Below are 57671 nucleotides of genomic sequence, written 5' to 3' on the forward strand. Positions count from 1 at the left end.
GCGATCTCCTCGGGTGTGACGGGCACATAGGGCGTCTGGGATTTCATGGTGCCCGCCCCGCAGAGTGCCGCGGTGATGATGAGTTTTTTGCCCATACAGGGATAGATCTCCTTTCTAGGGTAGGATGCACAGTCTGGGACTGCGGCGAATGGCAGAAGGCGATTACACAGAGGGCTCCGTCTTTGTCAGGAAGCCGGCCTCCTTCAGGTACTCGCCCACCGCATACCGGGGCTTGGAGGAGATGGCGTGCTGTCCGCGGGCGATCCAGCCGAACTCGTTGGGATCGCTGGTGTGCTTGAGGAAGTATTCGCGGACCTCGTTGTCATAGGCAGCCAGCGCGTCGGGATCTGGGAGGGCGGGATAGCGGTCCACCGCGTGGATAAACCGGGTCTCGAAGCGTGGGCGCTGCACGGGAACGGACTCAGGATAGCCCAGGCAGAGCACGTACAGCGGGAATACCAGCTCCGGCAGGTCAAAGAGGCGGGCCATTTTGGCGGTCTCATTGCGGACACCTCCTACGATCACGCCGCCAAGACCAAGGGCCTGCGCCGCGATAAAGGCCCGCTGGGCCACCAGAGAGGCGTCAGAGACGGCGACGGTGAAGAGCTCCGCATTGTGCAGTACGTTCTGATCGGCCGGGTGGAGGAGCTGGTCGTCCCGGTGCAGATCGCCGCAGAACAGGAGCACCAGCGGGGCGTTGACCAGCCACTTTTGCCCGCCGGAGAACTCCATCAGGGCGGCCCGCTTCTCTTTGTCTTCCACCTGAATGATGGTATAGGACTGAAGATAGCTGGAGGTAGGCGCCCGCTGCGCGCAGTTCAAAATGGTGTCCACCACCTCCTGGGAGACCGGCTTGTCCTGATACTGGCGGACAGAGCTGTGAGCGAGCAAAAGATCGATGGTTTCGTTATGGATCATAGTGATGTTCCTTTCTGGGAAATTTTCAGATTAGTCTTTCTCTGCGGACGTATCCGCACCTTTGGCAGAGTTTAGTTTTGCATCCATGGCATTGGACTGTTTGTTTTTGACCAGCATCCAGGTGGTCAGCACGATGGCAGCGACCCAGATGCCGATGCTTAGGGGGCTGGAGAAGAAGCAGAGGGGATCCATATTGCTCCCGATCAGGGCACGCTGGAAGTTATTCTCGATGATGTTGCCCAGCACAAAGCCCAGGACCATAGGAGCCATACTGAAGCCAGCTTTGATCAGCAGGAAGCCGACCGCGCCGAGGATCACGATGAGGAACAGGTTGTAGTAGGTGGAAGCGGCCGCATAGACGCCGCAGATACACATGACGATGACAAAGGGCATCAGGATCTGGGTGGGGACGGAGAGGATATAGGGGAACAGCTTGCTGCCCAAAAGACCAAACGCCCACATAAACAGATTGGCAATGATGAGGACGATAAAGAAGAAGTACAGCATGTCGGCGTAATTGGTGACAAAGGTCACGCCGGGGGTCATACCGTGGATCATCAGGGCGCCCAGCAGGATGGCGGTGACGGAGTCGCCGGGGATACCAAGGGTGGTAAGCGGGATCATGGCGCCGCCGGTCACCGCGTTGTTGGAGGCCTCACAGGCGATGACGCCCTCCGAAGAGCCCTTGCCGTACAGCTCTGGGTGCTTGGAGGAGCGCTTGGCCTCGTTGTAGGCCATCCAGGCGGAGATGGTAGGACCGGTGCCGGGGATCGCGCCGATGACCGTGCCGATGAGGCAGGATTTGAACAGGATCCACTTGATGTGGATATAGTCGGCCAGCTTGGGCGGGTAGAACTTGAAGTCGGTGATGGTGCCCTTCTTTTCGCGACCGATCTCTTCCGCCTTGCTGAGAACCTCGGTCACCGCAAACAGACCGATGAGCCCAGGGATCAGGGAAATGCCGGAGATCATCTGGACAGAGCCGAAGGTGAAGCGGGTCATGCCGGTGATGGCATCCTGACCGATCATGGCCATGCACAGACCCAACAGACCGGAGGCGATGCCCTTGCAGAGATCCTTGCCGGAGACGCCGGCCAGGCAGGTCATACCCATCATGGCGATGGCGAAGTACTCCGGCGCGCCGAACAGATAACCCATTTTACCGATCAGCGGTGCAAAAAACAGCAAGACCAGGGCGGAAAAAATACCGCCGATCATAGAAGAGGTAACAGAGAGGGAGAGGGCCTTGCCGGCCAGTCCCTGTTCCCGCATGGGATAGCCGTCCACACAGGTGGCCGCGTTGCCGGGGGCGCCGGGCGTTTTGAGCAGAATGGCGGGGATGCTGCCGGCATAGTAGCCGCCGCAGTAAATGCCCAGCAGGAAGCCGAAGGCGGGATAGCGGGGAAGCGCAAAGGTCAGGGGGGTGAACATGGCGATTGCCGTGGTGGCGGTGAGACCTGGGATGGCACCGAAGACGATGCCGACGGCAACGCCGAGAATAATGAAGAGCCAAACCTCAGGACTGGCCAAGTGGGCAATGCCTGCGGCGAGATTTTGCAGTATGTCCATATATGGTTTCTCCTTTCCGATTGATCCAGTTCGTCGGTGCCGCTGTTAGAACCGTACGCTCATGATCTGAACGAAGAACAAGTACAGCACAGCGGTCCCCACGATACTGATGATCACCATGCGGAGCCACTTCCGCTCACCGAACAGCAGCATGGCAAGGAAAAGAAAGACAGGCGTGGTGAATAGGAACCCGAAAGCGCGAAGTGCAAAAATATAGATTAGGGTCAAGACGGTAACCGCGGCGACATTTACCAAGTGCATGTCGATCATGCGGTCCAACTCAGCCGCAGAGTCCTTCTTGGAAAGGAACATCTTAAAAAGGGTCCTGCCCAGGATGATGGCGCCGCAGATGAGAATGCAGGTGAATACTGCCCGGGGATAGACTCTGGGAGAAAGACTGCCGGATGCCGCAGACACTTTCCAGGTGGACGTCTCATACCAGCCCCAGAGGGCAAATAGTATGAGCACCGCACCCGAGATACAGTCCATGTATTTCTTCTTCATAATTCTCTGGTCTCCCTTCTAAAGGGCGTTAGGATTTGGCGAAGAGCAGGCCTGTCCGGCCACGTCGTCTTGAGTTGGCTGGACAGGCCGCTGCTCCCGATATTTCAGATGGAACGCTGAGAAAAGTGGATCAGCTGAGGATACCCAAGTCCTTCAGAATCCCTTCATACAGGGCAAAGTCTCCCGGGATCCGGGCGGCGAAGTCCTCAGAGCTGGTGAAGCTCATGGGGAACTCAAGCTTAGTAAAGGAGTCCTGCACATCGGCATTTTCCATGGCGGTGCCTACGGCGTCGGAGAGACGCTGTGCAACAGCAGGGTCTATGTCGGCGGGGCCGACGATGCAGAAATAGACAGAGGCGGGGAAGTCGTAGCCCAGCTCCTTAAAGGTGGGGACGTCGGGATAGGAAGGGTCGCGCTCGTCGCCGGTAACAGCCAGCAGGCGGACGCTGCCGTCGTTGGTATAGCTCTTGAAGGTGGGCAGATTGACGGATACGGCGTCAATGTGGCCGCCGATCAACTCGGCAATGGCGGCGGGGGAGCTGCTGTTGGGGGAGTGGTTCCACTGCACGCCGGCCTGCTGGCCAACGGCGGCAACCAGAAGATGGGGGGTGCTGTTGGCGCCGGGGGAAACATAGGTCACGCTGCCGGGGGCGGCGGCGGCCGCGTCAATCAGGTCCTGCAGGGTCTCATAGGGGCTGCTGGCGGCAACACCGAGAGCGATGGGAATCTCGGAGACGATGCAGATGGGGGTGGTGGTCTCCCAAGTATAGCCCACTTCGTTGATCGCGGGGTTAATGAGGTAGCCGCCGTTGGAACAGATGGCCAGCGTATAGCCGTCGGCCTTGCTGTTTACGGCCTGAGAGGTACCGGTGGTACCGCCGCCGCCCTCCACATTCTGTACGATCACGTTGACACCAAGGTCATCGCTCAGCTGAGTGGTCAGAGCGCGGGCCAACAGATCGGTGGTGCCGCCGGCGGCATAGGGGACAATAAGGGTGATGTCCTGCTTGGGGAAATCCAACTCGGCGCCGCCCGGAGAAGTCGAAGCGGGAGTCCCGCCGGAGGCGGGCTGGTTGGAACTGCCGGAGCACGCTGCAAGAGAGAAGAGCATAACCGTTGCCATCAGGGAAACCAAGAGCCGTTTGCAAGTCTTTTTCATGATAGTTCCTCCTCTTATATTTCCGCGGCAGCCGATAGGAGCCGCCATAAACGGTAGCGCGAGGGCTTATTGATCTTTCGGAACGAAGGCCACGACCCGGGACCAGCTGGCGCTGCCCTGGTAGAGGTTGACGGGGAAACAGGAAATGTAAAAACCCTTTTCGGGGACCTTGTCCAGGTTGCCCAGCTTTTCAATGTGGGAGTAGTCGTAATCGATGCCGGCGCAGTGTGCCTCCCAGAGGATGGAGTTGTCGTGGGAATCGGCAAATTTAGCCTTTGTCTTGGCAAAGGGAATATCGAAGCCGGGGGAGTCGACGCCGATGACTTTGACGCCCTGATCCAGGATAAAGCGTACGGCCTCCGCGCTCAGGCCCGGATGCTCGCCCCAATAGGCCGCCGTACCGAAGGTCTTGTCCGTGTCGTAGCGGATGCAGACGATGTCGCCATAGCTCAGGGTATAATCCAGAGCGGCCAGCGCGTCTTTTACGTCCTGGGCGGAGACGGTCTCGCCGCTCTTTTTGTGGGTCATATTGAGCACCACGCCGCGGCCGAAATACCACTCCAGGGGGCACTCGTCGATCCTGCGGGAGGGCTTACCGCCGGAAGCAGGAGCATAATGCCATGGCGCATCCACATGTGTCCCCGCATGGGTGGAGGTCCTGACACGCTCTGTGGCCCAGCCGCAGCCCCCGTGCAGATCCTCCGGACGACAGCCGAAATATCCGCTGACCAGGGGGATGGTATCCTCGTGATCCAGATATTCGATCTCAGCCGCCAGGCTTGTGGCCAGTTTCGGGTCCATCTCTTCCGAGTTCGGGGTCTTGATGGGGACGGTCAAATCCACCAGCCTGTAGTTTTCCAACAGTTCCATTGAAAGCATACCCTCTCTATCCCATGAATTTTCTGTTTTGCACGATTTTTTCGGAAAGCTTACCGGCCTTTTCTGTAACTTTCTCTTGACAGGCTCATCATAACACAGGATAATATTAAGTATCAATTTCATTTTTTGACGAGTTTTGTTAAGAAATATCTTAATGAAAGGACGGGAGAACGATGGACTTGCTGCAGTTGAAGTACTTTTCCGAGTTGGCAAAACGGCAACACCTGAACAAAACGGCGCAGGAAATGCTGGTGACTCCCTCCGCCATCAGCTCCAGCCTGGCCAGACTGGAGAAGGAAATGGGCGTTAAGCTGTTTGACCGGGTGGGAAGAAATATCCGGCTGAACAATTATGGGAAAATATTACAAAGGTATGTGGATCAGGTCTTTTATGCGCTGGACAGTGCAGAGACGGAGATCAAGGAGGCTCAGAATCTGGGCGAAGCAAGCGTCTCTGTGGCGGTAACCAATCCAAACCTCTGGAACAATCCGCTGCGTGCCTTTTCGGCTGAACATCCGGAGATTTCCATCTCCCTGCTCGCGTTCGACACAGGGACGAACTCCGATTATTCCGGCCGCTCGAATCCCCTAGTGGAGAACGCTGATTTTTATATTGCCACGACAGGGGAGATCATCAACCCCAAGTATGAATTCGAATACCAGCTTCTCTTTAATTCCCAGGTGTTTTTGGCCGTTCCGCCGACTCACCGATTTGCCGGGCGGGCATGGATCGATCTGGCGGAGGCCAAAGACGAGTGGTTTGTCAATTCCCCTCACAATACCTCTTTTCGGAATTTTTGCGATAGTCTCTGCCTCAAGGCGGGGTTTACGCCGAAATCGAGGATCGAGTGCGACTATATCCTGCGCCCAAGAATGCTCATCAGTGAAAATATGGTCTGTATTGCCACTTCGACGGGACAGAACAGCGGGCTGTATGACGGCACTGTCATGATTCCAATTGTAAACCCACCCTGTTCCCGGCCCCAGGCGATTTACTGGAGGGCAAAAAGCCATCTGTGCAAGAGCGCCCAGATATTCAAAGACTTCATGGTGGATTATTGCAGTAAGCTGTAACGAGAGTGAGCGAGGAGGGGCTCAATACAAAGGCGGCGGCCCAGTTGGGGAGCATACTGTAAGGAAGTCAACACCCCCGAAAGGTAATTGCTTTTCGGCGGGTGTTGTTTTATAATGAACCAACCCAAAAATCGGGATTTTCATAAGAGGAATACTACATGGAAAGATATAAGAAAATGGATGCAAATACAATCAAGTTAATTGCTGTTATTGCAATGACAATTGACCATGTTACATGGATGATCTATCCCGGTTATCCAAAAGAGTTTGTACCGATTTTGCTCCATATCATAGGCAGACTTACCTGCCCCATTATGTGTTACTTTATTGCGGAGGGGTATCATTATACTAAAAATTTGAACAAATACACGGTGCGGCTGTTTCTCTTTGCATTCATATCACACTTTGCCTATGTGTTTGCGTCGATGGATTTTGTCAATTGGAAGTCCTTTATTCCCTTTTACTACGGAAGTGTACTGAACCAGACAAGCGTCATGTGGTCGCTTGCATGGGGGTTGGTTATGCTTCGGGTGGTGAACAGCCGAAGCGTACAGAAAAATACAGTAAAAGTAATCCTTATCGTGCTGATCTGCTTGATTAGCTTCCCCAGCGACTGGAGTTGTGTTGCAAGTCTGTGTATTTTGGCGTTCGGAACAAATAGGGGAAAATTCAAAACACAAATGTTGTGGATGGTTTTCTATGTGGCGATTTATGCGACGGTGTATTTTTTTACAATCGACAAAGTCTATGGGCTATTGCAGATGGGCATCATTTTTGCAATTCCAATTATCAGGCTATACAATGGCCAAAGAGGTAACAACGAGAAATTGAACCGTGTCATGAAATGGCTGTTTTACCTCTATTATCCGCTGCATCTTCTGATTATCGGGTGGATTCAATATGCGCGGTGACCTTCAGTTTATCTCTCTCCCACAGGCACTTTCCCCGAAACCCGAAAGTGTCATAGTGGGTTTACACACTATAAACAGGGCAAGGCAAACCATTGCGGTCTGCCTTGCCCTTAACTTCTTTAATGAAACTTTGCCCTTTGGCCGCCGCGTTTTTATATTGGATCTATCATTTTTAAAATAGGTCCATCCAACCTCGTCAACTCGGGGCCGATGAAGAAAAAAATCAACTTACGCTGTCGAGCACGGCATCCCTGAAGTGGAGGGGAGAGAGCTGCAGCGTGTTGAACCTGGAGGCCAGGCTGAACACGTCGTCTCCGCAGAGGGAGATGTCCTGGATCATATCGAGCTGTATCCATTGTCCAGACAGCTTGCAGAGGCACTGAAGGCTGCAGGTTATAGGAGGAGGTCCGAGAGGCCCAGGGACGTTGTGCCCAGCAGGTGGGCAAATTCTCTCAACTGGATATCCCTGCGGCTCAGCTCCGGAAGCAGCCACAGACCCAGATGATTGAGCGAATGCTTTTTCATCATGATCGAATTCCTCCATCTCAGAGTTTACACTACATATAAAACTTATGTTATGCTGTTCCCGTCAAATGGATTTCAGATATCTATACAAGATAGTAGGGCAGAGGGCGGAATGTGTCAAACACAAATCTGGTAATGGGTTTGGAAAAACGCGATATATCTGATAAATTGTCTTATCGTGGGTGATAAAAAATGATTTCGACATAGCTGAAAGAGTTGAAGGACCAGAGAAAGCTGACGAATCAGCAATTGGCAGATCTGGCCGGGATTCCGGTAGGAACGATCAATCGAATTATGGAAGGACAGACAGATAACCCCAGTTTTCAGACGGTGTGTGATATTGTCATGGTGCTGGACGGTTCGCTGGATGAGCTGGTGGGAATAACGGGCAAGAGAGGCCAACGGTCTGCACCGCCTGTTTCTGTGCTGCTGTGTGCTGCTCTGTTTGTACTAGGAGTACTGATCTATGATTTGACCCATCCCATGGTGGTTTTTTTCAGACAATAGGAAGAGGAAAATGTCCCAGGTGGACCCGGTTGGGTCTACCTGGGACATTTTTTAGAGCGGCGATGGCCCGTGACGGACGGTTCAGCCGCCCTGGGGCAATGCTTTGGATTTCATATCGGAGTCAGAGGCGCTCTTCTTCTCTATGTAGTCGAGGTACTGCTGGCGGATTGCCTTCAGATCCCGCTGCCGGATGGAGACGATATCTCCGGTCAGCAGTTCAAAGTGCTTGTCCGCCTGCCGTATATAGTCCATGTTCACCAGAAAACTCTGATGACTGCGCAGAAAACGGGGATCGTTCAGCTCCTGTTCAATGGTATCCAGGCGTTTATAAATGTTATAAGTGGCTCCGCCCTTACTGTGGAGGATACACTTGGAGTTGGAACTCTCCACATACTGAATATCATTATAGGGGATCAGTATGAGCCGGTTCCACTGCTGCACCTGATAGGCACTGATGTCAAAGTCATGGGTGAGCCGGTCCATGAGCTTGTAGATCTTCTCCGCGCTGTGGGGCTTCAGAAGATAGCCGAAGGCGGACACCTCATAGCTGTCCACCGCAAATTTTTTCGTGCCGGTGAGAAAAACGATGGCGCCGTCGTAATGAAGGGAACGCAGCCTGCGGGCCACTTCGATCCCGAGCAGTCCTCTCATATAAATATCAAGAAAGACCGCGTCGAACCAGAGGCCGTCTTCCATGTCGCAGATTAGTGTGACCCCATCCTCATAGCCGGTCAGTTCACATCGGATGGAGCGATCTTCCAGATACTGCTGCAATAGGTCCATAATAAGTGCCCGGTCAAGGGCGTTATCATCGCATATTGCAATGCGCATTTCAAGCATCCTTTCCAACGAAATCAGAAAACCAATGCGTCTTGAGGTAAAAAAGACGCCAATATCCATGAAAAATTTGTTATTTTCACAGAGAGTGCCCGGAAGCTGCTCTCATATAGTACAATTCTTGGGAATTTGGGCGACGGCACATACAGCAAATTGACCAGAGCGATTGGGAGGAATAGTATATGTATCAGTACAGGTTTATCAAGGAGGAGCAATATAACCAAGAACACGGAGTATATACCGCCTATGGAATTTGCGGGTACGAACTTGCCCAGAATGTCATGCGAGAGACCATCTATTTGCCGGATGTATTTTTGAGTAAAACTGTGGCCGAACGCTTTGTGGCGCTGTGCAATGAGCTGGAACTCAGCCTGGTCCACCTGTACGATGCTGTACAGGACGCGCTCTGCTGGGAAACAGAATCGTCCGGACCATGATCCGAACGATGCGCAGAAGGGCGAAAAAAGTCGAAAAGCGCAAGCAAAGAGAAAACCCTAGAACCTTTGCGGTCCTAGGGTTTATGGTTGCGGGGAGTGGATTTGAACCACTGACCTCCGGGTTATGAGCCCGACGAGCTACCAAACTGCTCTACCCCGCGATATTGGTACCGGAGACCGGAGTCGAACCGGCACGGGATCGCTCCCACAGGATTTTAAGTCCCGGGCGTCTACCAATTCCGCCACTCCGGCGTGTTACTCCAGCTCACTGTACTTTTTTAAGTGCTCAAATAGAATAACACATCTGGAGCGGCGTGTCAACCCCAAAAGTTTTGACAATGCCCGACAATTTTGGCAGAGGGCGAGCGCACATACTGAGGATGGTACTGCATATACTGATACGTACATCAAAAAACAGAGGGAGGCGCAGGGAAATGCCGGAAGAGCAGCGGGAGAGTGAGCCGCGTCGGGCGACCGGAGCGGGAGACGTGGACGATCTCATTTTTCACGGCGACCAACAGCCCAATATCAGCGATAGATGAACCCGCCCGCCTTTTGGGCGGGTTTTTCTTTACATCATGGGGAGATTCGGATATAATATATGAGCTATTTGAACGGAAGTGAGCGTGCGAGCGATGCTGCAATTTGACGAGTACAAGGTAAAGCTGAACAACATCAAGCCGGCCCTGGACGAGCTGGCCCAGGCCCTGAACCTGCCCGCCGCCGAGCAGGAGCTGGATATGCTGAACTCTGAAAGCGCCGCGCCCGGCTTTTGGGACGACCTGGAGAAGTCCCAAAAGGTGACCCGCAGGATGCGTCAGCTGGAGAACAAGCTGGAGGCGCAGCGGAAACGGGAAGGCCAGTGGGACGATCTGATGACCCTGTGCGAAATGGGCAACGAGGAAGAGGACGACTCCCTGGTGCCCGAGGTGGAGACGGGTTTTGCACGGCTGGAGGCTGAGATGGAGGAGGCGCGCCTCTCCACGCTGCTCACCGGAGAGTATGACAGTGCCAATGCCATCCTCACGATCCATGCCGGAGCGGGCGGCACCGAGGCCCAGGACTGGGCGCAGATGCTTTACCGTATGTATACCCGCTGGGCAGAGCGGCACGATTTCACCTACCAGGTGGTGGATTACCTGGACGGCGACGAGGCCGGAATCAAATCCGCAACCATTATGATCCAGGGCGACAACGCATACGGACACCTCAAGAGCGAACACGGCGTCCACCGGCTGGTCCGGGTCTCTCCCTTTGATGCCAATGCCCGGAGGCAGACCTCCTTTGCCGCTGTGGAGGTCATGCCGGAGATCCCGGACGACGTGGAGGTGGATATCCGTCCCGAGGATATCGAGATGCAGGTCTACCGCTCCTCCGGCGCCGGCGGCCAGCACATCAACAAGACATCCTCCGCCGTCCGGCTGATCCACAAGCCCACGGGGGTGGTAGTGGCCTGTCAGACCGAGCGGAGCCAGTTCCAGAACAAAGACACCTGTATGCGGATGCTCCGCTCCAAACTGGTGGAGCTCAAAATGCAGGAGCATGCCGAGAAGATCTCCGACATCAAGGGCGTGCAGCTCAAGATCGAGTGGGGCAGCCAGATCCGCTCCTATGTGTTCATGCCCTATCAGCTGGTCAAAGACAACCGCACCGCCTTTGAGACCAGCAACATCAACGCCGTCATGGACGGTGAGCTGGACGGGTTCATCAACGCCTACCTCACCGCCGAGGCCACGGGCAATTGGGCCACGAAATAAGAATGAAAGGGCCGGAGACGAGCATGCTCGTTTTCGGCCCCTCTGCATTGAAAAAGCAAAATCCCGCACTTTTCGACCGCCGGCTCTTGTATTCCCCGCACTGCTTTGCTACTATTATAAAGATCCAGACCATACGGGCAAATGGTATCCGAACTGTGGAAAAGAAAGGTGGAAGCAAAAGAATGAAGCAGAAAAAATTGTTGTCGCTGCTGCTGGCGGCGGCCCTGGTATTCTCCCTGGCCGCACCTGCGGCGGCAGAGGAGACGACCTCTGAGGCCGCCCCCTACACGGTTCCGGACGATATGTCCGGAGAGATCGTGATCCTGCATACCAATGACGTGCACGGCGCCATCGCCGGCTATGCCAAGGTGGCCGCCTTGAAAGCCGCCATGGAGGAGGCGGGCGCCTATGTCCTGCTGATGGACGCCGGTGATTTCATCCAGGGAGATCCCACCGTCAGCATCTCGGAAGGGGCATCCGCCGTGGAGCTGATGAATTTGGCAGGGTATGATGTGGCGGCCCCCGGCAACCACGAATTTGACTACGGCTACGCCAATCTGGCCGCGCTGGCCGATGAAGCGGAGTTCCCCATCGTGGCCGCCAACGTCCTCTATGGAGACACGGTGGCCTTCGGCGCCAACACGGTATTCACCACGGAGGACGGCGTCAAGATCGGTGTGTTCGGCTTGGATACCCCTGAGACCGCCACCAAAGCCCACCCCGCCAAGATCGAGGGCGTTACCTTCCTGGCCGGTGAGGCGCTCTTCGCCGCTGCGCAGGAGCAGGTGGATGCGCTGGAGGCCGAAGGCTGTGATTATATTGTCTGCCTGGGGCATCTGGGCATTGACGATGAGTCCGCCGGTAACCGCTCCGTGGATCTGCTGGCCGAGGTCTCCGGCATTGATGTGTTCATTGACGGGCACTCCCATTCCACCATGGAAGATATCGCCGCTGTGGCCGAGGGCAATCAGGTGGGCGACACCGTGACCGCCTCCACCGGCACCAAGCTGGCAAACATCGGAATGGTCGTTCTCGACGAGACGGGGATCACTGCCCAGAGCATCCCCGCCGAAAGCGTCAGCCTGACCGACGAAGCGGTGGCTGCCCGTGCCGCCGAGATCCAGGCCCAGGTAGACGAGGAGTACGGCGCGGTGTTTGCCGGCACGGAGGCCCTTCTTAACGGCGAGCGTGAGCCCGGCAACCGAACGGAGGAAACCAATCTGGGCGACCTGATCACCGACGCTTTGGTCTGGGGCGCCGAGCGGGAAGGCGAGGCGGTGGACGCGGCCGTTACCAACGGAGGCGGCATCCGCGCCAGCATCGCCGCCGGGGACATCACCAAGAAGGATGTCAACACCGTGCTCCCCTTCGGCAACACGCTGAGCATCGTCAAGGTTACCGGAGCCGAGCTGCTGGAGGCGCTGGAGGCCTCCACCTACTGCACGCCCACTGCCATCGGCGGGTTCCCCCAGGTGTCCGGCATCGTATTCACCGTAGACGCCGGCGTGGCCTATGACCAGGGCGAGCAGTACCCCGGCTCCACCTACTACGCTCCCGCTTCCATCGGGCGCGTCTCCATTGAAAGCGTGGGGGGCAGGGACTTCAGCCTCACCGAAACTTACACCATTGCCACCAATGACTTCATGGCTTCCGGCGGCGATACCTACTATGCCTTCAAGGCTGCTACCGTCAACTATGATTTGGGAGTTTCCATGGATGAGGTCCTGATGGATTATATCACCGATGAGCTGGGCGGCACGGTCACTGAGGCTCGTTATGGGCAGACCGGGGGTCGTATCACAGTGACGAACGCCCCTGCCGAGACCCCTGAGGAGCCCGAGGCCGCCGACTGGGCGGATGTGGACGCGGATGCGTGGTACGCTGAGGCGGTGCATTATGTTATCGAGAACGGCATCATGGGCTCCACCAGCACTGAGGCCAAGGTATTCACCCCCAACGGCACGGTGACCCGCGCCACAGTGTTCCAGACCCTCTACAACATGGAGGGACAGCCCGACTCGGCTGAGATGCCCGCCGAGGATGGCGCCGCCCTGGTGTCCGCTGATGGAGACCTGACCTGGTCCGCCTTCCGCGACATCAGCGGCAAGTGGTACGCCGACGCGGCCAACTGGGCGGCAGGCATTGGTCTCGCCGCCATCCCGGAGGACGGCAGCTTCAACGGCGAGCGCGCCATCACCCGCGCCGAGCTGGCCACCGTGGTCGCCCGCTACGCCGAGTACCAAAACATGGACGTCACCGCGGGTGGTATGGCTATGCAGGAGATGGCCGATTACGACGCCATTCCGGACTGGGCGCTCTCCGGTATGAGCATCTGCTTTTACAACGGGATTCTCTCCGGCAAGCCGGGGAACCTGCTGGACCCCAACGGCACCGCCGTGCGCACCGAGCTGGCCGTCATTCTTATGAATTACGCCAAGCTGGAGCCCTCCGGCACCGTGGAGACCGACGCCTATACCGCCACCACCGTTTCCATCCCCAACGGAGATCGTCAGGTGCCTGCCGTAGTCACCATCCCCAAGGGGGAGGGACCCTTCCCGGCTGTGGTTATGAACCACGGCCACGGCGGCAGCAAAGATGAGAACGTGGGTTTCGGCGGCGTGGCCGCCGCTCTGGCCGAGGCGGGCATTGCCTCCATCCGCATGGACTTCCCCGGCTGCGGTGATTCCACCGCGCCTTTTACGGAGAATACGCTCTCCAACATGAAGTCCGACTCCAATGCCTCCCTGGCCTATCTGCTGGAAAACTATGATATTGATGAGGCGAAGCTGGGTATTTTGGGCTATTCCATGGGCGGACGCCTGGCGCTGGAGATCATCAGCGAGGAGGGGAACCCCTATAAGGCCGTGGTCCTCCTGTCCGCCGCCGCGAACCCCGGCGAAGAGTCCATTGCGGGCATACTGCCCGAGGGGACTTCCATCGAGGATGCCATCGCTTCTGCCGAGGAGAAGGGCTCCTTTGACTACACCACCCGCTATGGACAGAATCTGTCCCTCTCCGCCCAATGGTTTGAGGATATGTTGGTGGACCCCCTGGCCAACATCAAAAATTATACCGGTCCCATGCTGGTGCTCCACGGCGACAAGGATGATGTGGTGACCGACGCCACCAATAAGCTCATCGTGGCGGCTTACCCCGCCGCCGAGGAGATCGTTGTGCCCGACGCCGACCATGGCTATGGATTCTATTCCGATCAGCCCGCCGTGACCGCCGCCGTGGAGGGCAGCATCTCCGCCTTCTTCTCCAGAAATCTGCTGGGTAAGACGAGCATGGAGGATTACCTGGCCACCACCGAATACGAATGGTTTGCCACCGGCAAGACCGACTATATGATCCAGGGCAAAATGGTCTCTCAGGACACCGAGGTGTACAATGAGCTGGAGGACGCCCACTATACGGCCCAGCCCAATGGCGCGGATGTGATCCTCAAGGGTACGGTAGGCGAGGAGTGGGTGACCAAGCTTGAGAAGGTCATCCAGACCTACACCAAGGCCGACGGCAGCGAGCTCACGGCCGAGGATTTCACCGCCGATACGTATATCGAACTCAAGACAAAGCCCACCACCGGAAACTTTGCCTGCTTTGTTCCCGCAGAGCTCCAGGTGGAGGTGCAGACCTCCTGGGGCGACGTGCTCCAGGCCAATCGGGCCGGGGTCCCCCATGGCGAGGGCGACTATCTGGTCTGCGCGGTGGGTGAGGACGGCCAGCCCGACCTCACCGACGTATGGGTGGTCAACGGCGCCGTGTTCCCGAGCACCTATGACATGACAAACGCGGAGACGGAGCCATCCGCCGCGGCGTGACAGGACATACAGCCGACCCAAGGGGTCCGGAGCCGACTGGCTCCGGACCCCTTTTCTGAGCCTGGAGATCGAAAATAATCTGTGGTCGGTGCTTGTATTCTTGTCACCGTTTTGTTACTATTATAAATATCCGTACCATGCAGGTAAATGGTATGTAAGACGTGGAAAAGAAAGGTGGAAACAGGTCAATGAAAAAGAAGATGCTCTCGCTGTTCCTGGCGTTTGCCATGGTGATCACGATGGCGGCGCCAGCGCTGGCTGCGGAAGAGAGCGAAGGCGGAAAGATCGTGATCCTGCACACAAACGATGTGCACTGCGGGATCGATCAGGCGAAGAACGAAGAAGGGGAAGTCACCAACATGGGATACGCGGGTGTGGCCGCGTATAAGACGGCGATGGAGACCGAGTACGGCGCCGGAAACGTAACGCTGGTGGACGCCGGCGATGCGATCCAGGGCGGCCCCATCGGGACGCTGTCCAAGGGCGCATACATCGTGGACATCATGAACGAGGTGGGCTACGATCTGGCCATCCCGGGAAACCATGAGTTCGACTACGGGATGGAAAACTTCCTGAGCCTGGCAAAGGAGAAGGCGGAGTACGAGTACCTGTGCGCCAATTTTACGGACCTGGAGGGGAACCCTGTACTGGAAGGGTACAAGGTGCTGACCTATGGGGATGTGAAGGTGGGCTATGTGGGCATCGATACGCCTGAGTCCTTCACAAAGTCGACGCCGACCTACTTCCAGGATGCAGAGGGAAACTATATCTACAGCTTCTGCCAGGGGAACGAGGGCGCGGACCTGTATAACGCGGTGCAGAAGGCCGTGGACGCGGCGAGGGCCGAGGGCGCGGACTATGTGGTGGCGTTGGGGCACTTGGGCATCGATGAGCAGAGCTCCCCATGGACCTCTACGGAGGTGATCGCAAACACCACCGGCATCGACGTGCTGATCGACGGCCATTCCCACAGCACCTTTGAAAAGACGGAGAAGAACAAGGACGGTGAGGACGTGGTGGTGGCCCAGACCGGCACGAAGCTGGAGAACCTGGGCAAGGTAGTCATCGACACCGCGACGGGCGAAATCACCAGCGAGCTGGTGGCGGCGAAGGACTGCGCGGCGGAGGATGAGGCCACGGCGGCTTTTGTGAAGGGCATCAACGACGAATTTGCGGAAGTGCTGAAAAAAGTGGTGGCCAAGACCGACGTGGAGCTGACCACCAAGGACCCTGTTACGGGGGAGCGCGCGGTGCGGAGCGCGGAGACCAATCTGGGCGACCTGTGCGCCGACGCATACCGTGTGATGCTGGACGCGGACGTGGCGTTTGTCAACGGCGGCGGCGTACGCGCGGACATTCCCGCCGGAGACATCACCTATGAGCAGATCATCAACGTGCATCCCTTCGGAAACGAGGCGTGCGTGGTGGAGACCACGGGCCAGGACATCCTGGACGCGCTGGAGATGGGCGCGCGGGTGACGCCTGAGGAGAACGGAGGGTTCCTGCAGGTGTCCGGGCTCACCTACACAATCGATACCAGCATCCCCTCCAGCGTGGTGCTGAACGACGAGAAGGAGTTCGTGAAGGTGGAGGGTGAGCGCCGGGTAAAGGATGTGCTGGTAAACGGCGCGCCCATTGACCCTGAGAAGACCTACACGCTGGCGTCCCATAACTATATGCTGAAGTCCGGCGGCGACGGATTCGTGATGTTCAAGGACGACCCGCTGCTGAAGGACTGTGTGATGATCGACAACCAGGTGTTGATCAACTACATCGTGGATGAGCTGGGCGGTGTGGTGAGCGAGGACTATGCCGACCCCGTCGGACAGGGGCGGATCAAAGTGACCGGCACGCCCGCCGAGACTCCTGAGGAGCCCGAGACCGCCGACTGGGCGGATGTGGATGCCGATGCGTGGTACGCCGAGGCGGTGCATTATGTCATCGAGAACGGCATCATGGGCTCCACCAGCACCGAGGCCAAGGTGTTCACCCCCAACGGCATGGTGACCCGCGCCACGGTGTTCCAGACGCTGTACAACGCGCAGGGCAAGCCCGAGGTGGGCGAGACCACCTTTGCCGATGTGGAGGGCAAGTGGTATGCGTCCGCCGCCGCCTGGGCGGAGGAAGTGGGACTGGCCGTTGTTCCCACTGACGGCGGCTTCTATGGCGAGCGCGCCATCACCCGCGCTGAGATCGCCACCATCTTTGCCCGTTACGCCGAGCTGGAGGGCAAGATCGTGACGGACGGCGACCTGAGCGCCTATACCGACGTGGCCGATGTGGCCGATTGGGCCGCAGACGGCATGCGCGTGGCCGTGGGCTCGGGCATCATCGGCGGCAAGCCGGGGAACCTGCTGGATCCCAACGGCACCGCCGTGCGCACCGAACTGGCCACCATCCTTATGAATTACGCCAAGCTGTCCTCCGGCTACAGCGAGACCTACGTGGAGATCGAGGTGCCCGAGACCGACGGCATCCCCGCCCACACCATTCCCGGCGTGCTAACGGTGCCTGACGAGGGCGCTTACGCCGCGGTGGTCATGCTCCACGGCACCGGCTCCAACAAGGACGAGGCGGGCAACGGCTATGCCACAGCCGCCCCCCTGATGGCACTCCAGGGCCTCGCCACCCTGCGCATCGACTTTATGGGCAACGGCGACTCCACCGCGTCCTACAGCGACTACTGCTATACCTCGGCCAACATTGACGCCAAGGCGGCCGCGGACTACCTGACCGCAGAGCTGAAGCTGGACAATCTGGCCGTCATGGGCTGGAGCCAGGGCGGCACCAACGCTCTGCTGGCCGCCGCCGCGTATCCCGACACCTTCAAGGCCGTGATCACCTGGGCGGGCGCCATGCGTCTGAGTGGGGCCAATTTCTTTGAGGACTACGACGCTGCTTATGAGACTGCCAAGAAGGAGGGCTCTGTGGAGCTCACCTTCGACTGGCGCGATCCCCTGCCCCTGGGCCTGCGCTGGTTCGAGGAGTCTCTGAGCACCGATAAGGCCGCCGAGGTGGCCAAGATCACCGGCCCCATTTTGGCCATCAACGGCCTGGCCGACACCACCGTGACTCCGGACAACGCCGATCAGATCGTGGCGGCCTCCAAGAATGAGAACTCCCGCACCTATTTCATTGAAAACTGTGATCACACCTTTAATGTGTTCTCCGGAGACGATACCGCCCTCACCGACGCCATCTACGCCGGCATCGGCTTCCTGGAAAATACCTTTAACGGCGGCATCGGCGCCGGCGTCACCAGCGTGAGCAAGTACGGCAATGTCACCACCAATATCCCCGCTTATCAGTTTGCCGGCGCCGGTTTTGAGCTGGGCGACATTCTGAACGTCACCGTGGGCGACACCACTGTGCAGGCCCCCTACGGCGACGCATACAGCAACGTGGACAACGGGAATGTGGTCATCCTCGCCGACGGGGACGGCTATGTGACCGTGGCCATCAACATGGGTAACTTTTCCGGTACTTATGGCGCCGAGGTGGGCTCTTACCTGGAGTTCACTATGGCGGAGAAAGCCGGCTACCTGGAGGAGTACGAGATCCGCAACATCGACTCCCTGCGTACCAATGAGCGGGACGACTACGCCTCTGATGAGGTGTTTGCCAATTTCCGTCCCGTGGTCATGGGAGATATCCCCGCCGGCATCCTCTACCGCTCCTCCAGTCCGGTGAATCCCGAGCTGGGCCGCAACAGCTATGCCGACAAGCTGGCCGAGGCCGCAGAGATCAAGACGGTCCTCAACCTGGCCGACAGCCTGGAGGTCCTGGAGGCCTATGAGGGCTATGCCGGCACCTATTACGCCACCCTCAATGTGGCGCCCCTGGACATGGGTGTGGACTTTGCCGCTGAGGAATTCAATGCCAAGCTGAAGACCGGCCTTGTGTACCTGATCGACAATGAGGGCCCCTATCTCATCCACTGCAACGAGGGCAAAGACCGGGCCGGCTTTGTCGCCGCCCTCCTGGAGGCCCTGGGCGGCGCTGAGGCGGAAGAGATCGTGGAGGACTATATGCTCTCCTATGAAAACTACTACCATGTAGAGCATCATTCCGACCGCTGGTACAGCATCGCCAACAGCAACATCATCAAGACCCTGTGCACCCTGACCGGCACCGAGACCGAGGAGGAAATGAAGCAGGCCGACCTCCGGCAGGCCGCTGAGACCTACCTCATGGGGACCGTGGGCCTCACCGCCGAGCAGGTAGCCGCCGTGCGGACCGCCATTACCACCCCGGTGACCGCTGAGGCGGCTGCCTGAGGATATCCATCTGTTTCCATGCTCCGCCAAAGGGCGCCGGCTCTGTCCGGCGCCCTTTCCTCTGCGGGAGCCCGCCGCGGCGCCTGAAAGGCGGCCCGTCCCCGCAGAAGGGGCGGAAGATGCTTGACATCCGGGGGATTTGGTGATATAGTGTCCCCGTTATGAAGGCAATGATGGGGACAACGTCCATCTCAGCGGCACAGAGAGGGAGCGCCACCGGCTGAAAGCGCGCCTGTCAGTCTGTATGGAACTGAAACCACCCCGGAGCCGCCCACCGAAGCGTTTTGTAGGCTGGGCCGGGTCCTCCCGTTACAGAGGACACGAGCGGCGGCGCTCTTTTAGGGCGGCGCAAGCAGGGTGGAACCGTGGGACCGTCTGCGTCTCACCCCTGGAATTCGATTCAGGGGTGAGACGTTTTTTATCGCCCCTACCCCAATACAAGGAGGAATTACCATGAGCGAAGAAAACAAAGAGTATACATTTGAAAACCCGGAATACCGGAAAACCTACTGGCATACCTGCTCCCACATCCTGGCCCAAGCGGTGAAGCGCCTGTATCCGGAGGTGAAGCTGGCCATCGGACCTTCCATTGACGAGGGGTTTTACTACGATATGGACTCGCCCTTCCCCTTTACCCCTGAGATCATGGAAAAAATCGAGGGCGAAATGCGGAAGATTTGCAAGGAGAAGCTGAAGCTGGAGCGGTTTGAGCTGCCCCGGGAGGAGGCCCTTAGGTTCATGGAGGAGAAGGGTGAGCCCTACAAGGTGGAGCTTATCAACGATCTCCCAGCCGACGCCCATATCTCGTTTTATCGGCAGGGGGAGTTTACCGACCTGTGCGCCGGACCTCATCTGGATTCCACCGGACGGGTCAAGGGTAACGCCATCAAGCTCACCGCCTGCAATGCGGCCTACTGGCGGGGCGACTCCAACCGGGAGACCCTCCAGCGGATCTATGGCATCGCGTTCCCCAAGAAGGATGAGCTGGACGCTTACCTCCAGCGCATCGAAGAGGCCAAGAAGCGGGATCACCGCAAGCTGGGCAAAGAGCTGGGACTCTTTACCCTCCTGGAGGAGGGCCCCGGGTTCCCCTTCTTCCTGCCCAAGGGCATGGTGCTGCGCAATACGCTGCTGGACTATTGGCGCGCGGTCCACAAGAAGTACGGTTATATGGAGATATCCACTCCCATCATGCTCAACCGCCAGCTGTGGGAGCGCTCCGGCCACTGGGACCACTATAAGAACAACATGTATACTACCGTCATCGACGATGTGGACTTCGCTGTCAAGCCCATGAACTGCCCCGGTGGCATGCTGGTCTACGCCAGCGAGCCTCACTCCTACAAGGAACTGCCCCTCCGGATGGGCGAGATCGGTCTGGTCCACCGCCACGAGCTCTCCGGCGCCCTCCACGGCCTCTTCCGGGTACGTTGCTTCAGCCAGGACGACGCCCATGTGTTCATGACCCGGGATCAGATGCAGGACGTGATCCAGGAGACCGTCCGCCTCTTTGACGAGGTCTACTCCACCTTCGGCCTGAGCTACACCATCGAGCTCTCCACCATGCCCGAGGACCACATCGGCACCGTGGAGGAGTGGGAACGCAATCAGGACATCCTGAAGGCCGCCATCACTGCCATGGGCAAGGAGTTCGTCATCAATGAGGGCGACGGCGCCTTCTACGGCCCCAAGCTGGACTTCCATCTGGCCGACTCCCTGGGCCGGACCTGGCAGTGCGGCACCATCCAGCTGGACTCCCAGCTGCCCGAGCGGTTTGAGCTGGAGTATACCGGCGAGGACGGCCAGAAGCACCGCCCAGTCATGATCCACCGGGTGGTACTGGGCTCCATCGAGCGGTTCATCGGCGTCATCACCGAGCACTTCGCCGGCGCCTTCCCCGCTTGGCTCAGCCCCGTCCAAGTAAAGGTGCTCCCGGTCACTGACCGGGCCTCCGACTATGCCGACCGGGTCGCCGCCGAGTTGGACGCCCAGGGCTTCCGGGCAGAGGTGGACCACCGAAACGAGAAGATCGGCAAGAAGATCCGGGAGGCCACAATGGAAAAGATCCCCTATATGCTGGTGGTGGGAGACCGGGATATGGAAAACGAGACCGTGTCCGTCCGTCACCGTACCGGGGAGGACCTGGGCGCCATGAGCTGCGGCGACTTTATCGCCAAGCTCCACGAGGAAGTGGATTCCAAGGCCATTCGATAAACAGAGCCTGTACTGCGGTTGGAGCGCCAACGCGCTCCAGCCGCAAACTATCTGGAGGGGGGAGCATATGGAGGAGATATGGGCGTTTCTCCAGGGGGATGAGGAGACCCGGCAGGCACGGAGGGCTTTTTCCAGGGTGGGCTGGGCCCTGGCAGCACTGATGGTCCTCCAGGTGGCGGTACAATATCCCATCCTGGCTCTGGTGGAGCGGATGGCGCCCTCCTGGCTGGCATACAGCGGCGTGAGCTTTGTGATCGCCGCCCTGGCCAGCTATGGGGCGGCCTTTCCTGCCGCACTCCTGATCCTGCGCACCCTGCCCGGAGAGGGGCCGGGGGAACTGCGGGATCTGAGCAGACAGACCTTGGGTGTGCTGTGGCTGGTGAGCCTGGGATGGCTTTACATGGCCAATCTGGTCACCTTGACCCTGGTGGGAGCGCTGGAGACGGCCAGGGGCGCCCCCATCTTCAACCCGGTGGAACAGATGGCGGACCAGCCGGTGGTCCTGAATCTGCTGCTGGGCTGTGTTCTGGCTCCTGCGGCAGAGGAGCTGCTCTTCCGCAGGACGCTGATGGACCGGCTGCGCCCCTGGGGAGAGGGGTTTGCCTTGGTGGTCTCCGCATTGGCTTTCGCACTGGTGCACGGGAACCTGTACCAGATGCTCTATGCCTTTTCGGTGGGGCTGGTGTTCGGCGGGGTATACCTCCACACCGGGCGCGTCCGGTACACCATGCTGCTCCATGCCGGGGTCAATGCGGTCTCTGCTGGCCTGACCCCCGCTGCGCGTCTGCTGGGACAGGGTGCGGATGTGTGCCTCTCCCTGCTGGTTTTGGGGTCCATGATCTGTGCCTTCCAGTGGACACTGCATAACCGGGACATGCTGGACGAGGCTGCCCGCAGAGCCGGTTGGGGAGACGGAGAGACCTGGGGACAGCTTGTGGTAAATCCGGGTATGACGGGATTCTGCCTGACGGTCATTGCCGCGATATGGCTGAGCATGTATCGATAGGCCTTCCAAAAGCAAGCCCTCGGACGTCCCGTCCGAGGGCTTTTTCTATGGCGTGACGTTAAGGGTAGGCGTCGCTGTAGGTCTTTCCCGCATCCAGGGGGATGTGCCTCGCGGCAAAAAGCTGGTCGACGGTGACGAACAGGTACCCCTGGGCGTGGAGCTGATCCACGATCTGGAGGGCGGCATCTACGCTCTCGGGGAAGATATCATGCATGAGGATGATGGAGCCGTCCCTGGCCTGGGAGACCACCTGCTGGACGACTCGGGCGGTATTCTGATCCCGCCAGTCCTCCGGATCTACGGACCAGAGGATGATCGGGCAGCCGGCGTGCTTTTTGACGCCCTGGTCGGTCATCCCGTAGGGCGGGCGCAGAAGGAAGTCGTTGTGCCCCAGAATACGGAGAAGGCACTGACGGGTCTTGTCGACCTGGGCGTCGAAATCGGTCTTGGAGAGACCGGTGAGCTTTACGTGGTCAAAGGTGTGGATTCCGATTTGGTGTCCCTCCGCGTCCATGCGCTGGACCACATCCTCGTTGTTGACAAGCTGTTCTCCGATCAGGAAAAAGGTGGCGTTGACGCCCCGCTGGGCCAGACCGTCCAGCAGAGCGGTGGTGGTGGAGCGGCGAGGGCCGTCATCAAAGGTCAGAGCAATCAGCTTTTGACCGGTCTCGGCGGCGGGCGCGCCGTCGTCCTCCGGCAGGGACTCGGCCGCGTCGGCATACACCGCCGGAGCGGTGAGGGCAAGAACGGAGGCAAACCAGGGGGCAGCGGTCCCGACAGTAAGGAGAAAGGCCATCAAGGCCGTAAACCAGCCCGGTGACCAGGGGGATTTGGACATAAAAACGCCCGCCTTTCATCTGTTCATTCCTAAACAGTATGTCCGGCGGGCAAAATTTGTTGTCATACAATTTTTTCAAATTTTATGCAGATCCTGATGGGACGCCTGCCCGGTGGAGGCGCGTCCGCCCTCCCCGGGCTCCGGGTCTCCATCCAGGGATGAGAAGTACAAATACATGGGCATGAGGGCAGTAAAGCCCTCGATGAGCTCCCGGGCCAGGTCAGGAGAAAAGAGAAGCGCGTCGTGGCTCCGCTCACAGATGAGGGAAAAGTTCTTGCTGTTATACCAGTCCTGCAGCAGCGCGCCGGGATGGCCCTTGGGACGCTTATAGCACTCGCTTTCCAGCACAAAGCGATCCTGATGGTGAAACCTGCGGACCAGCGTTTCAAAGGGACGGGGATCGCGGTCCAGGCGGGCGCGGAATTTGGCCATGGTCAGCGGGCGGGCGGAGTAGTATCCCATACCGAAGGAGTAACCCTCGGGCGCAAGTTCGAACCAAAAGACCGGATGGCTGGTCCATTCCTCCACAGGCTGTTCAATAGACATCCACAGACGGTCCTTGTAGGGGCCCCGCCCGTGGAGACGCCGGGCGTCCCGATAAATGCGGGAGACCTTGGAAATGAGGCCCAGGTCGGGGTACGCCTCGCACATGGCCGCATAGACCTCCCGGCTGAGCGACTTCAACGGCTCGTAAAAATACTGGAGATATTCCGCTTTATGGGCCTCAAACCAGCCCTTTTCATTGTTGAAGCGGATGCCCCACATAAAATCGATGGTCTCATTGGAAAATCCCTGAAACATTGTCATGCCTCCCTGCATGTTCCCGGAGTCTGCCGCCGGAGCCGCCCAGGACAAGCCGCCCGCCGGTCTTTCCTATTGTACCACAGAACCCGGCCGCACGGAACGACAAAATCCCGCATAGACTGAGAACGGAGGGATACAGTATGGATTATTGTGAGCTCTGTTTTGACCGGCCTCAGCCCCTGGAGTGCCGGGGACTGGGCAAGGTGAGGCTGGACGCGGTGGAGGGCGGCCGCCGTCTGCTGGGGGAGCTGGAGATCCGGGGGCCTGTCCGGCTCCATTTTGTGGAGGTGGAGGCCCATCGGCGGACCTGGTTTTCCGGCGACCGGGCGCTGTATGCCGTGACGGTATATAACCGCTCGTCCCTGCCGATGGACCGGGTCGTCGTCTCCGGCGGCACCAGTGCTTTCCTGGAGGGCTCCGTTCGCATCAATGGCCTGAGCCAGCCCATGGAGGAGCCGGGCGCGGGGGTGGAGATCCCCGGCCTGGACGCGGGCTGCGAGGCTGTGATCACCTGGCAGGAGGGCCTCCGGGCGGAGGAACCGCTGCGGGAGGAGCCGGTGGAGGTCCGGTATGAGTACCAGTTCGGCGGCGAGCAGATGGACGGTAAAACACAGGTATAAAGAAGAGGCGGCGCAGCTTTCTAAAAGCCGCGCCGCCTCTTCTTGGTCCGTTATAGCGCCACAGGCGGAGCCTCCGGGTCAGGCGGAGGATCCAGAAAGAGGTAGTTTGAAAGCTCCATATAGGGAACGAGGTACAGGTTTGGGATGTTCCACAGGACCATGGAGAGGACTTGGAGCGGGAGAAAGGAGAGGTTGAGTTTAAAATAGTCCCCACGGCGGCCGGTGAGCAGGCGGAAGCCCCGGGAGAGCGCCTGCCTGACCGAGAGACCGGGCGATTGGGCCAGCAGATAGCGGGCGGGGAGGAGGAGCATATAGAGATAATAGCCTCCCAGCATCCCGAGGATGGAGAGGGATGAGGAGAGCAGGAGCATCCACTCCCCATTGGGAAAGGCGGAACCGGCGATGAGGCAGAGAAGGCCGGGCACTATGCACACCAGCCGCGCGGCCCACTGCCACAGGGTCAGCAGCACCTGTACCGCCAGGGCCTTGCCTGTAAGGTGCAGGTCGAGGTACCAGCGGAGCACGCTACGGAAGGGAGCGGGGCGGCCCTCCAGAATACTGCGGAACTGGGTCAGAACGCCGTATTGCAGAGGGACGGTGACCAGGAAGACGATGCCCTGAATGACGACCAAGTTGATCAGCTGGCGCCAGGCCACTGGCAGGACGATGACAAGACCGGAGACGGCGTCGCTCAGGGCAAAGACCATGCCGCCCAGGTCTCCCAGCCGCTCCAGCCCCAGCATGGACATCAGTGTGGTCATCAGGGTGGGATCGGCTCGCCACAGTCCCGTCTCCATGGGGAACTGCCGGATATCCAGCATGAGATAATAGAGCGCGCCTCCGGCATAGACCGAGAACGCCCGGGCCAGCACAGTAAAGGCCAGCAGAAGGCAGGCGGCCGCGATGCAGGGACGGGAAAAGCGGGCGATGGTCCGCTTCGCCCGGGCCTTCAGGATGCGGCGCGTCAGTGTGGGTCCATTCATGCCGCACCGCCTTCCGCCTGTCCGCCGGACTCCTCGGAGGGAGCCGCGGATACGATGGGAATACCGATATCAGGCACCGCAGGGGTGGGGTCGGCCGTCGGGGTGTCCGACGGCTCCGCAGAAGGAGCGGCGGACTCTGCGGGGGACGGCGTCTCTGTGACCGCCGGGGCATCGGTGACCGGGGCGGAGGTCTCCGGAGCCGGAGCCGTACTGGCGGAGGGGGTGGGCGTGGCCGCCGGAGTGGGGGTGGCGGCGGGAGGCGTATAGGGTGTTCCGTCGGCGTTTAGACCGTACTGGTTGGCATCCGCAGGATTGACCAGAAGGATGCGCTCACGGACCTTGTATTTGTTGGTGGTCTCCAGGGTGGAACTCACCAGATTGCCGTCGCCGTCATAGAGGTTCCGATAGGTGTCGGCATTGCGGCCGGTATAGCCGTTTTGCCCCTCTTTTACGGTGCCGGCGGGAACAGAGGCATCCACCTGATAGACGGTTTCGTAACTGACCCAGTTATAGACGTTGTTGGTCATTTTTACCGTGAGGTCATCCAGCTTGGTGCCATAAATGGTGACGGTGAGATAGGTGGCGCCGCCCTTCTGATAGCTTTCCGATACCAGCTTGATGGGGTAGTCGGTGTCGTTTTCAAATCGATAGTCCAGACTGCCGTAGTAGACGGTGGCGTCCATTCCGTCCGGCACATAGCCCACGGCGTAAGTGTGGTGGTGCCGTTCCACAATTTTCAGATTGGAGTTGAGCGTGGCGAGATACAGGGTGGAGGAGGGCTGGCAGATCCCGCCGCCGATCTCGTCCACCGATTTGCCACCCTTGTAGACCGGAGCCATTTTGTAGCCTTTTTCAGCGGTGCGGCTGCCGGTAGAGGTGTTATAGGAGAAAACCTCGCCGGGGAGCAGGATGCGCCCGTTGAAGGTGGAGGCGGCGAGCGCCACATTGGATTTTCGGTTGGCCGAACCGCCCACCTTAGAGGTGGCGGAGCCTAGGACATCCCGAAACAGGAGGTCACGGAGGCTCTCGGTGGACACCGTGGGCTCTGTGACAGCCAGGGGAACGGATACATCGGAACCCCAGGCCGCGCCCTCCAGGGCAGCGGAGGCTGTGCTGATCTCAAAGTCCAAGCCAGTGACGCTGGGAGTGATCTCAAAGGTTTCAGGGTCCAGCGAGGCGTTGGATACTTCAGTGCAGACCTCGCTGTGGACCTGCTCCAGGTCCACAGCGGCGGGATCGGTCGTCTCGGCGGCAAGCTCCAGAGGGGTGGTGTCTCCGGAGGAGAAGTGGGCGAGAATGTCGCTCTTGACTGTGGACAGGTCGAAAGCCCTGCCCGGCTTCCCCAGGTGGAACACCAGCTCGTCACCCTCCACGGACCAGGTGGTCTCCTGGACCACGCCGCCCAGCTCAGACTCGATCCCGGCCAGAATGTCATCCACCTGAGCCTCTCCGGTCGCGGTGAAGCCGACGGATACCTCCACATCGTGGCCGACGATCAGGCTCTTGAGAAAATAGGCGCCCTGGGCGAAAAAGCCGTGCGCCCTGGGCCAGGAGTCGGCATCGGTAACGGCCTGGAGTACGTCGGCCTCCACAGCGCCGATTGGGATGGGATAGGCCTGGCTGTCTCCGGCCACGGTGAGGGAGAGGGACTGTGCCCTCCGAGAGAATTCCTGCTCCAGTTTTTCCTGGGCCTGCGGAAAGGACAGCCCTCCAATGTCCACGCCCGCGACGGCGGTGCCGGGAAGCGGGTTGCCGCTGGTGGTTCCCACCCAGGCGCACAGGGCCACATAGGCGGCGGCCAGCGCCGCCGCTACGGCCCCAACAATGATCAGACCGCGCTTGGCTCCGGGGGATTTGGTCGCCCCCACAGCCAGGCGCTTGCCCGGTTTCTTTTCCTCCATGGTGTCTGCCTCCAAACTGTCAGTGCAGGCGTTTGCCTACAACAAATCATTGTACATTATACGGTCCCGCCGGGAAAAAAGCAATTACAGAACGGTTACACCACCGGTTTTCTGAAATCCCGGAGGAAATGCCCCGCCGCCCCGCTTTACTTTTTCCGTTTTTCGATGTATGATTATCCTGTTTTGTTGCCCTTGTTCCCCGAGGGAGGCATGGGGAAGAGGCCGCCCCGCGGAGCGGCCATGTGGGAAGATCAACCGGTGTTGGAGGGAAACGGGTATGCCCGAGGATCGCAAATACGACTATGGCTATGATGGGGACGGTGGCCCCGACAACGGGAACGACGGCGATCTGAGCGAGTGGATCCCGGTGCTGATCTTTTTGGTCTGCTTTCCGCCGGTGGGCGTGGTGCTGCTGGTGCTCAAGCTGATGGGGATCACCGGAAAGGGAGGACGGCGGCAGGGAAGCCGCCATCCCTATGATCTCCAGCGGGAGGCGTCCCAGACTGGAGGAGAGCGGAGGTACTACCGCCAGGCGCAGGTCGTGAATCAGAATCCCAAAAAGAAAAAGAAGTATGTCCGAAAGCCGGACCGGGACCCCGGAAGGGGATTTACCATCGGTGGCGCCATCATGGCGGGTATCTTTGCGCTGGGTGCCGCCGACGAGTTCTTCAGCGCCCTCTCCCGGGGCGGTCTCCTGGCCAGCCTGGGCGACATTTTTACTCCGCTGGCCTTCTGCGGTGTGGGGCTCTTTCTGATGTATTTGGGCGTCACCAAGAGCAAGAAGGCAAAACGGTACCGCAAGTACATGGCGCTGATCGGCAAGCGGGATGCCATCCCGGTAGCCATTCTGGCTCAGGCTATGGGGCTGTCCGTCCGCAGAGTGTGCGGAGATCTCCAGGATATGCTGGATGAAGGCGTGATCCCAATGGGCTATCTGGATATGGGAGCAGGACGGCTGGTACTCACGGCAGAGGGCATCCAGGACCCGCCGCCGGAGCCGGAAAAGGAAGCGCAGCCTCCCAAGGGGATGGAGCGGGAAGAGGCGGTGCTCACAGAGATCCGGGAGGTTAACGACGCCATTGCCGACGCCGTGATGTCCGCCAAGATCGATCACATCGGCGAGATCACCAGCAAGATTTTCGTCTATCTCCGGGAAAAGCCTGATAAGGAGGGGCAGCTCCGCAGCTTTTTGAGCTATTACCTACCCACGACCCTTAAGATCCTGCGGGCCTACGCCCAGATGGAGGCCCAGGGGATCGAAGGGGAGAACATCAAGGCCGCCAAGAGCCGCATCGAGGGCATGATGGACAAGGTGGTGGACGGCTTTGAAAAACAGTTGGACCGACTGTTCCAGGATGACGCCATGGACATTGCCACCGATGTGGAGGTACTGGAGCGAATGTTGGATAAGGACGGCCTGGGGGGACAGGGCATGACCCTGGGCGGATGAAAACGGGCAAGAGCGGGCGCTCCGTCGCAGAACGGAGGCCCGCTTTTTGTTAAATTGCTGATTCCATAAAAAGCCGGGGCGCAAAAAGTGGAAAAAGTATGTATTGTGGGAGGCGGAGAAAGCCCCTATAATGGAAAGCAACGCGCCGGAGAGGCCGGCGTGAAATCGGAAGAAAAAGGAGATCGAGAGATGAAAAGAACCGTCACACTGGCGCTGGCCCTATCCCTGGCCCTCACGCTGCTGGGAGGCTGCGCCAACTCTGACACACCGGCTCAAAGTGCCGAGAGCAAGGAAAATTTTACGGATGAAATGAAGATCCCCTACGCTGTGGACCTCTCCCCGGAAGATGGCGCAGACTCGGCAGAGCGCCTGGGTGACCATCAGGACTCCCCCTATTTCGCCCACCCGGATGTGTACCATCTGGAGTCTACCGAAACGCTCACCGTACTCAGCCGGTTCCAGACCATGCAGCAGACCAGCGAATGGGCCTGCGGCGTCACCTCGGCCCTCATGGTGCTCAACTGGTATGGTGAGTTGGGCGACTGGAACGAGGAGACCCTGGCGGCGCTGCGGCATCCTCTGGAGGGAGAGCTGGCCGAATACCCCGGCACCACTCTGCGGCAGGCCATGGATATTTTTGACGGCGTAGGCGGCTTTACTTATACCACAACATTGGATCAGCCGGAGATCTGGACGGAAGATATCCGGGGCTGGCTGGCCGAGGGGACCCCGGTCATGGTCTGCTGGAATGACTGGGGCGGACACTGGCAGGTCATTGTGGGCTATGACACCATGGGCACCGAGAGCGAGCAGGACGATGTGATCCTGGTGGCGGACCCCTACGATACCACCGACCACAATCAGGATGGCTACGGTGTGATCCCCGCCGAGCGGTTTTTGTATAATTTCTCCATGTACGGCGCCTTCCCCGAGGAGGAAGGTGGAAGCGATATGCTGTACATCGCCGCCAAACCGGTGGCGTAAGGACATAGAAACGGGGCCGCCGCACGATGTCTCATCGTGCGGCGGCCCTTTTTTGAAACAAGGCTCAATGCTCCATCTCCGTGATCAGGCCCACTCTGCGGGCGTGGCGACCGCCCTCAAATTCTGTGGTAAGGAAGGCCTCCACGATACGCTCGGCCAGATTGGGACCTACGATGCCCGCCCCGAGGGCGAGCATATTGGCGTCGTTGTGACGGCGGCACATCTCCGCCATGAGGGGATCGGTGCACAGGGCGCAGCGTATGCCGCAGACCTTGTTGGCGGCGATGGAGATGCCGATGCCGGTGGTGCAGATGACGATGCCCTTCTCACACTGGCCGGAGGCTACGGACTCAGCCGCCGCCTTGGCATAGACAGGGTAGTCGCAGTTACTCTCGTCCATGCAGCCGAAATCTCGATAGTCCAGCCCATGGGAATCAAGATAGTCCCTGATGTGCTGCTTCAGGCCATATCCGCCGTGATCGGAACCGAGTGCAATCATGATAAAATACCTCCAAGTTTTTTGATTCAACGTCGCAACGTGGTCCGCCTTTTACAGCGGAATAAAGGCCGGCTTTCGCCGCGCGTAGACCGCCACGTACCGGAACCCGGCCTCCGCGATGAGCGCATAGGCATCCCGAATGCCCCGGGCCACGTTCCGGGGGGCATGGGCGTCGGAGCCCACGGTGAGGATCTCACCGCCCACTTCTCGGTACAGATCCAGAATAGGGCGCCAGTCGGAGACGGTCCGGCCGTTATAGGTGTTGACCTCTATGCCGTGGCCGGTCTCCACCACTGTCTTCAGGATCTCCCGGATGGCGTCCATATAGCGGTCCAGCGAGACGCTCTGGCCATCCCGCATACACATATACCGCAGGGGGTAGATGATGTGGCCCAGACTGTCATAGAAGGGCAGCGGCGCAAGGCGCGCCATATGGGCGAAATAGTCGTCCAGCGCGGCATAGCAGATCTCCGGAGAGGTGTAGTCGCCCAGATAGAAGTCCGCGCCGCCCGCCTCCGGGGAGTAGTTGTGGAGAGAACCGATCACAAAATCAAGCAGAGACTGATCCAGAGTGCGCCGGGCGGCGGTGTGGTCATAGGTGGGGCTTCCGAACTCCACGCCCAGCTTGAGGATGAGGCGCCCCGCCATCCGACGGCGGACCTCCTCCCACTGGGCGACGGCGGCGGGCCAGTCCAGAGGCTGTGTCCGGGGGGTGCCGTCCATCTCCACCAGATCGTAGTGATCGGTGATGCACAGCTCGGAGAGGCCGGCGCGGGCCGCGGCCTCCGCCATGTCGAGGAGGGGGGCGTCGCTGTCGGGAGAGAGGCGGGAGTGGGTGTGGTAATCTGCATAGTACATAGAGAAGAACCTCCGTCAGAAGGGCCACGAGGGCAGCCACTTGAGGATATTGGACGTATACCAGGTCGGCGTCATCAGTCCGATGAGGACCGGGTAGAAAAGGACATAAAGCCCGACGGCCCCTGCGGTGAGACCGTATACCGGCCCTCTCCAGGTATCTGGCCTGCGCCGAATCATCCCGTCCATCACATAGGAGACGGCCAGCACCAGAAAGACCGTGGAGGGGAAGTAGTGGTATTCAAACGTGGTACGGCCGATGAACACCCAGGGGAGGAATTGAGAGAGATAGCCGATGAGGATGAAGATCCCCCGCCCGTCGGGGGCCAGAAAGTCCAGGGCCGGCACACCGTCGCAGCGGACCGTTCCGCCGGGCAGGAGGCGGGCCAGGAACGCCCGCAGGGGGCGGGTAAGAGTGGACAGAAGGGACAGAAGGGGCGGCAGGAGCAGCGTGAGCATGGCCAGCAGACCTGCCCAGCAGACAATGGGGTTGTTGAAGCAGCCAAAGGCGGCCTTGAGTTCCTGTGCGGCACCGGACTTGTTGTCCAGATAATAGAGGATGGGCCGGGCGTCCACGAGCCACTGATACCAGCGGGAGGAATAGGGGTGAGCGGCGTGGACCCCCTCATGGTAGGTGAGCATAAACCACTGGTTGTCGGCCATGATTCCCGGCAGGCTGTCCTTGGGGATGGAGGCGGCCTGGAAGCCCTCTCCGCCGGTGTACCTGCCCCAGAGGTTCTGTATGAGGACCGGCAGACTTTCCCGCGCCCCGGCCAGCGTGTTGGCAAAGGACAGGTCCACCCCCTTGGCCTGGGCATAGGGGAGGTAGCTCAGGCAGTAGATACAGGCCGGGATCGCCACAAAGCACAGGGCGGAAAGGAGCAGCGTCTTGACCAGCCAGGGGGCGAACCGGGGAGCCTGTTCTCCTACGGGCCAAGCCCGCCACTTGGCATGGAGGCCGATAAAGTAGAGTACCGCCAGGCCCGCCGCACCATAGATCACCGTCCATTTGCTGGCCGCCCCGATCCCCCAGAAGAGCCCGGAGAGAAAGAGGGGCAGGGCGCCCCGCCGGAAAGGCGTGCCCGCCGGGAGGGTCAGATAGCGGTAAAGGAAGAAATACATCAGCAGAATGAAAAAGACGCCGTAGGTGTCGATGGTGGCGATACGGGTCTGGGTGAGGTGCATGAAGTCGAAGGCAAACAGACAGGTACCGCAGGCGGCCACCGCCGTTCTGCCGAAGAGATTTTTCAAAAACACGTAGAGGATGGGGAGCATGCAGACGCCGAAAAGGGTCCCCATAAAGCGCCAGCCGAAGGGGGTCATGCCAAAGACGCGGATCCCCAGACCGATGATGAGCTTGCCCAAAGGCGGATGGGAGACCTCGTAGGGATAAACGCCCTCCAAATGCTCCAGAGCGGTGCGGGCGTGATAGATCTCATCAAAGTAGGCGGAATTGTACCAAGTGGACTGCGCCGGAACGGTGTCCTGCTCGTCAAAAAGGGCGTCCGCCCCGGATACGGTGATGCCGGTGAGGTCGGTACCGTTCCGGGCCGACAGGGGAGCAGGGGAGACGTTGAGGCGGCCCAGGGGGTCTCGGCTTTCTCCGACGGCGCTATAAAGAGCCAGCTCTCCCAGCTCCAGGAGACCCTTGTCAGCCTTGCCGGTGAGACGGAGATAGCGGACGTTCTGAGGGTTCTCCGGCTCGATCTCCAGCCACTTGAAGAGATCGTTATACTTCTGGGGCAGGGCGTAACTGGGGGAATAGCCCTCGGCGTCGGCCCAGTAGTAGCCCGTCACATCCCCCTCCTCGTCCTTCCTGGCCCAAAGGGTGTACCAAGTCTCCCCGTCTGCGGAGACCTCCAGATTGTAGCTTCCGGTCCCCAGGTTGGAGAAGTACATCAGCTTGGTAAGATAGACCTGCTCCGAGAGCTCGAGCTCCACGGAGCCGTTGTCCCCCAGGTCCAGGGCCGACTGTGGGGCGGAGAGGGAGCCCAACCGGAAAAAGGCGCTGAAGGCGTAAAGCACGGTGATCAGGAGCAGAGGGAGGGCGTCCCGCCGCTCCATGGGGTGCAGCGGAAGGGAAAAGCCGCGCCGGGTACGGCGCTCCCGCAGGGCGATCCACTCCACGCTGCCCCGGCGCGGGCGGCAGGCGGAGCAATAGGCGGAGAAGAAGAGGACGATCCCCAGCAGTACCACCAGGGCAAAGGCCATGCCGGTAAGACAGGGATAGATATACTGCCGGAAGCCGGACTCCAAGTTCTGCGCGAAGTCGGACATAGGACACCTCCGAGGCTTTCAAAAAAGGGCGTGCTTTCCATGGGAAACAGGGGCCCGTGTGGAAGGGGCGGATGACGTGGGCGGGGATCACAGCCTGTCCCGCTGCGCTCCGCAGAAGGGCGGAAAAACAAAAGGGGCGGCCCATAGGGCCGCCCCTTATTTTATTTCTTTTTCCTGTGCTTGTCAAAGAGATTCTTCAAGGGATCGGTTTCAGGCGCTGTTTCACCCATGGTGGTGCCGAACGCCTTCAGCGCGTCCTTCTGGGCACGGGAGAGGCCGGTGGGCACCTGGACCTTGACGGTGACGTACTGATCGCCGCGCCCGCGGCCGTTGAGACCGGGGATGCCTTTCCCGCGCAGCCGGAAGGTGGTGCCCGACTGGGTCCCCTCGGGCATGGTATACTTCACCGTGCCGTCGATGGTGGGGATCTCCAGCTCGGCACCCAGAGCGGCCTGGACAAAGGAGACGGGTTGGTCCATGTAGACGGAGGTGCCCTCCCGGCGGAAGGTGGGATGGGGCCTCACCGTGACGGCGATGAGCAGATCACCCGCCGGACCACCGTTCTTGCCGGCACCGCCCTGACCCCGGAGGGAGACGGCCTGACCGTTGTCGATGCCCGCAGGGATGGTGACGGCCAGCTTTTTCTGCCGCCGCACGCTGCCCGCGCCATTGCAGGTCTTACAGGGCTGGTGAATGATTTTTCCGGCACCCCGGCACTTGGGGCAGGTGGTGGTGGTGGCGAAGGAAAAGCCACCGCCACCTCGCTGGATGCGAACTGTGCCACTGCCGTGGCAGTCCGGGCAGACCTCCGCCGTGGTGCCGGGGGCGCATCCGGTGCCGTGGCAGACGTCGCACTGTTCGGTGCGGCTCACCGTGACCTCCTTCTCGCAGCCGAAGGCCGCCTCCTCGAAGGAGATGGCGACCCCTGTACGGATGGTCTCCCCCTTCTGGGGGCCATTCCGGCGGCTGGAGCCGCCTCCGCCAAAGCCTCCGCCGAAGAAGGAGCCGAAGAGGTCGCCCAGGTCGATGTCGCCCATATCCGTAAAGCCGCCGAAGCCGCCTCCGAACCCGCCGCCAGGATTGAAGTTGGGGTCCACGCCCGCATGTCCGAACTGGTCATAACGGGCGCGTTTTTCCTTGTCGGACAGGATCTCGTAGGCCTCGTTGACCTCCTTGAACCTGGCCTCGGCCGCCTTGTCGCCCGGGTTCAGGTCCGGGTGGTACTGTTTGGCCAATTTCCGGTAGGACTTTTTGATCTCATCGTCCGTGGCGCCCTTTGAGACGCCCAGAACTTCATAATAATCTCGCTTTTGGTCAGCCATATATGGTCACCTCTTTCAATGAGGAGGATCGATTGCGCAGATACAGCGGGCGCGGACCGTCCGCCGATACATTCTGCGTGGGACGGAGGAAGCTCCCCCGTCCCACGGCAGTCAGGTCATTCCGGGATTTACTTGTTGCCGTCGTCGTCCACGACCTCATAGTCGGCATCCACTACATTGGGATCGGTGTCCGCGCCGCCGGCCTGTGCTCCACCGGTGAAGCCGGCGCCACCCTGCGCGCCGCCGGCCTGGGCGCCGGCCTGATTATAGAGCTTTTCGCTGATGGGATAAAAGGCCTTGCTCAGTTCCTCGGTAGCGGACTTGATGGCCTCCACGTCGGTGCCCTTCAGGGCGTCCTTGAGCTTGGTGAGGGCGGCGTCCAGGGTCGCCTTGTCGCCGGAGTCGATCTTGTCCTTGAGCTCTTCCATGACCTTTTCGGTCTGGTACACCATCTGGTCGCCCTGGTTGCGGACATCCACCTCTTCCTTCCGCTTGGCGTCCTCGGCGGCAAACTGTTCGGCCTCCTTGACGGCCTTCTCCACATCCTCTTTGGACATGTTGGTGGAGGAGGTGATGGTGATGTGCTGCTCTTTGCCGGTGCCCATATCTTTGGCGGAGACGTTCACGATGCCGTTTGCGTCGATGTCAAAGGTGACTTCGATCTGGGGCACGCCGCGGCGGGCCGGTGCGATCCCGTCCAGATTGAAGCGTCCCAGGGTCTTGTTATACTGCGCCATCTCCCGCTCGCCCTGGAGCACATGGACCTCCACGGAGGTCTGATTGTCTGCGGCGGTGGTGAAGATCTGGCTCTTCTTGGTGGGGATGGTGGTGTTGCGCTCGATGAGTTTGGTCATTACGCCGCCCATGGTCTCAATACCCAGGCTGAGGGGGGTGACGTCCAGGAGCAGCAGGCCCTTCACATCGCCCACCAGCACACCGCCCTGGATGGCGGCGCCGATGGCCACACACTCGTCGGGGTTGATGCCCTTGAAGCCCTCTTTGCCGGTGAGCTTTTTGACCATCTCCTGCACGGCGGGGATACGGCTGGAGCCGCCCACCAGCAGGACCTTGGCGATGTCGTTGGCGGCGAGACCGGCGTCGCTCATGGCCTGGCGCACAGGACCGGCGGTCCGCTCCACCAGGGAGGCGGTGAGCTGGTCGAACTTGGCCCTGGTGAGGGTCAGATCCAGGTGCTTGGGGCCGGTGGCGTCGGCGGTGATATAGGGGAGGTTAATGGCGGTGGAGGTGACGCCGGAGAGCTCGATCTTGGCCTTCTCGGCGGCCTCCTTCAGCCGCTGCATGGCCACTTTGTCGCTGGAGAGGTCGATGCCGTTGGAGCTCTTGAACTCAGCTACCATCCAGTCCATCACGGCCTGGTCGAAGTCGTCGCCGCCCAGATGGGTGTCGCCGGAGGTGGACAGCACCTCGATGACGCCGTCGCCGATTTCCAGGATGGACACGTCGAAGGTGCCGCCGCCCAGGTCGTAGACCATGATCTTCTGATCCTGCTTCTCCTTGTCCACGCCGTACGCCACGGCGGCGGCAGTGGGCTCGTTGATGATCCGTTTCACGTCCAGGCCGGCGATCTTGCCGGCATCCTTGGTGGCCTGGCGCTGGGCGTCATTGAAGTAGGCGGGGACGGTGATGACGGCCTCGGTGACGCTCTGGCCCAGATAGGCCTCGGCGTCCGCCTTCAGCTTCTGCAGGATCATGGCGGAAATCTCCTGGGGTGTGTAGGCCTTGCCGTCGATGTTTACCTTGTGGTTGGTGCCCATCTCGCGCTTGATGGACATAATAGTGCGGTCGGGGTTGGTGATGGCCTGGCGCTTTGCCACTTGGCCCACCATCCGCTCGCCGTCCTTGGAGAAGGCCACCACGGACGGGGTGGTACGGTTGCCCTCTGCGTTGGCGATGACAACGGGCTCGCCGCCCTCCATAACAGCCACGCAGGAGTTGGTCGTACCCAGGTCGATACCGATAATCTTAGACATAATAAATTCCTCCAATAATAAAGAAATTGGCTTTACAAATTCAACTGGAACGGCGTCTTCCGCCTGTTCCGGGGGACCCTGGCATCTCTAGTTGGCCACCTTTACCATAGCGAACCGGATGACCTTTTCCCCCAGCCGGAAGCCGGCCTGAAAGACCTCCACGACGGTGTTCTCTTCGGCGCTTTCGTCCTCCACATGCATCACGGCGTTGTGAAGCGAGGGGTCAAAGGGCTGCCCCAGGGCGGGAATCTCTTCGATGCCCAGCCGGGTCATGATCTCCTTCAACCCGGTCATGGTCATCTCCACACCCTTGGCGTAGGCCTCGTCACAGGTCTCCTGCTTGAGGGCGCGCTCCAGATTATCATAGACGGGAAGGAAAGCGGATACCGCGTCGGTTTTGGCGTCGGCATAGGCGGATTCCTTCTCCTTCTGGGACCGCTTCCGGAAGTTATCATATTCAGCGGCCAGACGCAGATATTTGCTCTCTTTTTCCGCCAGCTCGTTTTTCAAGGCTTCCAGCTCCTCCACCAGGGGATCGGGGGCAGTCTCAGCCTCCGGCGTACAGTCAGCCTCCGCTGAGGGCTGGGCCTGTGCGTGTTCTGCGGGAGACTCTTGGATGGGGTCCTTTTTCTGATCCTTTTTACTCAAGGTGTTTCCTCCTATTTTTCCTTGGCGCCGTCGTCCGCCGGAGGGAGCTCGCCCGTTCCGAAGAGGCGGGTGAGGCCGGAGGCGAAATACGCAAGGCGCGCGGTGATCTTGGCGTAGTCCATCCGGGTGGGGCCCACCACGCCGATGACCCCTCGCATGCCGTCGCCGATCTCGTAGCTTGCCACCACCACACTGGTGTCTTTCAGGGCGTCCGCCACGTTTTCGGGCCCGATGAGAATCTCCATGGGGTCGGCCTGAGGCATGGGGAAGCGTCCTGCGTCCTGGTCCTCGCTGAGGTAGCTCATGAGAGGGGCGGCCCGATCCAGACTCTGGTACTCGGGGTGGGAGAGCAGACTGGCGATGCCCGCCGTATGGACGGTGCGCTGCTCCAGGCTCTCCAGCACGTCGATGGCGAAGGACACCACCAGGGAGATGAGCCCATAGGCCTCACCGGCCGCGTGGGAGGCCACCCGCATCAGCTCAGGGGTGATCTCATCCAGCGTGAGACCGGTAAAGGTAGTGTTCAAAAGGGTATTCAAAAGCTGAAGCTGTGCCTCCGAGAGATCGGCGGGCAGCCTGACCAGCCGGTTGCGCACCACATTGGTATCGGTCATCACCACGATGATGAAGGAGTCGCTGGCGACCATCAGAAGGTCAAAGCGCTGGATGGTGACCTTGCTGGCCCGGTCGGCCAGGGCAAAGGCGGGATACCGGGTGAGCTGGGAGACCACCCGCCCGGCCTGGTCAATGACCTGGTCCAGCTCCCGCATCTTCAGGTGAAGCGCCTCATTGAGCCGCCTGGTCTCCTGGACCGACAGGCGGTAATCGTCCATCAGCTCGTTGACATAGATGCGGTAGCCCTTGGGGGAGGGGATCCGCCCTGCGGAGGTATGGGGCTGCTCCAGCAGGCCCAGCTCCTCCAGGTCCGCCATCTCGTTGCGGACAGTGGCCGAGGAGACGTTCAGGCCGGGCGTGGAGGCCACGGCCTTGGAGCCCACAGGCTCCGCCGTCTCGATATAGTTTTCGATGATGGCGCGGAGGATTTTTTTCTTCCGGTCGCTCAGGTCCATACCGCGCTCACCTTCTTTTCCAATCTCAGTATGTTTAAAATCTTAGCACTCAACATCTCTGAGTGCTAATGTAAATCTACCACTACCCGGAAAAAAAGTCAATAGCAAAGGATGTAAATTAAATGTGAACGAAAAATCCCGGATTTATGCTTGCAAAAGCGGGATTTGATTGCCAGCGGAATTGCCAAAAGGGGGGGAGTGTGGTAAAATGGGTAAAACGGCGAAAGTGGGGGAGCATATGTCAGAGGAATTTGTCATTATCGACTACGAGGACCGATATAAGCCGGAGCTGTTGGCGATCTCTCTGCCCTGGCTGGAGGAAAACGACATTCTGGAGCCGGCAGACCTGGAACAGTTGGAGCATCCGGAACGGGTGCTGGCAGGCGGCGGGCGCATCTTTCTGGCCCGGGCGGGGGAAGAGATCGTGGGAATGATGATGCTGGAGCTCTTCCGGGACGGCGTGGCGGAGCCCTTCAAATTTGGGGTGAAGGCGCCCTGGCGCAACCGTGGAATCGGCAAGGCTCTGATGCGTGCAACCATCGACGCGGCCCGGGAACTGGGGGTACATACCCTGGTCCTCACCTCCCACCACAGTCTGAAAGCGGCCCTCCATGTATATGAAAGCTTCGGTTTCCGCTACGAGGCCCACGACAACGTGGCCTTTGCGCTCTCCGATATCATGATGAAGATGGAGCTCTAGGGCGTATCGGAAAAGAGGAGAGCGCCCGACCGGCGCGGGGCTCCCTTGCGATCGGCCGGGCCCCTGGACCGCCTCTCCGATGCGCCCCCGCCTGCTCTGCCCTGGGACAGCGCCGCAATTGCGGGGCGGTGTCTGAAATAAAATTTCTTCCAGTATAGAAGGCCCGCTTCCTCCACATCCTTTTCGTAGTAACTTCGATGATGGAGGAGAAGACCAACTATGAAACGAATTCTCGCGGCATTTCTATGCGCCTGTCTGCTGGTCCTGCCCGCCGCCGCCGTCACCGGCGCTCCGGAGACCGAGGCAGGGTCCGCCGTCCTGATGGAGAAGGAGACGGGCACCGTCCTCTATGAGGACCACGCCCACGACAAGCTGGAGCCCGCCAGTGTGACCAAGGTGATGACACTGCTGCTGGTGATAGAGGCCATCGACTCGGGGCGGCTCAAGCTGGACGATATGGTTACCGTCTCCGCCCGCGCCGCCTCCATGGGAGGGTCACAGGTCTACCTCAAAGAGGGGGAGCAAATGACGGTGGACGACATGCTCAAGGCAGTCGCCGTGGTGTCGGGCAACGATGCCGCCGTGGCTCTGGCCGAACACCTGGCCGGCAGTGAGTCCGCCTTTGTGGAGAGGATGAACCAGCGTGCCCACGAGTTGGGGATGGAGGATACCAATTTCCTCAACTGTACGGGCCTTCCGGCGGCGGGACATCTCACCTCCGCCTATGATATCGCATTGATGAGTCGGGCGCTGATCGGCCACGCCAAGATCCGGGAGTACACCACCATCTGGATGGACACCATCCGGGACGGACAGTTCCAACTGGCCAACACCAACAAGCTGGTGCGATTCTATGAGGGCTGTACGGGGCTGAAGACCGGCTCCACCGACTCCGCTCTCTACTGCCTGTCCGCCACTGCCGAGCGGGACGGAATGGAACTGATCGCCGTGGTGATGAAGTCCCCCACCTCCGCCCAGCGGTTTGAAAGCGCCAAATCCCTTCTGAACTTCGGCTTTGCCAACTATACCCTGTTGGATATCCAGCCGGACGCGGCCATCCCGCCAGTGGAGGTGTCCCTGGGTACCCTGGATCAGGTGCAGCCCATTCTGGGACAGGGCAGCCGGATTCTGGTGGACCGGAATGAACTCAATGAGGTGACCACGGAGCTTCGACTGACGGACAATGTGGAGGCCCCGGTGGAACAGGGACAGAAACTGGGAGAGATGGTGGTTTCCGTGGGGGGACAGGAGCGGCAGGTGATCCCCCTGGTGGCCGACCAGGCTGTGGAACGCCTGACCCTGCCCGGAATCTTTGCAAAGTTCGTGAAACAGTTATTTATGGCAGGATAAGCGGTATAAAGACGCCCGCCGGGACATAAAATCCCGGCGGGCGCCTTTCTCTTGGTGGGCGCTGTATGCCGATCTTACAAAAAGCTGAGAAACTTTATGTGCAGAATTTACGATTCGCGGCGACCTGCGCCTTGACGGATAAAGGTTTGTGTTGTATAATTCATACAAATATATGGAACAAAAAAATTAAGCAATTAGCCGTAATGACAACACATGAGACAAAATTTTTTTAAAATTTGGATAAATATACCAATGAAATGAGGCGTGTGCCATGGAAAGCCCAAAAAAGTACCCTCCGGCGGACAGCCGGACGGAGCAAATGATAAAGGAGTATGCCGCCGGAGAGGCCCTTCGGGCGTGGGAGTACATGGGTTCCCATCAGGAGGAGCGTGAAGGCATCCCGGGCTATGTGTTCCGGGTCTGGGCGCCCCATGCGGCAAAGGTGTCGGTAGTGGGGGACTTCAACGGCTGGGAGGCGGAGCGGGGCCCCATGCACCTGCTGGGCGGGGGAATCTGGGAGGCCTTTGTGCCCGGGCTCCAGCGGTATGACATCTATAAGTATGCGGTGGAAGCCGCGGACGGGCGCGTCCTTCTCAAGGCCGATCCCTACGCCTTCCACGCCGAGACCCGGCCCGGCACGGCCTCCAAGCTCTATGAGCTGGGGGAATACCGGTGGGGGGACGGGGCCTGGCTGGAGTACCGGAAGAACAACCCGGTCTACCACAGACCGCTGAATATCTATGAGATCCATTTGGGGTCTTGGCGCAGAACAGGGGAGGGGGAGTTCCTCTCCTATCGGGACATTGCTCAATACTTAGTCCCATATGTAAAGGAGATGGGTTTTACCCATGTGGAGCTGTTGCCCATCACCGAGCATCCGCTGGACGACTCCTGGGGCTATCAGTGTACCGGATATTTTGCGGCCACCAGCCGCTTTGGCACACCCGACGACCTGATGTATCTCATCGACCAGCTCCACCAGGCCGGTGTGGGCGTGATTCTGGACTGGGTACCCGCCCACTTCCCGAAGGACGCCTTCGGACTCTATGAGTTTGACGGACAGCCCTGCTATGAATATGCCGATCTGCGCAAGGGAGAACACGCCGACTGGGGTACCCGTGTCTTTGACTATGGGAGGAACGAAGTCCGCTCCTTCCTCTACTCTTCGGCCCTCTTCTGGCTGGAAATGTTTCACATCGACGGATTGAGGGTAGACGCCGTAGCCTCCATGCTGTATCTTGACTATGGCCGCAAGGACGGAGCGTGGGTCCGCAATATCCACGGCGGCAATGAGAACCTGGAGGCCGTGGATTTCCTGCAGAAGCTCAATGAGCGGGTCTTCGCCGCCCATGACGATGTGCTGATGGTCGCGGAGGAGTCCACCGCCTGGCCCAAGGTATCTCATCCGGTCTCTGAAGGCGGCCTGGGCTTCAACCTGAAGTGGAACATGGGATGGATGAACGATGTCCTCCACTACATGAAGATGGACCCCTACTTCCGCCAGTTCAACCATAAGGATATCACCTTTTCGTTCCTGTACGCCTTTTCCGAAAACTTTATCCTGCCCCTTTCCCACGACGAGGTGGTGCACATGAAGGGCTCGCTCCTCAACAAGATGCCGGGGAGCTATGAGGAGAAGTTCGCCGGTGTGCGGGCCTTTTATGCCTACATGCTCACCCATCCGGGCAAAAAGCTGCTGATGATGGGCAGCGAGTTTGGACAGTGGAACGAGTGGCACTTTGAATATTCACTGGACTGGCACCTGCTGGACAATGAGATTAACCGCAAGACCCAGGCCTTCTTCCAGGCGGCCAACCACTTTTATTTGGCGCAGGCCCCGCTGTGGGAGGAGGATTTCTCCTGGGAGGGCTTTGAGTGGATTTATGCCGATGACAGCCAGGCCAACACCATTTCCTTCCTCCGCAGGGATAAGAAGGGGAACGCGCTGGTGGTGGTGTGCAACTTCTCGCCTGTAGATCGGACGGGCTACTGTGTGGGCGTGCCGGCGGCGGGCGCGTATACCTGCCTGTTCAACACCGACGATCCGGCGTTTGGAGGCGAGGGCCGGGGGGATCGCGAGGCCGTAAAGAGCCAGTATATCCCCTGCCACGGCAGAGAACAGTCCATCGTGATCACCCTGCCCCCCATGAGCGCGGTCATTTACAAGTGCACCCGGAAGTTCCCGCCCAGGAGAAGGAAGGGAACCTCTGCGCTGGCGGTAAAGTCCGCAGCCAAGCCAGCCGTGAAGAAGAAGGCGGCCAAGCCGGCCGTCAAGGCCGGAGCCTCCCATCCCGCGGTCAAGGAAAAGGCCGGGTATCCGATGGTGAAGCCGAAATCCCCCAAGCCGGCCGTCAAGAAGGAACAGCCGTAGTACGGCGCGGACCATCCCATCGTCCAAGTTTCACTTCAAAGCGAGAGAGGTGTTCGATAAGATGAAGAAAGAATGCGTCGCCATGCTGCTGGCAGGCGGCCAGGGAAGCCGCCTGCGGGCCTTGACGTCCAGGGTGGCAAAGCCAGCCGTCCCCTTCGGGGGAAAATTCCGCATCATCGATTTCCCCCTGAGCAACTGCGTTAACTCCGGCATCGACACGGTGGGAGTGCTTACCCAGTATCAGCCGCTGGAGCTCAACGGCTACATTGGAAACGGACAGCCCTGGGACCTGGACCGGTCGGACGGGGGCGTCCATATCCTGCCCCCCTATGTGAAGGAGGGGGACAAGGGCACCTGGTACAAGGGCACCGCCAACGCCATCTATCAGAATATCGGCTTTATCCAGCTCTATGACCCAGACTATGTGCTCATTCTCTCCGGCGACCACATCTATAAGATGGATTATGAGAAGATGCTTGAGCATCACAAGGCCATGGACGCCGCCTGTACCATCTCCGTCATGGAAGTCCCCATGGAGGAGGCCTCCCGGTTCGGCATCATGAATGTGGACGAGCACGACATGATCTATGAATTCGAGGAGAAGCCCAAGCGGCCCAAGAGCAACCTCGCCTCTATGGGCATTTACATCTTCAATTGGAAACAGCTCCGGGAGTATCTGGTGGCGGACGAGGCGGATGAGAAGTCCAGCAACGACTTTGGAAAGAACATCATCCCCGCCATGCTGGAGAAGGGGGAGCGGATGGCTGCCTACCGCTTTGAGGGCTACTGGAAGGACGTGGGCACCATCGACTCCCTGTGGGACGCCAATATGGATATGCTCTCCGTCCACAGCGGCTTCAATCTCTATGATACGGAGTGGCCCATCTATGCCCGCACGCCCACGCGCCCGCCTCACTTTACCGGCCCCGACGCGGTGGTCAGCCACTCTCTGGTCACCGGCGGCTGTGAGGTGGACGGCACGGTGGAGAATTCGGTGCTCTTCCACTCGGTCAAGGTGGAGAAGGGGGCCAGTGTCCGCTACTCCATCCTGATGCCCGGCGCGGTGGTGCGGGAAGGCGCCGCGGTGGAGTACGCCATTGTGGCGGAAAACGCCGTCATCGGCGCCGAGGCCAAGGTGGGCGCGCCGCCGGAGGGGGAAGGCGCCCCTGACGACTGGGGCATCGCCGTGGTAGCCGAGGGGATCAAGGTGGGGGACAAGGCCGTGGTGCCCCCCAAGGCCATGATCACCCGGAATGTGAAAGGGGGTGCGGTGAAATGACCAACAAGCTGCACGGGATCATCTTTGCCTACCGCTCCAATCCGCAGCTCCGGGAGCTCTCCCAGCACCGGAACACCTGCTCCATCCCCTATGGCGGGCGCTACCGCATCGTGGATTTCATGCTCTCCAATATGGTAAATGCCGGCATCTCCGATGTGGGACTCATCGTCCACGCCAATTATCAGTCTCTGCTGGACCACGTGGGCTCCGGCAAGGACTGGGACCTCTCCCGGAAGCACGGCGGTCTGCGGATACTGCCCCCCTTCGGCTATGCCGACAAGCGGCGGGAGGGCGAATACCGGGGGCGTATGGACGCCCTGGCCGGTGTCTATTCCTACCTGGAGCGTATCCGTCAGGACTATGTGGTCCTCTCCGGCGGCGATGTGGCGGTGAACCTGGATCTGGACGATGTCTTTGAGCAGCACCTGCGCACCGGGGCGGACATTACCGCCGTCTGCACCCCCGTCCCCAGGGGCGATCCCAGAAGCTCCGATTACTTCACCGTGGATGAGAACAGCGTCATCACCGACGTCTCCGTCCACCCCATCAACCCCATGGGCTGCGAGTCCATGGAGGTGTACATCATGTCGAAGGATCTGCTCATCTCCCTGGTGGAGTACTGCATCGCCCATAATATCCCCTCCTTCAGCCAGGGCGTGCTCCTCAATATGGGCGGCCGGCTCAAGATCATGTCCTATTGCTTTGAGGGCTATGCCGCCCGGCTCCAGTCCGTGGCGGGCTATTACGCCCGGAGTATGGAACTGCTGGACCCGGCGGTGCGGGCCGATCTCTTCAATCCTATGCGTCCGGTCAAGACCAAGGACATGTCCAATCCCTCTACCTATTACGGCCCTCTCTCCAAGTCCAAAAGCTCCCTGGTGGCCGACGGCTGCATCATCGAGGGCGAGGTGGAAAATTCGATCCTCTTCCGCGGCGTCCGTGTGGAGAAGGGTGCCAAGGTGCAAAACTGCATCCTGATGCAGGGCACGGTCATCCAGCAGGGCGCCACCCTCAAATACGCCATCACCGACAAGAACGTGCAGGTGAACGCCGGGCGGATGCTGATGGGTCACGAGACCTACCCGCTGGCGATTGCAAAAAACGCCGTGGTATAGTATAACGAAAGGGACCGGGCGCCGCCGTGGGGCCGCGCGGGCCCCGGAGCGGCACAAGGACGCGGCCGCCATATGGGGCGGAGGGCCCGTATATGGCGGCCGCGCAGTGTATCACCCCTGAGAATATGAAAAGGAGACAAGTATGAATATTCTGTTCGCCTCTTCCGAGGTAGCCCCTTTTATCAAAACCGGCGGCCTGGCCGATGTGGCCGGCTCCCTGCCCAAAAAGCTGGCCGAAATGGGACACGACGTAAAGGTGATCCTCCCGCTCTATGAGGGCGTGGCGCAGCAGTACCGGGAGAAAATGAAGCTCCTGTGCCACTGGAACTGCCGGGTGGCCTGGCGGACGCCCTACTGCGGCATCCTGGAGCTGCGGGAGGACAACATCTCCTACCTCTTCGTGGACAACGAATATTATTTCAAACGCGCCGAGGTCTACGGCCACTATGACGACGGCGAGCGGTTCACCTTTTTCTCCCGTGCCGTCGTCGAGACGCCGGCCCACCTGGACTGGCACCCGGACGTCATCCACTGCAACGACTGGCAGACCGCCCTGGTGCCCATTTACCTCCTGGAGGAGCGGGAACGGGTCTGGCAGTTGCGGGGAAGCAAGAGCGTGTTCACCATCCACAATATCGAGTACCAGGGGCGTTACGGCGACCAGGTGCTGGAGGACCTGCTGGGTTTGAACCGCGGGTATATGAATGAGCATATGCTGGCCTATCACGGGGACGTGAATCTGATGAAGGGGGCCATTTATGCCGCCGACTATGTGACCACGGTCTCCCCCACCTATGCCCAGGAGCTCCAGTATCCCTTCTATGCCCACGGTCTGGAGGGCGTGGTGACCGACAACCGCTGGAAGCTGCAGGGCATCCTCAACGGCCTGGACGTGGACCTCTACGACCCCTCCAACGGTGCCGGGCTGGCCGCGGCCTTCACGCCCGACGATCTGGGCGGGAAGGCCGCCTGCAAGGCCGCGCTGCAGCGGGCGGTGGGGCTGCGTGAGGACCCTAATGTGCCCATCATCGCCTGCGTCTCCCGTCTGGTCCGGCACAAGGGCTTCGAACTGGTGGCCGCCGCCATCCCAGAGATCATGAATATGGATGTGCAGATGGTGGTGCTGGGTACCGGCGAGTGGAATTTTGAGGAGGCGTTCCGCCATGCGGAGGCCCAGTATCCCAGCCGCTTCTCTGCCCGCATCCAGTATTCCGCCGCTCTCAGCACCGCCATTTACGGCGGCGCGGATCTGTTCCTCATGCCCTCCATCTCCGAGCCCTGCGGCCTCTCCCAGATGATCGCCATGCGGTACGGCACCGTACCGGTGGTCCGGGAGACCGGAGGACTCAAGGATACGGTGGTCCCCCACGGGGTATTTGGGGACAACGGCTTTACCTTTGCCGACATCAACGCCCACGACATGGTGTGGGTGCTGGGGGAGGCCGTGGACCTCTATTACAACGATAAGAGCGCCTGGCGGGGCCTCCAGCATAACGGCATGACCCGGGACTTTAGCTGGAACGAGCCCGCCCGGGAGTACGAGGGCGTGTACTACCAGATCACCGGGATTCCGCGCCCGGAGGCAGAGTTCCACGCCCCCGCCGGGGCGCCTGCACCGACGGAGGTCCCCATTCCCGACGAGGCGCCTGTGGCGGAGGAGCATCCCGCCCCCGCGCCCGCGGAGGAGCCTGTGCCGGAGCCCCCCGCCGCGCCTGTGAGGAGGCCCGCGGTCAGGAAGGCGGCGGCCAGGAAGCCTGCCACCTCCGGCGGCGCGAAAAAAGCGTCCTCCGGCGCCGGTACGGCCGGAACAAAAAAGCCGGCGGCGCGGAAAAAGAAGGAGACGCCGGCGGACTGAGCGCCGGACGTCTCGGTCCTGGGCTCCCCCGAAGGCCTGTGAAAAAACGGCATGAGAGCGGGAAAGCCCCACGGCGACGGATGGGACCCCAAGCTCCGGGTATGGTTTCAATCTTCAAACGGGCCATAAGCACATGTTTAGTTGACAGGGCGGGGCCCCCTGTGATAGACTTTTGCCGCAAAATTGTACCCTTACACGGAGACACACGCAGACGAGGCGGGGGGAGGACCCCCGCCGTTTGCGTCCCTGCTCCGATCCTTTTGAAATGGAGACATACACATGGCGAAGAAATACACCAAAAAAGAGCTGGAGCAGCAGATCATCGGCAAGCTGCGCCGGAATTTCGGCCGGGAAGTGGAAGAGGCCACCCCCGTCCACATGTTCCGGGCATGCGCCCTGGTGCTCCGGGATATTATGTCCGCCCGGGAGCTGGAGACCGAGAGCCGCATCCGGGACAGCCACGCCCGCCAGGTCCACTACCTCTCCCTGGAGTTTCTCATGGGCCGCTCCCTGGAGAAGAACGCCTATAACCTGGGGGTCCTCCCCCAGTTGAAGGAGGCCGTCGAGGGCCTGGGCTTCTCCGCCCCCGACCTCTTTGAGGTGGAGCCCGACGCGGGTCTGGGCAACGGCGGCCTGGGCCGCCTGGCCGCCTGCTATCTGGAGTCCATGACCACCCTGGAGATCCCCGCTACCGGCTACTCCATCTGCTATGAGCTGGGCCTCTTCAAGCAGAAGATCGTGGACGGCCAACAGGTGGAGCTCCCGGACAACTGGCTGGACGTGGCCGACTGCTGGCTGATCCCCAAGGTGGACGAGACCGAGCGGGTCCACTTCGGCGGCGAGGTCAGGGACATCTGGGGCGAGGACGGCAGCCACCGGGTCGCCTATGTGGGGGGCAGCGATGTGCTGGCCGTGCCCAAGGATATGGAGATCGCGGGCTACGGCACCGAGCATGTCAACGTCCTCCGGCTGTGGGACGCCAAGAGCCCCACGCCGCTGGACATGTCCCTCTTCTCCCGGGGAGAATACCTCAAGGCGGTGGAGCAGCAGGCCATGGCGGAGTCCATTGCCAAGATCCTCTATCCCGAGGACAACCACTATGAGGGCAAGTCCCTGCGCCTGAAGCAGCAGTATTTCTTCGTCTCCGCCACGGTCCAGTGCATCTGCCGCCAGCACAAGGCGGAGTACGGCACCCTGCGGAATTTCCATCAGAAGCACGTCATCCAGATCAACGACACCCATCCCACGCTGGTCATCCCCGAGCTCATGCGCATCCTTCTGGACGAGGAGGGGTATGGCTGGGATGAGGCGTGGCACATCGTCACCCATACTGTTGCCTATACCAACCATACCATCATGGTAGAGGCCCTGGAGCGCTGGCCGCAGCAGCTCATAGAGACCCTGCTGCCCCGGGTGTGGCAGATCCTGGTGGAGATCAGCAACCGCTATCAGGCGCATCTCAACGAGTACTTCCACGGCGACCAGTCCAAAGTGCGGGATCTGGCCGTCATCTGGGGCGGAGAGGTGCGCATGGCCAACCTCTGTGTGTGCGCCTGCTTCGCGGTGAACGGCGTATCCGCGCTCCACTCGGATATCCTCAAGCGGGAGACCTTCCATGATGTCTATGTCCAGACGCCTGAAAAGTTCAAGAACGTGACGAACGGCATCGACCACCGCCGCTGGCTCAGCGAGATCAATCCCAAGCTGGACGCGCTGATCCGGGAGTGCGCCGGCGGGGACGCCTATCTGCTCCAGCCGGAAAAGCTTGTCCAACTGGAGAGATATAAAGAGGATGCCAGCGTGCTCAATCGCCTGGCTGAGATCAAGGCGGAGAACAAGCGCAGCTTTGCCGGCTATGTGGCCCGGGAGTCGGGGGTCCTGCTGAATACCGACGCCATATTCGACGTGCAGGTGAAGCGCCTGCATGAGTACAAGCGCCAGCTCCTCAACGTCATGCACATCACCTATCTCTATCAGCGGCTCAAGGCCGATCCCCACTTCGAGTTTACCCCCAGGGTCTATCTCTTCGGGGCCAAGGCGGCGCCGGGCTACTCCGTGGCCAAGGAGATCATCCACCTCATCAACTCCCTTGCCGCCACCGTGAACGCCGACCCGGCCTGCAAGGACCGGCTCCAGGTGGTGTTTTTGGAGAACTACCGGGTTTCCCTGGCGGAAAAGCTCATGCCCGCCAGCGAGCTCTCCGAGCAAATCTCCACCGCCGGCAAGGAGGCCTCCGGCACCGGCAACATGAAGTTCATGATGAACGGCGCCCTGACCATCGGCACGCTGGACGGCGCCAATGTGGAGATGCACCAGCAGGTGGGGGACGAGAATATCTTCCTCTTCGGGCTTAAGGCCAACGAGGTGGCGGAGAAAAAGGCCAAGGGCTACCGCTCCTATGAGTACTACATGCACGATGAATTTCTCAAGGCGGTCATCGACCAGATTACCCGCGGCTTTGACGACGGGGTGGGCTATGCCGACATCACCAACCGCCTCCTCTTCGGAAAGGGGGGCCCCGCCGACGAGTATATGCTCCTGGCGGACTTTGAGAGCTACCGGGAGGCCCAGGAGCGGGCGGGCCGCACCTACCGGGACCCCGGCCGGTGGAACCGGATGGCGCTGGTGAACATCGCCCGGTCCGGCATCTTTGCCGCGGATCGCAGCATCCGGGAGTACGCCCGGAACATCTGGGGCGTGCCCGCCAAAAAGCTGTAAGCGAGGGATCAAAAATCGCCGCCCCGGACGGGGTGGCGATTTTTTACAGGGCGTGGAGCTTCTTCAGGCAGGCGGGGCAGATGTACTTATTCTGAAAGGAGAGCAGGTCCGCCGTCTCTCCGCAGAAAACGCAGGTACACTGATGCTTTTTCAGAATGATGGAGTTCCCCTCCACGTAGATTTCCAAGGGAGCCTTTTCATCAATCTCCATGGACTTGCGCAGCTCCATGGGAAGCACGATACGTCCCAGCTCGTCTACCCTGCGTACAATACCAGTTGATTTCATAATTTGACACACACTCCTTAAAAATCCTTTTATTCCCTGGTTTATATTTACATTTTACAATATAAAATCTTTTTTGTCAATACTGTTATAATTGATTTAAATCAATTATAACAGTATTAAAAAAGTAAAAGGCGACCTCTTGCATATAATGCTAGCAAGAGGTGAGGCGGAATGACGCTTGGAGAAAAAATCCAAGAGGTACTCGACTGGTCGGGGTTACACCAGAAGGATCTTGCTGAGGCAACAGGAATTTCGCCAAGCATGATTAGCAGCTATATCAAAGGCGTACATGCAGTATCTTTAGAGGCGGCGCAGAAGATCGCCGATGCGCTGGACGTATCCCTGTGGGTACTGCTCAACGGCGAGGCCCTTCCGGTGATGACCCTGGATATGACGGAGAAGGAGCGGAGGCTGATTGGCGAGTACCGCCGCCTTACAGGGAGCGAACGGGAGGCAGTGGACCATGTGATCCAGGTCTACAATGAGAGAAAAAAGGAGAGGGCCGGTGGATGACGGGCACATCCACCGGCCTTTTCTATCCAATAGCGATATTTTATGATTGCGTCCGTGCCGGAAATCAGATATAATATCCGCCGGCGGTTTTGGAGCGAAAAGCTCCAGCCCCGAGAAAGGAAGTGGCCTTTGCTTTGAACCGGCGTCCCATCAAACGTATCCAGTGCTGGCACAATACCCGATTTCCCCGCAGGCCGCCTCCGGAGGGCATCCTTCCCAATGGATTGAAAAGGAAAGGATGACAACAAAATATGAATTGGTTTCTTCTCTCCCTGATCGCGATCCTCTTTTGGAGCGGCTCCGACCTCTTTTCCAAGATGGGGGCCAAGCCGGAGGACACGTACAGCCACTGGAAAATGGTCATGGCGGTGGGCGTGGTCATGGGGCTCCATGCCGTTTTCATGATCGCCACCGGCACCCCCTTCTCCCTGGGGGACATCGTAACCTATCTGCCCGCGTCCTTCTGCTACATCACCTCCATGGTCATCGGCTATGCCGGGCTGCGGTACATCGAGCTGTCCATCTCCTCCCCCGTGTGCAATTCCTCCGGAGCGGTGGCCGCCCTGCTGTGCTTCCTCGTCCTGGGCGAGACCATGACCGGCCTCCAGCTCTTCGGCGTGGTGCTGGTATGCGCCGGGGTCTTTGCCCTGTCGTACATTGAGAAGAAAAAGGACGACGCGCTCCGGGAGGCGGAGGGCTTCACCCCCGACAAAAAGCACACCCGCAGCGTCATCGCCATCGTGTTCCCCCTCCTCTACTGTGCCATCGACGGCCTGGGGACCTTTGTGGACGCGCTGCTGCTGGACACCGTCATCGCCGAGGAGCAGGCCAATATCGCCTATGAGTTCACCTTCCTGCTGATGGCGGTGTTCGCCTTCGTCTATGTGGTGGTGGTCAAAAAGCAGCGCATCCGCCTCTCCGCGGAGCGGCCCAAGATCGTGGGCGCGCTGTGCGAGACCGCGGGACAGTTTGCCTATGTGTTTGCCATCGGGGCCAACGCCGTGGTGGCCGCCCCCATGATCTCTTCCTACTGCATTGCCTCTCTGCTGTGGAGCCGGATCATCCTGAGGGAAAAGCTCACCAGGGGCCAATACGCGGTCATCGCCGTGGCCGCCGTGGGCATCGCCATTTTGGGCATGGAGTGAGTACATAAAAAGGCGTACCGCGCCCCATTGGGGCGCGGTACGCTTGTTTTGATCCCGGTCAGGAGAGCCTCACCCGCTGGGCGAGGGAGAGCCGCCGGTCAAATTCCTTTTATTTGAATTCAAATTGTCAAGCCACAAAACAGCGCCCCGGCGGTGAAAGCAGCCGCCAGGGCGGAAGGCTTTCATCTGCGCGGGCAGAGCCGCTGTCATGAAATGGTGCCTTCGGTTTCTATCGGTTTCCGCATCATTTGCTTTGTTGTGGTCGCGCACAGGATCACCGCCAAGATAATGGACAACACATCTGCCAGCGGCTGCGCCCACACAAGGCCGTTGACGCCTACTGCCGCCTGTAAAAGGAACAGTGCCGGAATATAGATCAGCCCTTGACGGCTCAAACTGATGATGAGAGAGGCCTTGGCCGCGCCCATAGCCTGCAAGGAGTTGGTAAGTACATAAAATACGCCGAACAGGAAACTGGTGGACAGCAGGATCCGAGCAAAGCGCAAAGCATACGCAAAGGCATTTTGGTCCGTGAGAAATGCGTGGATGATCTGATCCAAGCATAGGTAACAGGCCGACGTCAGTACGGTACTAAGTGCGAAAGCGAACAGCAGCGAAAATTTGAGTATTTTTTGATAGCGTTCCCACAGCCTTGCCCCGACGCAGTAGCCCAACAGCGGTTGGACGCCTTGCCCAAGGCCAATGCATACCATGCCCGTGATCATGGTGACTTTCATCGCCACGCCGATTCCCGCCAACGCCATGTCGCCATAAGCGGACATTTGCCCGTTGACAACAATCTGCGATACGCTCATAAGCAGAGAGCCCAGGGAGGCGGGGACTCCGATCACCAGGACGCTGCTGCATACTTTATCGTTTCGTGAGACATCTTTCAGCCGGATGCTGAGCATTGATTTTCCGCGCCAGAAGTACAGCAGATAGTAACCCGCACCCACAATATTTCCGATCACCGTTGCAATGGCTGCGCCGGCGATATTCCAGCCAAAGCCCAAAATCATGATGGGGTCGAGGATGATATTCAGAAGGTTGCCGAGCAACTGTCCCATCATGGCCTTGCCGGACTGACCTTCCGCCCGTAAGATGTTGGAGAAGCAGTTGGAAATGAGGACAAATGGGCCGCTCAGGCAGACAAGATTCAAATAGCTTTCTGCAAGTTCCCATGTGTCCGGAGTTGCACCGACCAGTCCAAGAATTTGCTCCATAAAGAGCCAGAAAAATAGAGACATTACACTGCCCGCGATCACGCAGCCCCACATACAAAAGGCGCTGACTTTTTTTGCGTATTCTTTGCGCCCTTCCCCCAGAGCACGGGAGATGACAGAAGTTCCGCCAATACCAAACACGGTGCCGACAGACATAAAAATTAAAAACACAGGCGTTGCCAGCGATACCGCTGCCACCTGGATCGCATCATGGGTCTGACCAATAAAAAAGGTATCTGCCAGGTTGTAAATCAATACCATGAGCATGGCGGCCATCGCCGGAATGGCGTTTCTCAGAACCAAAGTAAAAACCGGGCCGGACGCAAACCCTTCGAGGTCCCTCTTCTGATCCATTTTTATCGCTCCTTTTGTTCGCATCATATTAAAAGCTAGCTATTGATATGCTCAGCGTAAATGCCCGCTTTTCCGGCAGGCATTTACAGAAGAGAATCTCCAACCTTTTTCAACAAAGCACGAAAAATATCTTTTTCAGTATCCGTCAGGGCAGACAACAGTCTGGATTCCGCCTGCGCCATATGCTGTTCAGATTGGATACACCGTGCTTCTCCCTGTGACGTGATTCTAATCATTTTGACGCGCTTGTCTCCGGGGTCCCCAAAGCTTTCTATCAGGCCCTTTTGCTCCAGCCTCACAATAATTCCGGCCGCGGTCGACTGCGCCACATGCATGAGCTGCTCCATTTGTTTTAGGGACATCTGTTTTTCGGGGGAATCATTCAACAGCATCAGTGCGTCTACCTGGGCCATCGTCATATCATTACTTCGCAGGGCATTATTTGCACTTTTTTCTAAAGCTCCATGGATTTGCTTAATAAGATGTCCGCAGCTATCCTTGTTGACCATTGTATCAGCTCCCTTCATGGAAGTCATTTTAACAGATTGTGATCGGAAAATCAATAGTATGCTTTTAAAATAACTGATGTTTATGTGCAAACAGGCGCAAAGATACGCTGCTTCCCTGCGGTCTTTTCCTGTGCGCCCGGCGGGGGCATAATTTTCTCCCCCTCTGGAAACGACCGCCCCAAAAAGGGCATAAAAATGGACACCATTTTAAATGGTGTCCATTTTCGTGAATTTTGGGGGGACAGCGCTTCTCTGTTGGCCATCCGCCCGAGTGATGTTTCCCTTCCTGCCCGACGCAATGCCATTTTGCCGCCGGGGTGCTGCGCTTCCGGCAGAGGCGTTCCCTCAGTCCAGGGGCTTGAACATGGCCTTGTCCATTCCGCACAGGGGACAGGTCCACAGCTTCGGTACATCTTCAAAGGCGGTGCCGGGGGCCACGCCACGATCCGGGTCGCCCGTCTCGGGATCGTAAATATAGCCGCAGAGCTTGCAGATGTACTTCTGCGCCTTGGGCTTGACCGACTCCGGAGCTTTGACCAGGTCTGCCACCCCGCGGGCCCACTCCGCCATGGCGGTGAGGTCGGCCTCGGTGGGCGTGAAGCAGACCTTGAAAGGGGCCTCCACAGTCTTGAACTTGAGTTGCTTGAGCTGCTCCTGGACCATGCCGGCGGCCTCGCCGGTCCAGCCGAAGGAGCCGAAAGCGCCGGCGGCCCGCCCGCGGGTATTGATGGCGTCCACACCGTGGACGGCATTCCAGATGGCCTCGGGGGCGTTCCGGTTGATGGTAGGCGTGCCGAAGAGGACCACGTCACAGGCGTTTACCAGAGCGGACACAGTCTCCGGGGCGGCAAAGACCACGTCAAGGGTGGTCACCTGCATCCCGTCGGCGGTCAGCGCCTTGGCTGCGGCGTCGGCAAGAGCGCGGGTACAGCCGTAGGCGGAGCAGTAGATGATGCCCACCGTCTTTTTCCCACCGGGACGGACTGCGGGCGCGGCCCACTGGCGGTAGCAGTCCTTCACATAGCCGATGGACTGGGAGAGGGTGGGACCGTGGCTGGTACACACCAGCTCCACCCCGGCGGGCATCTTGTCCAGGCCGTCCAGCACGGCGGGCTTGAATGGGCCAAAAATACAGTTAAAGTAGTTGAGGAGCTCCGCCTCATAGTAGCGGCGGAACTCCGGATGGATGCCGGTATCCCGCATGGAGGGTTCACAGAAGTGACAGCCCAAGAAGTCGCAGGTAAAGAGGGTCTTGTCCGCCTCGTCCCAGGTGAAGATGGAGTCGGGCCAGTGGAGGAGAGGCGCACTGATGAACCGCAGCGTCTTGCCGCCCAGGTCCAGGGTATCGCCGTCCTTCACCACGCGGCAGGGGAATTCCTCATTGGCAATGGAGGTGAGGAATTTTTTTGCGGAGCTGGAGCAGAGCACAGTGAGGTTGGGGCAGCGGTCCAGCAGGGCACGGACGCCGCCGGAGTGGTCGGGCTCGGTGTGGTTCATGATCAGATAATCCAGCTTTTCCACAGGGAGAATCTCCTCGATGTTGGAGACCAGATCCTCAAAGTAGTCCTTGTGAACGGCCTCGATGAGGGCGGTCTTTTCTCCGCCGGTCACCAGATAAGCATTATAAGAAGTCCCATACCTGGACTCCATCACAATATCGAACACCCGGAGCGCGGGATTCAGAACGCCCACGGACCAGACGCCCTCACGCAGTTGAATGGCACTCATAGCGTTGTTCCTTTCTATCGTCATTTGGGAGAGTTGGAAACCCTTCTATTTCTGTCGGAATTAAGTATATCTTCCAGGGGCGGGTATGTCAACCTTCAAAAATGTAAGAAAGTGGGCCGAAAGCGGTTGGGGCGGTTGGGCACAAACATCTGTCGGCTTGACGGGGCTTCGTTTGGGCGGTAGAATGGTACGGCAGAAAGCCGGGAACAGGGGAGAGAAAGAAAAGCATGGGCATCTATTTAGACAATGCGGCCACCACGCGGGTGTGTCCTGAGGCGGCTCAGGCGGCGCTGGAGGTCATGACGGAGGCATTTGGGAATCCGTCCTCGGGGTATGCCTTCGGCGCACAGGCCGCGGAGCGGCTCAGCGCGGACCGGGCCGCGGTGGCGGACGCCCTGGGCTGCCTGCCGGAGGAGCTGGTGTTCACCTCCTGCGGCACCGAGGGGGACAATTGGGCGATCCGGGGGGCCGTGGAGTACGGACGGCGGAAGGGAAAGCATATCATCACCACCGCCATCGAGCATTCCGCCGTGCTGGAGCCCCTGCGGGAACTGGAGGGGCAGGGGTACGACGTGACCTATCTGCGGCCGGACCGGTCCGGACACATCGATATCGCTGGGCTGGAGGCCGCGCTCCGGCCCGACACCGTACTGGTCTCCATGATGCTGGTGAACAACGAGCTGGGCACCATCCTGCCCGTTAGGGAGGCGGCGCAGGCCATCCGCCGCGCGGGCAGCCCGGCCCTCCTGCACACCGACGCGGTCCAGGGCTTTCTCAAGGTGCCCTTCACGCCGGAGGAGCTGGGGGCGGATCTGCTCACCATCAGCGGACACAAAGTCCGCGCCCCGAAGGGGATCGGCGCGCTTTATATCCGAAAGGGCATAAAGCTAAAGCCCTTGCTGCGCGGCGGCGGACAGGAGAGCGGGCTCCGGCCCGGCACCGAGCCCACGGCGCAGGTCGCCGCCCTGGCCGCGGCGTGCAGGGTGTGGGCAGAGCACCGGGAAGACTATACAAATCGTATGTCGGACACGAAAAATTACTTTTTGGAATTGCTTGAAGCGGCGATCCCAGACGCGGTGGTGGTGAGCCGGGGAGACGCGCCTCACATCTGTGCCGTCTCTCTGCCCGGCTATCCCAGCGAGATGCTGGTGCGAGAGTTGAGCGACAGGGGGATCTGTGTGTCCTCCGGGTCGGCCTGCCACAGGGGCAAGCCCAGCCATGTCTTTGCCGCCACCGGACGGCCCAAGCGGGAGCTTATGGGAACGCTGCGGGTCTCCTTCTGTCCGGACAGCACCCGGGAGGAGGCAAAGGCGCTGACGGAAGCCCTGACCGAGATCAAAAACACGCGCATTGCTGCGGGGTGAGGTGAGGAATTGTTCGACTATCTGAAGCGGGGCCCGGCGTTTTACCGGGGAGTGGTGACGCTGGCCGTTCCCATCATTCTCCAGAACCTGATTACCACCTCGCTGGGGCTGATCGACACCTTCATGGTGGGAGCGCTGGGTGAGGCGCCGCTGGCAGCGGTGACGCTGGCCAACGTGCCGGTCTTTGTGATCCAATTGGTCATCTTCGGCCTGCAGAGCGGGTCCTCGGTGCTAATCAGCCAGTATTGGGGAAAAGGAGATGTGGAGAGTATCAACCGGGTCATGGGGATTGGCTGTTATGTGGCGGGGGCCATCTCCGTCCTTTTTGCCCTGGCCATGGGACTCTTTCCCCGACAGCTCATGGGGATGCTGACGGATAACCCCGCGCTGGTGGAGATTGCCGCGGGATATGCCCGCATCGTGGGTCCCTCCTACCTCTTCAACAGCCTCACCGGCATCTACGTGGGGGCCCACCGCAGCATGGGAAACCCCCGTCTGGGGCTGGTCGTATTTACCATATCCATG

Annotated in this window: 46 protein-coding genes and 2 tRNA genes (1 of these 48 running past the window's edge); 23 read left to right on the forward strand and 25 right to left on the reverse strand. The window is 59.5% G+C overall.

The window, feature by feature from the left end; translation table 11 throughout:
* From ABUA09_RS11440 to ABUA09_RS11465, 6 genes are all read right to left on the reverse strand, one after another.
* The coding region (locus ABUA09_RS11440) for a 3-keto-5-aminohexanoate cleavage protein (protein WP_195969966.1) at window positions 1–95 on the reverse strand (95 nt) is incomplete at its 3' end.
* A 67-nt stretch (window positions 96–162) separates the two neighbouring features.
* Window positions 163–918 carry a nitroreductase family protein gene (locus ABUA09_RS11445; protein WP_033119333.1) on the reverse strand — a complete coding sequence of 252 codons (756 nt, stop codon included), beginning with the start codon at window positions 916–918 and terminating at the stop codon, window positions 163–165.
* 30 nt (window positions 919–948) lie between these two features.
* A complete protein-coding gene (locus ABUA09_RS11450) occupies window positions 949–2487 on the reverse strand; it encodes a tripartite tricarboxylate transporter permease (protein WP_208319847.1) in 1539 nt (512 codons plus the stop codon).
* Window positions 2488–2532: 45 nt separating this feature from the next.
* Entirely contained in the window at window positions 2533–2991 is a 459-nt protein-coding gene (locus tag ABUA09_RS11455; RefSeq protein WP_227151688.1) for a tripartite tricarboxylate transporter TctB family protein, read from the reverse strand.
* A 130-nt stretch (window positions 2992–3121) separates the two neighbouring features.
* On the reverse strand, window positions 3122–4150 hold the full coding sequence (locus ABUA09_RS11460) for a Bug family tripartite tricarboxylate transporter substrate binding protein (RefSeq protein WP_195614914.1): 1029 nt from the start codon (window positions 4148–4150) through the stop codon (window positions 3122–3124).
* A 66-nt stretch (window positions 4151–4216) separates the two neighbouring features.
* Window positions 4217–5020 carry a cyclase family protein gene (locus tag ABUA09_RS11465; RefSeq protein ID WP_058118456.1) on the reverse strand — a complete coding sequence of 268 codons (804 nt, stop codon included), beginning with the start codon at window positions 5018–5020 and terminating at the stop codon, window positions 4217–4219.
* Between the two features lie 182 nt (window positions 5021–5202).
* Between ABUA09_RS11465 and ABUA09_RS11470 the strand changes: the two genes are divergently transcribed.
* Window positions 5203–6102, forward strand: a complete 900-nt coding sequence (locus tag ABUA09_RS11470; RefSeq protein ID WP_033119329.1) for a LysR family transcriptional regulator — start codon at window positions 5203–5205, stop codon at window positions 6100–6102.
* A gap of 158 nt (window positions 6103–6260) precedes the next feature.
* The gene (locus ABUA09_RS11475) at window positions 6261–7013 is read left to right on the forward strand and encodes a TraX family protein (RefSeq protein ID WP_033118111.1); all 753 of its coding nucleotides are present in this window, start codon (window positions 6261–6263) and stop codon (window positions 7011–7013) included.
* A 393-nt stretch (window positions 7014–7406) separates the two neighbouring features.
* Here the strand turns inward: ABUA09_RS11475 and ABUA09_RS11480 are convergent, their stop codons facing one another.
* Window positions 7407–7541 (reverse strand): hypothetical protein, encoded by a 135-nt coding sequence (locus ABUA09_RS11480; RefSeq protein ID WP_272041072.1) that lies wholly within the window; start codon window positions 7539–7541, stop codon window positions 7407–7409.
* A 213-nt stretch (window positions 7542–7754) separates the two neighbouring features.
* Here ABUA09_RS11480 and ABUA09_RS11485 point away from each other — a divergent pair, with 213 nt between their 5' ends.
* Window positions 7755–8045: a helix-turn-helix domain-containing protein gene (locus ABUA09_RS11485; RefSeq protein WP_279202609.1), complete on the forward strand. Its 291-nt coding sequence runs from the start codon at window positions 7755–7757 to the stop codon at window positions 8043–8045.
* Between the two features lie 81 nt (window positions 8046–8126).
* Here ABUA09_RS11485 and ABUA09_RS11490 read toward each other — a convergent pair whose 3' ends face one another.
* Window positions 8127–8876, reverse strand: a complete 750-nt coding sequence (locus tag ABUA09_RS11490) for a LytR/AlgR family response regulator transcription factor (protein ID WP_058118455.1) — start codon at window positions 8874–8876, stop codon at window positions 8127–8129.
* A gap of 188 nt (window positions 8877–9064) precedes the next feature.
* Between ABUA09_RS11490 and ABUA09_RS11495 the strand changes: the two genes are divergently transcribed.
* Complete coding sequence (locus ABUA09_RS11495) at window positions 9065–9319, forward strand: DUF6514 family protein (RefSeq protein WP_033118109.1); 255 nt, start codon at window positions 9065–9067, stop codon at window positions 9317–9319.
* 84 nt (window positions 9320–9403) lie between these two features.
* On the opposite strand, the gene ABUA09_RS11500 is transcribed toward ABUA09_RS11495, so the two are convergent.
* Both ABUA09_RS11500 and ABUA09_RS11505 read right to left on the reverse strand, forming a co-directional pair.
* A tRNA-Met gene (locus ABUA09_RS11500) sits at window positions 9404–9480 on the reverse strand.
* A 4-nt stretch (window positions 9481–9484) separates the two neighbouring features.
* Window positions 9485–9571 (reverse strand) — tRNA-Leu (locus tag ABUA09_RS11505).
* 383 nt (window positions 9572–9954) lie between these two features.
* Between ABUA09_RS11505 and prfB the strand changes: the two genes are divergently transcribed.
* The 5 genes from prfB to ABUA09_RS11530 all read left to right on the forward strand — a co-directional run bounded on the left by prfB (window position 9955) and on the right by ABUA09_RS11530 (window position 22394).
* A complete protein-coding gene (prfB, locus tag ABUA09_RS11510; protein WP_033118108.1) occupies window positions 9955–11076 on the forward strand; it encodes a peptide chain release factor 2 in 1122 nt (373 codons plus the stop codon).
* A 182-nt stretch (window positions 11077–11258) separates the two neighbouring features.
* Entirely contained in the window at window positions 11259–14897 is a 3639-nt protein-coding gene (locus ABUA09_RS11515; RefSeq protein ID WP_279202611.1) for an alpha/beta fold hydrolase, read from the forward strand.
* A gap of 188 nt (window positions 14898–15085) precedes the next feature.
* Entirely contained in the window at window positions 15086–19174 is a 4089-nt protein-coding gene (locus ABUA09_RS11520; protein WP_279202612.1) for an alpha/beta fold hydrolase, read from the forward strand.
* Between the two features lie 453 nt (window positions 19175–19627).
* Window positions 19628–21388: a threonine--tRNA ligase gene (gene thrS / locus ABUA09_RS11525; RefSeq protein WP_195608623.1), complete on the forward strand. Its 1761-nt coding sequence runs from the start codon at window positions 19628–19630 to the stop codon at window positions 21386–21388.
* A gap of 67 nt (window positions 21389–21455) precedes the next feature.
* Entirely contained in the window at window positions 21456–22394 is a 939-nt protein-coding gene (locus ABUA09_RS11530; protein ID WP_058118452.1) for a CPBP family intramembrane glutamic endopeptidase, read from the forward strand.
* A 58-nt stretch (window positions 22395–22452) separates the two neighbouring features.
* Here ABUA09_RS11530 and ABUA09_RS11535 read toward each other — a convergent pair whose 3' ends face one another.
* Both ABUA09_RS11535 and ABUA09_RS11540 read right to left on the reverse strand, forming a co-directional pair.
* Window positions 22453–23232 (reverse strand): polysaccharide deacetylase family protein, encoded by a 780-nt coding sequence (locus tag ABUA09_RS11535; protein ID WP_052082724.1) that lies wholly within the window; start codon window positions 23230–23232, stop codon window positions 22453–22455.
* A gap of 75 nt (window positions 23233–23307) precedes the next feature.
* Window positions 23308–24033, reverse strand: coding sequence for a DUF2461 domain-containing protein (locus tag ABUA09_RS11540; protein WP_052082723.1), 726 nt, complete (start codon window positions 24031–24033; stop codon window positions 23308–23310).
* A gap of 143 nt (window positions 24034–24176) precedes the next feature.
* Here ABUA09_RS11540 and ABUA09_RS11545 point away from each other — a divergent pair, with 143 nt between their 5' ends.
* On the forward strand, window positions 24177–24656 hold the full coding sequence (locus ABUA09_RS11545) for a hypothetical protein (RefSeq protein ID WP_033118106.1): 480 nt from the start codon (window positions 24177–24179) through the stop codon (window positions 24654–24656).
* Between the two features lie 50 nt (window positions 24657–24706).
* Here the strand turns inward: ABUA09_RS11545 and ABUA09_RS11550 are convergent, their stop codons facing one another.
* A complete protein-coding gene (locus ABUA09_RS11550; RefSeq protein WP_208319838.1) occupies window positions 24707–25639 on the reverse strand; it encodes a DUF975 family protein in 933 nt (310 codons plus the stop codon).
* Window positions 25636–27540, reverse strand: coding sequence for a VanW family protein (locus ABUA09_RS11555; protein WP_279202618.1), 1905 nt, complete (start codon window positions 27538–27540; stop codon window positions 25636–25638). Before ABUA09_RS11555 ends, ABUA09_RS11550 begins: the two co-directional genes overlap by 4 nt.
* 277 nt (window positions 27541–27817) lie before the next feature.
* Between ABUA09_RS11555 and ABUA09_RS11560 the strand changes: the two genes are divergently transcribed.
* Window positions 27818–28990 carry a 5-bromo-4-chloroindolyl phosphate hydrolysis family protein gene (locus tag ABUA09_RS11560; RefSeq protein ID WP_033118104.1) on the forward strand — a complete coding sequence of 391 codons (1173 nt, stop codon included), beginning with the start codon at window positions 27818–27820 and terminating at the stop codon, window positions 28988–28990.
* Window positions 28991–29179: 189 nt separating this feature from the next.
* Window positions 29180–29974, forward strand: coding sequence for a C39 family peptidase (locus ABUA09_RS11565; protein WP_033118103.1), 795 nt, complete (start codon window positions 29180–29182; stop codon window positions 29972–29974).
* 64 nt (window positions 29975–30038) lie between these two features.
* On the opposite strand, the gene rpiB is transcribed toward ABUA09_RS11565, so the two are convergent.
* From rpiB to hrcA, 7 genes are all read right to left on the reverse strand, one after another.
* Complete coding sequence (gene rpiB, locus ABUA09_RS11570) at window positions 30039–30473, reverse strand: ribose 5-phosphate isomerase B (protein ID WP_058118446.1); 435 nt, start codon at window positions 30471–30473, stop codon at window positions 30039–30041.
* A 51-nt stretch (window positions 30474–30524) separates the two neighbouring features.
* Window positions 30525–31331 (reverse strand): histidinol-phosphatase HisJ family protein, encoded by an 807-nt coding sequence (locus tag ABUA09_RS11575; protein WP_033118101.1) that lies wholly within the window; start codon window positions 31329–31331, stop codon window positions 30525–30527.
* A gap of 15 nt (window positions 31332–31346) precedes the next feature.
* Window positions 31347–33605, reverse strand: coding sequence for a phospholipid carrier-dependent glycosyltransferase (locus ABUA09_RS11580; RefSeq protein ID WP_075704589.1), 2259 nt, complete (start codon window positions 33603–33605; stop codon window positions 31347–31349).
* A gap of 161 nt (window positions 33606–33766) precedes the next feature.
* Window positions 33767–34927 (reverse strand): molecular chaperone DnaJ, encoded by a 1161-nt coding sequence (gene dnaJ / locus ABUA09_RS11585; protein ID WP_033118100.1) that lies wholly within the window; start codon window positions 34925–34927, stop codon window positions 33767–33769.
* Window positions 34928–35055: 128 nt separating this feature from the next.
* Window positions 35056–36918, reverse strand: a complete 1863-nt coding sequence (gene dnaK, locus ABUA09_RS11590) for a molecular chaperone DnaK (RefSeq protein WP_033118099.1) — start codon at window positions 36916–36918, stop codon at window positions 35056–35058.
* An 87-nt stretch (window positions 36919–37005) separates the two neighbouring features.
* Window positions 37006–37566 (reverse strand): nucleotide exchange factor GrpE, encoded by a 561-nt coding sequence (gene grpE, locus ABUA09_RS11595; RefSeq protein ID WP_083630967.1) that lies wholly within the window; start codon window positions 37564–37566, stop codon window positions 37006–37008.
* Between the two features lie 11 nt (window positions 37567–37577).
* Window positions 37578–38636: a heat-inducible transcriptional repressor HrcA gene (gene hrcA, locus ABUA09_RS11600; RefSeq protein WP_033118097.1), complete on the reverse strand. Its 1059-nt coding sequence runs from the start codon at window positions 38634–38636 to the stop codon at window positions 37578–37580.
* 208 nt (window positions 38637–38844) lie between these two features.
* Between hrcA and ABUA09_RS11605 the strand changes: the two genes are divergently transcribed.
* From ABUA09_RS11605 to ABUA09_RS11635, 7 genes are all read left to right on the forward strand, one after another.
* Complete coding sequence (locus tag ABUA09_RS11605; RefSeq protein ID WP_227151669.1) at window positions 38845–39336, forward strand: GNAT family N-acetyltransferase; 492 nt, start codon at window positions 38845–38847, stop codon at window positions 39334–39336.
* 219 nt (window positions 39337–39555) lie between these two features.
* Window positions 39556–40686 carry a D-alanyl-D-alanine carboxypeptidase family protein gene (locus ABUA09_RS11610; protein ID WP_208319835.1) on the forward strand — a complete coding sequence of 377 codons (1131 nt, stop codon included), beginning with the start codon at window positions 39556–39558 and terminating at the stop codon, window positions 40684–40686.
* Window positions 40687–40957: 271 nt separating this feature from the next.
* On the forward strand, window positions 40958–43057 hold the full coding sequence (gene glgB, locus ABUA09_RS11615) for a 1,4-alpha-glucan branching protein GlgB (protein ID WP_343121111.1): 2100 nt from the start codon (window positions 40958–40960) through the stop codon (window positions 43055–43057).
* Between the two features lie 61 nt (window positions 43058–43118).
* Complete coding sequence (locus tag ABUA09_RS11620; RefSeq protein ID WP_075704585.1) at window positions 43119–44336, forward strand: glucose-1-phosphate adenylyltransferase; 1218 nt, start codon at window positions 43119–43121, stop codon at window positions 44334–44336.
* Window positions 44333–45451, forward strand: coding sequence for a glucose-1-phosphate adenylyltransferase subunit GlgD (glgD, locus tag ABUA09_RS11625; protein WP_033118095.1), 1119 nt, complete (start codon window positions 44333–44335; stop codon window positions 45449–45451). Before ABUA09_RS11620 ends, glgD begins: the two co-directional genes overlap by 4 nt.
* 142 nt (window positions 45452–45593) lie before the next feature.
* Window positions 45594–47306 (forward strand): glycogen synthase GlgA, encoded by a 1713-nt coding sequence (gene glgA / locus ABUA09_RS11630; protein ID WP_349949371.1) that lies wholly within the window; start codon window positions 45594–45596, stop codon window positions 47304–47306.
* Window positions 47307–47585: 279 nt separating this feature from the next.
* Window positions 47586–50024, forward strand: coding sequence for a glycogen/starch/alpha-glucan phosphorylase (locus ABUA09_RS11635; RefSeq protein ID WP_349949372.1), 2439 nt, complete (start codon window positions 47586–47588; stop codon window positions 50022–50024).
* Window positions 50025–50067: 43 nt separating this feature from the next.
* Here ABUA09_RS11635 and ABUA09_RS11640 read toward each other — a convergent pair whose 3' ends face one another.
* A complete protein-coding gene (locus ABUA09_RS11640; RefSeq protein WP_349949373.1) occupies window positions 50068–50310 on the reverse strand; it encodes an AbrB/MazE/SpoVT family DNA-binding domain-containing protein in 243 nt (80 codons plus the stop codon).
* 171 nt (window positions 50311–50481) lie between these two features.
* On the opposite strand from ABUA09_RS11640, the gene ABUA09_RS11645 reads away from it, so the two are divergent.
* Together ABUA09_RS11645 and ABUA09_RS11650 are read left to right on the forward strand one after the other, a co-directional pair.
* A complete protein-coding gene (locus ABUA09_RS11645; RefSeq protein ID WP_349949374.1) occupies window positions 50482–50823 on the forward strand; it encodes a helix-turn-helix domain-containing protein in 342 nt (113 codons plus the stop codon).
* Between the two features lie 251 nt (window positions 50824–51074).
* Window positions 51075–51968, forward strand: coding sequence for a DMT family transporter (locus ABUA09_RS11650; RefSeq protein ID WP_208319831.1), 894 nt, complete (start codon window positions 51075–51077; stop codon window positions 51966–51968).
* 206 nt (window positions 51969–52174) lie between these two features.
* Here ABUA09_RS11650 and ABUA09_RS11655 read toward each other — a convergent pair whose 3' ends face one another.
* From ABUA09_RS11655 to ABUA09_RS11665, 3 genes are all read right to left on the reverse strand, one after another.
* Window positions 52175–53545 carry an MATE family efflux transporter gene (locus tag ABUA09_RS11655; protein WP_208319830.1) on the reverse strand — a complete coding sequence of 457 codons (1371 nt, stop codon included), beginning with the start codon at window positions 53543–53545 and terminating at the stop codon, window positions 52175–52177.
* 83 nt (window positions 53546–53628) lie between these two features.
* Entirely contained in the window at window positions 53629–54054 is a 426-nt protein-coding gene (locus tag ABUA09_RS11660; protein WP_208319829.1) for a MarR family winged helix-turn-helix transcriptional regulator, read from the reverse strand.
* Between the two features lie 345 nt (window positions 54055–54399).
* Window positions 54400–55782, reverse strand: coding sequence for an oxygen-binding di-iron domain-containing protein (locus tag ABUA09_RS11665; protein ID WP_195608030.1), 1383 nt, complete (start codon window positions 55780–55782; stop codon window positions 54400–54402).
* 227 nt (window positions 55783–56009) lie between these two features.
* On the opposite strand from ABUA09_RS11665, the gene ABUA09_RS11670 reads away from it, so the two are divergent.
* Window positions 56010–57146 (forward strand): cysteine desulfurase family protein, encoded by a 1137-nt coding sequence (locus tag ABUA09_RS11670; protein WP_195614930.1) that lies wholly within the window; start codon window positions 56010–56012, stop codon window positions 57144–57146.
* A gap of 9 nt (window positions 57147–57155) precedes the next feature.
* Window positions 57156–57671, forward strand: the start of a protein-coding gene (locus ABUA09_RS11675) for an MATE family efflux transporter (RefSeq protein ID WP_208319828.1). Its footprint extends 885 nt past the window's final position; 516 of the gene's 1401 nt are visible here — the first part of the coding sequence; the start codon lies at window positions 57156–57158; its stop codon lies off the right edge, out of view.

This window comes from Intestinimonas sp. RTP31139st1_F5_RTP31139_211217, assembly GCF_040226735.1.
GTDB classification, from domain to species: Bacteria; Bacillota; Clostridia; order Oscillospirales; family Oscillospiraceae; genus Intestinimonas; species Intestinimonas butyriciproducens.

Coding starts and splice junctions, on each gene's coding strand:
- ABUA09_RS11445 (WP_033119333.1), bottom strand. CDS start 918: ATGATCCATAACGAAACCATCGATCTTTTGCTCGCTCACAGCTCTGTC.
- ABUA09_RS11450 (WP_208319847.1), bottom strand. CDS start 2,487: ATGGACATACTGCAAAATCTCGCCGCAGGCATTGCCCACTTGGCCAGT.
- ABUA09_RS11455 (WP_227151688.1), bottom strand. CDS start 2,991: ATGAAGAAGAAATACATGGACTGTATCTCGGGTGCGGTGCTCATACTA.
- ABUA09_RS11460 (WP_195614914.1), bottom strand. CDS start 4,150: ATGAAAAAGACTTGCAAACGGCTCTTGGTTTCCCTGATGGCAACGGTT.
- ABUA09_RS11465 (WP_058118456.1), bottom strand. CDS start 5,020: ATGGAACTGTTGGAAAACTACAGGCTGGTGGATTTGACCGTCCCCATC.
- ABUA09_RS11470 (WP_033119329.1), top strand. CDS start 5,203: ATGGACTTGCTGCAGTTGAAGTACTTTTCCGAGTTGGCAAAACGGCAA.
- ABUA09_RS11475 (WP_033118111.1), top strand. CDS start 6,261: ATGGAAAGATATAAGAAAATGGATGCAAATACAATCAAGTTAATTGCT.
- ABUA09_RS11480 (WP_272041072.1), bottom strand. CDS start 7,541: ATGATGAAAAAGCATTCGCTCAATCATCTGGGTCTGTGGCTGCTTCCG.
- ABUA09_RS11490 (WP_058118455.1), bottom strand. CDS start 8,876: ATGCGCATTGCAATATGCGATGATAACGCCCTTGACCGGGCACTTATT.
- ABUA09_RS11495 (WP_033118109.1), top strand. CDS start 9,065: ATGTATCAGTACAGGTTTATCAAGGAGGAGCAATATAACCAAGAACAC.
- prfB (WP_033118108.1), top strand. CDS start 9,955: ATGCTGCAATTTGACGAGTACAAGGTAAAGCTGAACAACATCAAGCCG.
- ABUA09_RS11515 (WP_279202611.1), top strand. CDS start 11,259: ATGAAGCAGAAAAAATTGTTGTCGCTGCTGCTGGCGGCGGCCCTGGTA.
- ABUA09_RS11520 (WP_279202612.1), top strand. CDS start 15,086: ATGAAAAAGAAGATGCTCTCGCTGTTCCTGGCGTTTGCCATGGTGATC.
- thrS (WP_195608623.1), top strand. CDS start 19,628: ATGAGCGAAGAAAACAAAGAGTATACATTTGAAAACCCGGAATACCGG.
- ABUA09_RS11530 (WP_058118452.1), top strand. CDS start 21,456: ATGGAGGAGATATGGGCGTTTCTCCAGGGGGATGAGGAGACCCGGCAG.
- ABUA09_RS11535 (WP_052082724.1), bottom strand. CDS start 23,232: ATGTCCAAATCCCCCTGGTCACCGGGCTGGTTTACGGCCTTGATGGCC.
- ABUA09_RS11540 (WP_052082723.1), bottom strand. CDS start 24,033: ATGTTTCAGGGATTTTCCAATGAGACCATCGATTTTATGTGGGGCATC.
- ABUA09_RS11545 (WP_033118106.1), top strand. CDS start 24,177: ATGGATTATTGTGAGCTCTGTTTTGACCGGCCTCAGCCCCTGGAGTGC.
- ABUA09_RS11550 (WP_208319838.1), bottom strand. CDS start 25,639: ATGAATGGACCCACACTGACGCGCCGCATCCTGAAGGCCCGGGCGAAG.
- ABUA09_RS11555 (WP_279202618.1), bottom strand. CDS start 27,540: ATGGAGGAAAAGAAACCGGGCAAGCGCCTGGCTGTGGGGGCGACCAAA.
- ABUA09_RS11560 (WP_033118104.1), top strand. CDS start 27,818: ATGCCCGAGGATCGCAAATACGACTATGGCTATGATGGGGACGGTGGC.
- ABUA09_RS11565 (WP_033118103.1), top strand. CDS start 29,180: ATGAAAAGAACCGTCACACTGGCGCTGGCCCTATCCCTGGCCCTCACG.
- rpiB (WP_058118446.1), bottom strand. CDS start 30,473: ATGATTGCACTCGGTTCCGATCACGGCGGATATGGCCTGAAGCAGCAC.
- ABUA09_RS11575 (WP_033118101.1), bottom strand. CDS start 31,331: ATGTACTATGCAGATTACCACACCCACTCCCGCCTCTCTCCCGACAGC.
- ABUA09_RS11580 (WP_075704589.1), bottom strand. CDS start 33,605: ATGTCCGACTTCGCGCAGAACTTGGAGTCCGGCTTCCGGCAGTATATC.
- dnaJ (WP_033118100.1), bottom strand. CDS start 34,927: ATGGCTGACCAAAAGCGAGATTATTATGAAGTTCTGGGCGTCTCAAAG.
- dnaK (WP_033118099.1), bottom strand. CDS start 36,918: ATGTCTAAGATTATCGGTATCGACCTGGGTACGACCAACTCCTGCGTG.
- hrcA (WP_033118097.1), bottom strand. CDS start 38,636: ATGGACCTGAGCGACCGGAAGAAAAAAATCCTCCGCGCCATCATCGAA.
- ABUA09_RS11605 (WP_227151669.1), top strand. CDS start 38,845: ATGGGTAAAACGGCGAAAGTGGGGGAGCATATGTCAGAGGAATTTGTC.
- ABUA09_RS11610 (WP_208319835.1), top strand. CDS start 39,556: ATGAAACGAATTCTCGCGGCATTTCTATGCGCCTGTCTGCTGGTCCTG.
- glgB (WP_343121111.1), top strand. CDS start 40,958: ATGGAAAGCCCAAAAAAGTACCCTCCGGCGGACAGCCGGACGGAGCAA.
- ABUA09_RS11620 (WP_075704585.1), top strand. CDS start 43,119: ATGAAGAAAGAATGCGTCGCCATGCTGCTGGCAGGCGGCCAGGGAAGC.
- glgD (WP_033118095.1), top strand. CDS start 44,333: ATGACCAACAAGCTGCACGGGATCATCTTTGCCTACCGCTCCAATCCG.
- glgA (WP_349949371.1), top strand. CDS start 45,594: ATGAATATTCTGTTCGCCTCTTCCGAGGTAGCCCCTTTTATCAAAACC.
- ABUA09_RS11635 (WP_349949372.1), top strand. CDS start 47,586: ATGGCGAAGAAATACACCAAAAAAGAGCTGGAGCAGCAGATCATCGGC.
- ABUA09_RS11640 (WP_349949373.1), bottom strand. CDS start 50,310: ATGAAATCAACTGGTATTGTACGCAGGGTAGACGAGCTGGGACGTATC.
- ABUA09_RS11645 (WP_349949374.1), top strand. CDS start 50,482: ATGACGCTTGGAGAAAAAATCCAAGAGGTACTCGACTGGTCGGGGTTA.
- ABUA09_RS11650 (WP_208319831.1), top strand. CDS start 51,075: ATGAATTGGTTTCTTCTCTCCCTGATCGCGATCCTCTTTTGGAGCGGC.
- ABUA09_RS11655 (WP_208319830.1), bottom strand. CDS start 53,545: ATGGATCAGAAGAGGGACCTCGAAGGGTTTGCGTCCGGCCCGGTTTTT.
- ABUA09_RS11660 (WP_208319829.1), bottom strand. CDS start 54,054: ATGGTCAACAAGGATAGCTGCGGACATCTTATTAAGCAAATCCATGGA.
- ABUA09_RS11665 (WP_195608030.1), bottom strand. CDS start 55,782: ATGAGTGCCATTCAACTGCGTGAGGGCGTCTGGTCCGTGGGCGTTCTG.
- ABUA09_RS11670 (WP_195614930.1), top strand. CDS start 56,010: ATGGGCATCTATTTAGACAATGCGGCCACCACGCGGGTGTGTCCTGAG.